53 protein-coding genes and 1 tRNA gene (1 of these 54 running past the window's edge) are annotated in these 56492 nt (G+C 60.2%); 36 read left to right on the top strand and 18 right to left on the bottom strand.

Translation table 11 applies throughout. The features are described from left to right. On the top strand, nt 1-544 hold the 3' end of the coding sequence (locus GOX63_RS11270; RefSeq protein ID WP_254435937.1) for a heme biosynthesis protein HemY. Its footprint begins 1001 nt before the window's first position; 544 of the gene's 1545 nt are visible here — the last part of the coding sequence; the start codon falls outside the window, past its left edge; its stop codon occupies nt 542-544. Here the strand turns inward: GOX63_RS11270 and GOX63_RS11265 are convergent. From GOX63_RS11265 to GOX63_RS11255, 3 genes are read right to left on the bottom strand one after another with little or no spacing between them, the layout of a single operon-like run. Continuing rightward, on the bottom strand, nt 541-1575 hold the full coding sequence (locus GOX63_RS11265; RefSeq protein ID WP_170326077.1) for an ABC transporter substrate-binding protein: 1035 nt from the start codon (nt 1573-1575) through the stop codon (nt 541-543). The genes GOX63_RS11270 and GOX63_RS11265 overlap by 4 nt on opposite strands. Then, nucleotides 1572-2963: a sensor histidine kinase gene (locus tag GOX63_RS11260; protein ID WP_170326076.1), complete on the bottom strand. Its 1392-nt coding sequence runs from the start codon at nt 2961-2963 to the stop codon at nt 1572-1574. Before GOX63_RS11260 ends, GOX63_RS11265 begins: the two co-directional genes overlap by 4 nt. After that, a complete protein-coding gene (locus tag GOX63_RS11255; RefSeq protein ID WP_170326075.1) occupies nt 2956-3627 on the bottom strand; it encodes a response regulator transcription factor in 672 nt (223 codons plus the stop codon). The genes GOX63_RS11260 and GOX63_RS11255 overlap by 8 nt, the downstream gene beginning before the upstream one ends. A 149-nt stretch (nt 3628-3776) precedes the next feature. Here GOX63_RS11255 and GOX63_RS11250 point away from each other — a divergent pair, with 149 nt between their 5' ends. The 4 genes from GOX63_RS11250 (at nt 3777) to GOX63_RS11235 (ending at nt 7362) form a co-directional block, all read left to right on the top strand. Then, nucleotides 3777-4745: a Bug family tripartite tricarboxylate transporter substrate binding protein gene (locus tag GOX63_RS11250; RefSeq protein WP_170326074.1), complete on the top strand. Its 969-nt coding sequence runs from the start codon at nt 3777-3779 to the stop codon at nt 4743-4745. A 70-nt stretch (nt 4746-4815) separates the two neighbouring features. Beyond that, on the top strand, nt 4816-5247 hold the full coding sequence (locus GOX63_RS11245) for a tripartite tricarboxylate transporter TctB family protein (protein ID WP_170326073.1): 432 nt from the start codon (nt 4816-4818) through the stop codon (nt 5245-5247). Nucleotides 5248-5257: 10 nt separating this feature from the next. Continuing rightward, nucleotides 5258-6796: a tripartite tricarboxylate transporter permease gene (locus tag GOX63_RS11240; RefSeq protein ID WP_170326072.1), complete on the top strand. Its 1539-nt coding sequence runs from the start codon at nt 5258-5260 to the stop codon at nt 6794-6796. A 113-nt stretch (nt 6797-6909) separates the two neighbouring features. Next, nucleotides 6910-7362, top strand: coding sequence for an SRPBCC family protein (locus tag GOX63_RS11235; RefSeq protein WP_170326071.1), 453 nt, complete (start codon nt 6910-6912; stop codon nt 7360-7362). A gap of 20 nt (nt 7363-7382) precedes the next feature. On the opposite strand, the gene GOX63_RS11230 is transcribed toward GOX63_RS11235, so the two are convergent. After that, nucleotides 7383-8252: an amidohydrolase family protein gene (locus GOX63_RS11230; RefSeq protein WP_170326070.1), complete on the bottom strand. Its 870-nt coding sequence runs from the start codon at nt 8250-8252 to the stop codon at nt 7383-7385. After that, a complete protein-coding gene (locus tag GOX63_RS11225; RefSeq protein WP_367647203.1) occupies nt 8249-9250 on the bottom strand; it encodes an ester cyclase in 1002 nt (333 codons plus the stop codon). The genes GOX63_RS11230 and GOX63_RS11225 overlap by 4 nt, the downstream gene beginning before the upstream one ends. A 160-nt stretch (nt 9251-9410) precedes the next feature. Between GOX63_RS11225 and GOX63_RS11220 the strand changes: the two genes are divergently transcribed. The 15 genes from GOX63_RS11220 (at nt 9411) to GOX63_RS11150 (ending at nt 24069) form a co-directional block, all read left to right on the top strand. Next, nucleotides 9411-10484: an ABC transporter ATP-binding protein gene (locus GOX63_RS11220; RefSeq protein ID WP_170326068.1), complete on the top strand. Its 1074-nt coding sequence runs from the start codon at nt 9411-9413 to the stop codon at nt 10482-10484. Between the two features lie 48 nt (nt 10485-10532). Continuing rightward, nucleotides 10533-11744 carry an ABC transporter substrate-binding protein gene (locus tag GOX63_RS11215; protein ID WP_170326067.1) on the top strand — a complete coding sequence of 404 codons (1212 nt, stop codon included), beginning with the start codon at nt 10533-10535 and terminating at the stop codon, nt 11742-11744. Nucleotides 11745-11816: 72 nt separating this feature from the next. Beyond that, a complete protein-coding gene (locus tag GOX63_RS11210) occupies nt 11817-12839 on the top strand; it encodes a carbohydrate ABC transporter permease (protein WP_170326066.1) in 1023 nt (340 codons plus the stop codon). Between the two features lies 1 nt (nt 12840). Beyond that, nucleotides 12841-13995 carry a carbohydrate ABC transporter permease gene (locus tag GOX63_RS11205; RefSeq protein WP_170326065.1) on the top strand — a complete coding sequence of 385 codons (1155 nt, stop codon included), beginning with the start codon at nt 12841-12843 and terminating at the stop codon, nt 13993-13995. A gap of 126 nt (nt 13996-14121) precedes the next feature. Continuing rightward, nucleotides 14122-14649 (top strand): ester cyclase, encoded by a 528-nt coding sequence (locus GOX63_RS11200; protein WP_170326064.1) that lies wholly within the window; start codon nt 14122-14124, stop codon nt 14647-14649. A 14-nt stretch (nt 14650-14663) separates the two neighbouring features. Continuing rightward, nucleotides 14664-15995 (top strand): histidinol dehydrogenase, encoded by a 1332-nt coding sequence (gene hisD / locus GOX63_RS11195; RefSeq protein WP_170326063.1) that lies wholly within the window; start codon nt 14664-14666, stop codon nt 15993-15995. Next, a complete protein-coding gene (locus GOX63_RS11190) occupies nt 15992-17044 on the top strand; it encodes an ester cyclase (RefSeq protein ID WP_170326062.1) in 1053 nt (350 codons plus the stop codon). The genes hisD and GOX63_RS11190 overlap by 4 nt, the downstream gene beginning before the upstream one ends. Beyond that, nucleotides 17044-17808, top strand: a complete 765-nt coding sequence (locus GOX63_RS11185) for an SDR family NAD(P)-dependent oxidoreductase (protein WP_170326061.1) — start codon at nt 17044-17046, stop codon at nt 17806-17808. The genes GOX63_RS11190 and GOX63_RS11185 overlap by 1 nt, the downstream gene beginning before the upstream one ends. Next, nucleotides 17808-18851, top strand: coding sequence for a LacI family DNA-binding transcriptional regulator (locus GOX63_RS11180; RefSeq protein WP_170545754.1), 1044 nt, complete (start codon nt 17808-17810; stop codon nt 18849-18851). The genes GOX63_RS11185 and GOX63_RS11180 overlap by 1 nt, the downstream gene beginning before the upstream one ends. After that, nucleotides 18848-19837, top strand: coding sequence for an ester cyclase (locus tag GOX63_RS11175; protein ID WP_170326059.1), 990 nt, complete (start codon nt 18848-18850; stop codon nt 19835-19837). The genes GOX63_RS11180 and GOX63_RS11175 overlap by 4 nt, the downstream gene beginning before the upstream one ends. Before the next feature lie 154 nt (nt 19838-19991). Then, on the top strand, nt 19992-20951 hold the full coding sequence (locus GOX63_RS11170) for a cupin (protein ID WP_170326058.1): 960 nt from the start codon (nt 19992-19994) through the stop codon (nt 20949-20951). Then, nucleotides 20948-21550 carry a class I SAM-dependent DNA methyltransferase gene (locus tag GOX63_RS11165; RefSeq protein ID WP_170326057.1) on the top strand — a complete coding sequence of 201 codons (603 nt, stop codon included), beginning with the start codon at nt 20948-20950 and terminating at the stop codon, nt 21548-21550. The genes GOX63_RS11170 and GOX63_RS11165 overlap by 4 nt, the downstream gene beginning before the upstream one ends. Nucleotides 21551-21560: 10 nt before the next feature. Then, nucleotides 21561-22685, top strand: coding sequence for a cobalamin-independent methionine synthase II family protein (locus tag GOX63_RS11160; RefSeq protein WP_170326056.1), 1125 nt, complete (start codon nt 21561-21563; stop codon nt 22683-22685). Further along, nucleotides 22682-23377, top strand: a complete 696-nt coding sequence (locus tag GOX63_RS11155; protein WP_170326055.1) for an alpha/beta fold hydrolase — start codon at nt 22682-22684, stop codon at nt 23375-23377. The genes GOX63_RS11160 and GOX63_RS11155 overlap by 4 nt, the downstream gene beginning before the upstream one ends. Beyond that, on the top strand, nt 23374-24069 hold the full coding sequence (locus tag GOX63_RS11150) for an RraA family protein (protein WP_170326054.1): 696 nt from the start codon (nt 23374-23376) through the stop codon (nt 24067-24069). Before GOX63_RS11155 ends, GOX63_RS11150 begins: the two co-directional genes overlap by 4 nt. Before the next feature lie 52 nt (nt 24070-24121). On the opposite strand, the gene GOX63_RS11145 is transcribed toward GOX63_RS11150, so the two are convergent. After that, nucleotides 24122-24310, bottom strand: coding sequence for a hypothetical protein (locus GOX63_RS11145; RefSeq protein ID WP_170326053.1), 189 nt, complete (start codon nt 24308-24310; stop codon nt 24122-24124). 448 nt (nt 24311-24758) lie between these two features. Continuing rightward, nucleotides 24759-24845, bottom strand: a tRNA-Leu gene (locus GOX63_RS11140). Between the two features lie 199 nt (nt 24846-25044). Here GOX63_RS11140 and GOX63_RS11135 point away from each other — a divergent pair. Further along, entirely contained in the window at nt 25045-26028 is a 984-nt protein-coding gene (locus GOX63_RS11135) for a complex I NDUFA9 subunit family protein (RefSeq protein WP_170326052.1), read from the top strand. Here GOX63_RS11135 and GOX63_RS11130 read toward each other — a convergent pair whose 3' ends face one another. Continuing rightward, nucleotides 26029-26832, bottom strand: a complete 804-nt coding sequence (locus GOX63_RS11130) for an undecaprenyl-diphosphate phosphatase (protein WP_170326051.1) — start codon at nt 26830-26832, stop codon at nt 26029-26031. 230 nt (nt 26833-27062) lie between these two features. Between GOX63_RS11130 and GOX63_RS11125 the strand changes: the two genes are divergently transcribed. The 8 genes from GOX63_RS11125 to GOX63_RS11090 all read left to right on the top strand — a co-directional run bounded on the left by GOX63_RS11125 (nt 27063) and on the right by GOX63_RS11090 (nt 39272). After that, on the top strand, nt 27063-28496 hold the full coding sequence (locus GOX63_RS11125) for an NAD(P)-dependent oxidoreductase (RefSeq protein ID WP_170326050.1): 1434 nt from the start codon (nt 27063-27065) through the stop codon (nt 28494-28496). 28 nt (nt 28497-28524) lie between these two features. Then, nucleotides 28525-28959, top strand: coding sequence for a GFA family protein (locus GOX63_RS11120; protein ID WP_170326049.1), 435 nt, complete (start codon nt 28525-28527; stop codon nt 28957-28959). Then, a complete protein-coding gene (gltB, locus tag GOX63_RS11115) occupies nt 28956-33488 on the top strand; it encodes a glutamate synthase large subunit (RefSeq protein WP_170326048.1) in 4533 nt (1510 codons plus the stop codon). Before GOX63_RS11120 ends, gltB begins: the two co-directional genes overlap by 4 nt. 185 nt (nt 33489-33673) lie before the next feature. Then, nucleotides 33674-34588, top strand: coding sequence for a Hint domain-containing protein (locus GOX63_RS11110; protein WP_170326047.1), 915 nt, complete (start codon nt 33674-33676; stop codon nt 34586-34588). A gap of 39 nt (nt 34589-34627) precedes the next feature. Next, nucleotides 34628-35362, top strand: coding sequence for a monofunctional biosynthetic peptidoglycan transglycosylase (mtgA, locus tag GOX63_RS11105; protein WP_170326046.1), 735 nt, complete (start codon nt 34628-34630; stop codon nt 35360-35362). Nucleotides 35363-35421: 59 nt separating this feature from the next. Further along, entirely contained in the window at nt 35422-36087 is a 666-nt protein-coding gene (fzlA, locus tag GOX63_RS11100; protein WP_170326045.1) for an FtsZ-binding protein FzlA, read from the top strand. Between the two features lie 71 nt (nt 36088-36158). Beyond that, complete coding sequence (gene queG / locus GOX63_RS11095; protein ID WP_170326044.1) at nt 36159-37196, top strand: tRNA epoxyqueuosine(34) reductase QueG; 1038 nt, start codon at nt 36159-36161, stop codon at nt 37194-37196. A gap of 72 nt (nt 37197-37268) precedes the next feature. Then, the gene (locus GOX63_RS11090; RefSeq protein ID WP_170545752.1) at nt 37269-39272 is read left to right on the top strand and encodes a hydantoinase/oxoprolinase family protein; all 2004 of its coding nucleotides are present in this window, start codon (nt 37269-37271) and stop codon (nt 39270-39272) included. Between the two features lie 20 nt (nt 39273-39292). Here the strand turns inward: GOX63_RS11090 and msrA are convergent, their stop codons facing one another. Then, entirely contained in the window at nt 39293-39802 is a 510-nt protein-coding gene (gene msrA, locus GOX63_RS11085) for a peptide-methionine (S)-S-oxide reductase MsrA (protein WP_170545749.1), read from the bottom strand. Beyond that, complete coding sequence (gene msrB, locus GOX63_RS11080) at nt 39799-40248, bottom strand: peptide-methionine (R)-S-oxide reductase MsrB (protein ID WP_170326041.1); 450 nt, start codon at nt 40246-40248, stop codon at nt 39799-39801. Before msrB ends, msrA begins: the two co-directional genes overlap by 4 nt. 142 nt (nt 40249-40390) lie before the next feature. On the opposite strand from msrB, the gene GOX63_RS11075 reads away from it, so the two are divergent. Continuing rightward, nucleotides 40391-40912 carry a glutathione peroxidase gene (locus GOX63_RS11075; RefSeq protein WP_170545747.1) on the top strand — a complete coding sequence of 174 codons (522 nt, stop codon included), beginning with the start codon at nt 40391-40393 and terminating at the stop codon, nt 40910-40912. Here GOX63_RS11075 and GOX63_RS11070 read toward each other — a convergent pair. Beyond that, the gene (locus GOX63_RS11070; protein ID WP_170545744.1) at nt 40888-41775 is read right to left on the bottom strand and encodes a DMT family transporter; all 888 of its coding nucleotides are present in this window, start codon (nt 41773-41775) and stop codon (nt 40888-40890) included. The genes GOX63_RS11075 and GOX63_RS11070 overlap by 25 nt on opposite strands. A 193-nt stretch (nt 41776-41968) precedes the next feature. On the opposite strand from GOX63_RS11070, the gene GOX63_RS11065 reads away from it, so the two are divergent. Then, nucleotides 41969-43165, top strand: coding sequence for a BCCT family transporter (locus GOX63_RS11065; RefSeq protein WP_170326421.1), 1197 nt, complete (start codon nt 41969-41971; stop codon nt 43163-43165). A gap of 12 nt (nt 43166-43177) precedes the next feature. Continuing rightward, nucleotides 43178-43714 (top strand): hypothetical protein, encoded by a 537-nt coding sequence (locus tag GOX63_RS11060; RefSeq protein WP_170326038.1) that lies wholly within the window; start codon nt 43178-43180, stop codon nt 43712-43714. Nucleotides 43715-43819: 105 nt separating this feature from the next. Here GOX63_RS11060 and GOX63_RS11055 read toward each other — a convergent pair whose 3' ends face one another. The 4 genes from GOX63_RS11055 to GOX63_RS11040 form a co-directional block, all read right to left on the bottom strand. Continuing rightward, nucleotides 43820-44107 carry an HU family DNA-binding protein gene (locus GOX63_RS11055; protein ID WP_039533371.1) on the bottom strand — a complete coding sequence of 96 codons (288 nt, stop codon included), beginning with the start codon at nt 44105-44107 and terminating at the stop codon, nt 43820-43822. Between the two features lie 130 nt (nt 44108-44237). Further along, nucleotides 44238-45701 (bottom strand): AMP nucleosidase, encoded by a 1464-nt coding sequence (locus GOX63_RS11050; protein ID WP_170326037.1) that lies wholly within the window; start codon nt 45699-45701, stop codon nt 44238-44240. Then, entirely contained in the window at nt 45698-47500 is a 1803-nt protein-coding gene (ade, locus tag GOX63_RS11045) for an adenine deaminase (RefSeq protein WP_170326036.1), read from the bottom strand. Before ade ends, GOX63_RS11050 begins: the two co-directional genes overlap by 4 nt. Before the next feature lie 143 nt (nt 47501-47643). Continuing rightward, nucleotides 47644-48519 carry a LysR family transcriptional regulator gene (locus GOX63_RS11040; protein WP_170326035.1) on the bottom strand — a complete coding sequence of 292 codons (876 nt, stop codon included), beginning with the start codon at nt 48517-48519 and terminating at the stop codon, nt 47644-47646. Nucleotides 48520-48637: 118 nt separating this feature from the next. On the opposite strand from GOX63_RS11040, the gene GOX63_RS11035 reads away from it, so the two are divergent. After that, nucleotides 48638-49393, top strand: coding sequence for a class II aldolase and adducin N-terminal domain-containing protein (locus tag GOX63_RS11035; RefSeq protein ID WP_170326034.1), 756 nt, complete (start codon nt 48638-48640; stop codon nt 49391-49393). A 29-nt stretch (nt 49394-49422) separates the two neighbouring features. Beyond that, nucleotides 49423-50412 carry a sterol desaturase family protein gene (locus GOX63_RS11030; RefSeq protein WP_170326033.1) on the top strand — a complete coding sequence of 330 codons (990 nt, stop codon included), beginning with the start codon at nt 49423-49425 and terminating at the stop codon, nt 50410-50412. A 3-nt stretch (nt 50413-50415) separates the two neighbouring features. Here the strand turns inward: GOX63_RS11030 and GOX63_RS11025 are convergent, their stop codons facing one another. Further along, entirely contained in the window at nt 50416-51048 is a 633-nt protein-coding gene (locus GOX63_RS11025) for a class I SAM-dependent DNA methyltransferase (protein WP_170326032.1), read from the bottom strand. Nucleotides 51049-51138: 90 nt separating this feature from the next. Here GOX63_RS11025 and GOX63_RS11020 point away from each other — a divergent pair, with 90 nt between their 5' ends. Next, on the top strand, nt 51139-51984 hold the full coding sequence (locus GOX63_RS11020; protein ID WP_170326031.1) for an SDR family oxidoreductase: 846 nt from the start codon (nt 51139-51141) through the stop codon (nt 51982-51984). A gap of 3 nt (nt 51985-51987) precedes the next feature. Here GOX63_RS11020 and GOX63_RS11015 read toward each other — a convergent pair whose 3' ends face one another. Both GOX63_RS11015 and GOX63_RS11010 read right to left on the bottom strand, forming a co-directional pair. After that, nucleotides 51988-53604: a GMC family oxidoreductase gene (locus tag GOX63_RS11015; protein WP_170326030.1), complete on the bottom strand. Its 1617-nt coding sequence runs from the start codon at nt 53602-53604 to the stop codon at nt 51988-51990. A 113-nt stretch (nt 53605-53717) separates the two neighbouring features. After that, nucleotides 53718-53897 (bottom strand): hypothetical protein, encoded by a 180-nt coding sequence (locus GOX63_RS11010; RefSeq protein WP_170545741.1) that lies wholly within the window; start codon nt 53895-53897, stop codon nt 53718-53720. A 73-nt stretch (nt 53898-53970) separates the two neighbouring features. Between GOX63_RS11010 and katG the strand changes: the two genes are divergently transcribed. Continuing rightward, nucleotides 53971-56172 carry a catalase/peroxidase HPI gene (gene katG / locus GOX63_RS11005; RefSeq protein ID WP_170326029.1) on the top strand — a complete coding sequence of 734 codons (2202 nt, stop codon included), beginning with the start codon at nt 53971-53973 and terminating at the stop codon, nt 56170-56172. Nucleotides 56173-56492: the final 320 nt, after the last annotated feature.

Raw genomic sequence — 56492 nt, 5'->3', positions numbered from 1 at the left:
CCACCCGGAAAACCCCGAAACCCGCTTGATCCTGGCCGAGCTGAACATCGTGGCCGAGGATTTCCCCGAAGCCCGCCGGGCGTTGGGCGATGTGGTGGAAAAACAGGCTGACGCGCGCGCCTATACGCTAATGGCGGCGATTGAACGGGGCGAGGGTGCCTCGGACGCGGTGGTGCAGGGTTGGCTGGCCAAGGCACTGAACGCGCCGCGCGGGCCGCAATGGGTCTGCGACAACTGCCACGACATTCAACCCGAATGGGCGCCGGTCTGTCAGAACTGCGGCAGCTTTGACACGCTCAGCTGGCAAACCCCGCAAACACCCGAGATCGCAACGGCCACCGGCGTTCACATGCTGCCGCTGATCGTCGGCGCGCTTGAGGACAAACCCGAGCCAGAACCCGAACCCGAGCCGGAACCCGAAATCGAAGAGGTCGAGGAAACGGTCGAGCCCGAGGTCATCGAGATGGAGGCGGAACCTGTCCGGCCCGATGTCGAACCGGCGGTCAATGCCGAGGGAGAACCGGTGGTCGAGAAACAGGCCTAGCGCGCGGTTTCCACATCAAAGGCATCGTTCCACAGTTTGAACAGCTCTGCCCGGCGGTTCTGGTCCCGTGCGACCAGCAACGCCGGGGACAGCGCGATAAAGCGGCGGGCACTGGGCGTCAGGCCGGTCTCGGCCGCGTCCATCTGGGCCACAAGCCCCGAAGCCGCCAGCAGGTTTTGCGCCTCGGGTGACAGCAGGAAATCCAGAAACCCGGTCGCGGCATCCTTGTTGGCCGCCTGAGCCGGAATCATAAGGGCGCGGGACAGGACCAGCGTGTAATCTTCGGGCAGGATTACGCCCACGCCCGGCGCGTCAGCATTGGCGACGTAAGATCCCAGAACGTTATAGGCGATCAGGAACCGCCCCTCGGCCACGTCGCGGATGATCTCGGAGGAACAGCAGGTTGCCACAGCGTCGATGCGGGCGAAGCCTTCGATCAGGGAACCAAAGGTCGTGGCTTCAAGACTGTCACCATAGGCGAAAAGATACCCCAGACCCGAGGCGGCGATATCGTAAGTGGCCACCCGGCCCCGCAGCAGATCGGGCTGCGTGCGCATCGCGTCCAGCAGGGCAAAGCGGTTGCGAGGCACGAGCTGATCGTCCAGCAACTCCTTGTTATAGGCGATGACCGCAGGTTCGGTGGTTATGCCCCACAACTCATCCCGCCAGCGCCGTGCGTCCGGCAGGGCCTCGGTTTGGGATGAACGATAGCGGTGGGCACAGGCGGAATTGACCAGCCACACCATCTGCTGAATGGCCGAGGAAAACACCACATCGGCAGGGTTCTGACCGCCCTTACAGACCGTGCGGCTGTGCTGAAACAGCGCGTTCGAGCCCCATTGTTCGTAGGTTATCACCAGATCGGGGTTCAGCTCGGCAAAGCGTTCCAGAACCGGGGCAATGATGGCGATATCGGTGGTCGAGCGGATCAACATCGGGTCATTGCCGCCTCCGAAGCTGGCCGTGGCTTCTTGCGCGCGCAGAGCGCTGGGCAGGGCAAACAGAAGACAGATCAAAAATATGCGGATCATTCCATCCCCCTAGTGGCCGGAAAGCTGAGTGCCGCGCGAAACCCGGTATCGTCGCGGTTCATTTCAACCTTGCCGTCAAAAGCCTCGGCAGTGGATTTCACGATCGACAGGCCCAGCCCGGTGCTGTCCTCGCCCGAGCCGGTGGTACGATTGAACCGGTCCCCGATGTTATCGGCGACGGGCGTGGCGGGGCCGAGACCGTGATCGCGCACCCACAGAATGGCACGGTTGCCTTCCTGCGTTGCGCCAATGCTGACCGGAGGGTCGCCGTGCCGCAGCGCATTGCCCAGCAGGTTCTTTGCGGCCTCACCAAGGGAAAAGGCATCGGCATTCACCAGCACCGGGGTTTCGCCGATCTCCAGCCGCACCTCGACACCGGGCGCGACCAGTTCGTGATCGCTCTGTTCCAGCACGTCCAGCGCCACCTCACGCAGATCAACGGGGCGGCGCGGGGCGCTGTCGATGCGGTGGATCACCATGGCGCGGGACAGTAGCTGATCCAGCAGGGTGCCCAGTGACCGCGTGCGCCTGAGCAACCTGTCCAAGGCGCGTGCGCGGGCCGGGGGATCGGGGTCGTCCTGAGCGATTTCGGCCTGTACCCGGATGGCGGCGACCGGGGTGCGCAGCTGATGGGCAGTGTCGGCGATCAGGTTGCGCATCGTGTCCACCTGCCGGTCGAGCCGCCCCATGAAGCGGTTCATCGCGGTCAGCATCACCTGCAGCTCACGCGGCAGGCCATCGCTGGTCATCGGTGTCAGGTCATACGGATCGCGGCGGGTGAGATCGTCGGACAGTGCTTCAAGCGGGCGCAGGGCGGAACGGGTGACAAACCACGACATGATCAGCAGCAAAATCCCTGCACCGGCCATCGGCAGCAGCGCATCACGCATCAGCCCGGCGGTCATCATCTTGCGTGCGCGCAGGGTCTGGCCGACCAGCACTTCAACCTCGCCTGAAAACTCCCGTTCGGCAAACAGGCGGGCCACGCGGACAAAGCGGGCGGGTTCCCCGTTCAGGTCGGCGGTGAAGTAGAAGGGCGCGGTGCCGGGTTGCTGTGGAACCTCGATCACCGTGTCGCGATCCAGCCCGGTGATGAACGGTCCGCCGGGTACCTGCACCGCATAGAAAATACGGTCATCCGGCGCCTGCGCCAGCAGTTGAAAGGCCGAGACAGGCAAGTCCACAAACGGCTCGCCATCCTGAATGCGCACGGATTCGGCGATATCGGTGGCCGCACCCAGCAGCAGCCGGTCATAGGCCTGTCGCGCCGCCAAGCGGCCATTGGCCCAGATCGACAACGCCACCAGGCAGCCGCCGAGGATCAGGATCAGCATCACTGCGCTCAGAACCCGCGCCGTCAGGCTGTGGGGCAGGTGCAGCCTAGCCATCCAGACCGATCCGATATCCCACCCCGCGTTGGGTGGTGATGCTGACCACGCTGCCGGTAAATTTCTTGCGCAGGCGGGCGATATACAGCTCAATCGCGTTCTCGCCTACATCCGCATCCTCGAACCCGTAAAGCGAGTCATAGAGACGCGTTTTTGACAGAAATTGTCCCTCATGCCGGATCAACGCGTCCAGTACGGCGGCCTCGCGGGCGGTCAGGTTCAGACGCTTGCCCTCCAGTGTGGCGCTGCGGTCCTTAGGGGCGTAGATCAGCGGCCCCAGCGTGATCTGTTCGCTTTTGCGGTCGGCATCGCGACGGACGAGGGCGCGCAGGCGGGCTTCAAGCTCGCGCTGATCGAAAGGCTTGCCCAGATAATCGTCGGCACCCTTGTCCAAGGCGGCCACGCGATCCTCGACCGAGGTCAGAGCGGTCAACATCAGCACCGGCGTGCGGTCGCCTGACGCGCGGATTTTGCCAAGGAAATTCAAACCGGACCCGTCCGGCAGATTGATGTCCAACAGCATGGCGTCATAGCTTTGTACCGCGCGGAAATCGCGGGCGGATTCCACGGTGGTCGCCAGATCACACACCACACCGGAACGGGCCAGATGGGCCACGACGCCCTCGGCCAGGTCCTCGGCATCTTCGATCATCAAAACGCGCATGACCCCTCCCAAAGTCGGACGCCGGAACCGTGACAGGTTCGTGACAGCATTATTCGGTAAACAGATACGACCTGCAAGGACACGCGCCTGCGGGGATCGGTTTCGGTTGCTGAAATGCGGCCCAAAAAAGACCCAAGGAGGAGACACGAATGAAACTGTTTGGAACCAGTGGCGCAATTGCGGCTGCTGTCTTTGCCCTGTCCGGCGTTGCGGCCAGCGCACAGGAATGTATTGCCCCGGCCAACCCCGGTGGCGGCTGGGATTTCACCTGCCGCCAGGTGGGTAAATCGCTGCAGGATCTGGGCCTGATCGACCAGACCATGCAGGTAGTGAACCTTGCCGGTGGCGGCGGTGGTGTGGCCTTTGCCGAAGTGGTGAACAAGCGTGGTGAGGATAACGAGCTGATCGTTGCCGCCAGTGCCGCCACCGCAACCCGTCTGGCGCAAGGCGCCTATCCGGGCAACACCATGGATCAGGTCCGCTGGCTGGCCGCCATCGGTGCGGATTATGGCGTGATCGCAGTGGCCGCCGACAGCGCGGTCAACACCCTGCCCGAACTGCTGGACCAGATCAAAGCCGATCCGGCGTCGGTGTCGGTTGCAGGCGGGTCCGCCGTGGGGGGCTGGGACCACCTGAAGGTGCTGATTGCGGCCAACGCCTATGGCATCGACGATGTTCGGGCCGTCAAATACATCGCCTTTGACGGTGGTGGTGAGGCCGTGACCCAGCTGCTGGCGGGTTCAGTTCAGGCCTTCACTGGCGACATTTCCGAGGCCAAGGGTTTCGTGGATTCCGGTGACATCAAGGTGATCGCGGTTCTGGCACCCGACCGCCTGCCGGGTGAGTTTGCCGATTTCCCGACCGCCAAGGAGCAGGGCGTTGACGCTATCGGCGCAAACTGGCGCGGCTTCTACGCTCCGGGCGGCATGACCGATGAGGCTTATGGCGATTGGGTCGGCAAGATCGGTGACCTCTACGCCTCGGACGAATGGAAAGAGGTGATGGCCGCCAATGGTCTGGCCCCGCTGGACCTGCAGGGCGCTGCCTTCCAGGACTTCGTCGCTGAATCCGTGGGTCAGATCCAGACGATCTCGAAAGAGATCGGGATCATCAAATAACCACTCACAGCGATCCGGGCACCATGCCGTGCCCGGATCCACCCATTTACCCGAACAATAGGAGACACCGATGAGTGACCGCATCTTCGGGGTCGTCGGACTGCTACTCGCCATCGGATTTGCCTTTTCCGCATTGGCGATCGAGGAGAGCTTTCTGTCCGATGCCGTCGGACCCAAAGCCTTCCCCCTGATCATCGCCGCCATTCTGGGCCTGTCGAGCATCGTCATCGCCCTGCGCCCGGATACCGAACCGGAATGGCCCACGCTGGGCCGACTGGTCGAGGTCGGCTCCGCCGTGGTCATGATGATCCTTTACGCCGAGCTGCTGCCGGAAATCGGCTTTGTCATCGCCACCGCCTTTGCCGCCACCTATCTGGCCTGGCGTCTGGGCTCTGGCCCGATCGAAAGCGTGCTTGTAGGCATCGGCACATCCGTCGGCATCTACGTCATCTTCCATCTGGTTCTGGGCCTGTCGCTGGCCCGTGGCCCGCTGGGGTTCTGAGGAATAGGACATGGAAACTCTTGCATCCCTCGGAGACGGTTTCGCCATCGCGTTGACATGGCAGAACCTGATGCTGGCCCTGCTGGGCTGTTTTCTGGGCACGATCATGGGCGCGTTGCCCGGTCTTGGCCCGTCAAATGGCGTGGCCATCCTGATCCCGCTGGCCTTTACGCTGGGGCTGGGGGCGACGCCATCGCTGATCCTGCTGACCAGTGTCTATTACGGGGCAATGTATGGGGGTCGGATATCTTCGATCCTGCTTAATATCCCCGGGGACGAGCCCGCTATGATGACCTGTCTGGACGGGCATCCCATGGCGAAAAAGGGGTTCGCAGGCGAGGCGCTGTCGCTGTCCGGTATCGCATCGTTCGTTGGTGCGTTTCTGGCGACATGGGGCCTGATCTTTCTTGCGCCGCAGCTGGTGAAGATCGCGCTGCTGTTCGGACCGGCCGAATATTTTGCCCTGTTCGCGCTGGCCTTCATGACGCTGGGCGGTGTGTCCTCGACTAACCAAGCCAAATCCGCCTTCGCCGCCGCGCTGGGCCTTGGCTTGGCGACCATCGGTGTGGATACCCAGACCGGCGTGCCACGTTTCACCTTTGGCGAGGTGCATTTGTATGACGGTCTCGATTTCCTTGTCGCGATCGTCGGCCTGTTTGCCCTGTCCGAAGTGTTCATTTTCCTAGAACACCGCCATGGCGGATCGGATGCCGAAGGCCGCAAGCTGAATATCGGTCGCCTCTATCCGCCGATGTCGATGGTCAAGAAATGCACGCCGACCATGCTGCGTACCTCGTTCCTTGGCTTTATCGCTGGGGTTCTGCCGGGCGCCGGGGCGTCTTTGGGCTCGTTCATCTCCTACTCGATGGAGAAACGGCTGGTCGACAAGGAAAACACCTTCGGCACCGGTGACCCACGGGGCGTGGCTGCGCCTGAGGCTGGTAACAACGCCGCTGCGGGCGGAGCCTTGGTACCGATGCTGGCGCTGGGCGTGCCGGGATCGGGAACCACGGCCGTGTTGCTTGCGGTCCTGCTGGCGCTGAACATCACACCCGGTCCGCTGTTGTTCACGCAGAACCCTGATGTGGTCTGGGGCCTGATCGCGGCGCTGTTCATCGCCAACTTCATGCTGCTGGCGATGAACATCCCGATGGTGGGGCTGTTCACCCGTGTCCTCATGATCCCCTCGCGTATCCTGATGCCGATCGTGGCGATGGTCAGCTTTGTGGGCATCTACGGCATCTCGGGGTCGAGCTTTGATTTGCTGGTGATGATCGGGTTCGGCGTGATGGGCTGGGTCCTGCGTAAGCTGGACGTGCCGCTGGTGCCGATCATCCTTGGCACGCTGCTGGGCAACTCGATGGAGAACAATCTGCGCCGTGCGGTAACCATCGACAACGGCAACTGGTGGACCCTGATCGACAGCCCGCTGTCCATCGCGCTGTGGTCCATCGCCATCATCGGCTTTGTCCTGCCCTTGATCGTGGGCGCACGGGTCAAGGCCAAGATGCACCAGCGCCGGGATGAGGAAGGCGCGATCAGCGACTGATAAACCAGGCGCCGCCGGTCGGGGATCGGCGGCGCCGAAACAGACTCTGGAAAGATGCGCCGGAACCTGTAACTTTGCTGAACTAGGCAAGTCACTGATCAAAGGAAGCGCGCATGGACCTGAGTGATGAAATCCGCATCTCGGCACCGCGGGATGTCGTGTATCAAGCCCTGAACAACCCTGAGATCCTGAAGGAGTGCATTCCAGGCTGCGAGGAGCTGACTCAGAATGCGCCCGATGAGCTTGCGGCCAAGGTTGTCCTCAAGATCGGCCCGGTCAAAGCCAAGTTCGCCGGAGAAGTCACACTGGACACCTCAAACGCCCCAGACGGGTTTTCCCTGTCCGGCGAAGGCAAGGGCGGGGCGGCGGGTTTTGCCAAAGGCGGGGCCGACGTGACGCTGACCGAAGACGGGGATGAGACGGTGCTGTCTTATACCGCCAAGGTCGATGTCGGCGGCAAGATCGCCCAGTTGGGCAGCCGTCTGATCTCGGGCACCGCCAAAAAGCTGTCGGGCAAGTTCTTCACCCGGTTTGGCGAGATCGTGTCTGAGCAATCGGTGTCCTGACCATCAGGACACCCAGCCCTTCACATGTGATAGAATTGCTGCGCGGTGCGCCCGAAGACCTGATCGTGGTCTGCTTCGGGCACCAGGGCTTTGTGTCTGGCAATCAGGTCCGCGTAATTGGATGACAGGCTGTCGACCGGAAAATTAGACCCAAACATGCACCGATCAGGTCCGAATTGGGTCAGGCAGGTCTCGACGATGGGTCTGACGCTGTCGGCGCTCCAATTGTGATCGAACATGCCGAGGCCCGAGAGTTTGCAGGTGACTTGCGGCAGTGTCGCAAGCGCTTGCAGCGCCTTGGCCCAGCCTTCCAGTCCCTGTTCGGATCGGTCATGCGGCGACCCGGCATGACACAGCGCCACTTGGGTTGCTGGTGCCTGATCCAGAACGGCGGCGGTTCGTTCCATCAGTTCGGGCAACAATTGCAGGTCAAAGGACAGACCACGATCGCCAAGTTGTTTCAGCCCGGCCAGAAACTTGGGGTTGTCCAGCAGGTCATTGGTGCCCGACAGCTGATCCTCACCCGGGGCGCGGCCGATGATCTGGCGCACGCCACGCAGCGAGGGCAGGGTTTGCAACCGCTCCAGTTGTTCGGTCAGGTCATCCGCGGCCAGGTCACAAAAGGCGACCTGCACCAGCGGCCAGTCGGGATATTGGTCGGCGACGGACTGCACCCATTGCGCCTCGGCCCATGGATCGGCGGCGCCGACCTGAATGTGGACTGAGGTAGTAAACCCGGCGGCCTCGGCATCTTTGCGGAATTCAGGCAGCAGATAGTCGCGCTGAATCGGAGAGGGGTCGCCAAAGAACCGCACCGCGCCCTTTTCCATCAGCCACGGATAGTTCACTGCGTTCAGGTCCCACAGGTGGTGATGTGCATCGATCCTCATGGTGCTTCAATCCCTGTTGTGCGGGGCAGAATATCGACACCCTGCTGTTTCCAGAAATGCAGAAGGTCGATGAAAATCCAGTTCTCGGCCAGCTTATCCCCCGCGCGTCGGTAGATGTCGATCACCCGGAACTCGCCGGGCTTGCCGGTGGCGGGCATGCCCATGAAGCCACCCGTCGGAACAGCAGTGAAATTGGGCCAGCCGAAGAAGCCGCCGTAATGCCCCTCGGCCAGGCGGCAGATATGTTTGGTCTTGGAGCGGTCAGCGAACCCGGCGCGGAACGGGCCGGAATGCTGCTTGGCATAGCGTTCGATCGTGTAGGTGGCACCGATCCCTTCGGGGCCCCACCAGATCATGTCGTCATGCCATGTGCGGGCCAATTCGTCTTCCAGCGACAGGCCACTGTTCCACTGACCAAGGTCCGAGATCATGGCGTTGATCGCTGCCAGTGTCTTGCGGCCTTCTTCCTCGGGCTGGTCCTCATACAGCAGACCATCATGGGTCAAGGGGCCGGGCTGGATCAGATGGGCTGCGGTTTGCGGCGGAAACGGGTTTTGCCCCGCCTGCACCATCAGATGCGGGATGTCGAAATACATCGCCGTCTCGGCAATCTTGCCGTCCGCGATCCGATGAAACTCGCAATAGCGCAGAAAGGCCATCTTGCCGGTGGGGCGAATCCCCAGCCATGGGGCATCGAACAAGCCCATCAGATGGCCCATAGACACCACCCAGACATCCGCGCCCGGTTCCAGAGAGTTGGTGCCCGCGAAAAACACATCCTGACGGCGTTGCATCCGTTTCAGGCTGGACTTCAGCGGCTGCCAGAATGTCCGCGCCACCGAGTCTGCACCGGTGATTTCATCGAACGGATGAAAGCCGCGCCACAGCAAATCGTCGGCACAGAACTGCCCAAAGACGTCAGGCAGATTCGTTTCGCTTGATGAGTCGAGGGCCTCGTAGAACGAGGAGACGAGTGTTTTTTCTTCCTGAAAGCTCACGTTTGCACCGTTTCGTTGATGGCTTGCTTTGGATTTAAGCGATTGAGGATCGCGGGTTAAGGGTTTTTTGCATACGTATGCAAAAAAGTCTTGCCAGAAATGATTACTGAAGAATACAGTTTTGCAAACGTATGCAAAGCGAATCCTTGCAGGGGGCACCATGGCGGAAATTCAACTGCGCAACGTCGGCAAACGCTGGGGCAACTTTGTCGGGGTTCACAATTTCGACCTGACCATCGCGGATCGCGAGTTTCTGGTGCTTCTGGGCCCGTCAGGCTGCGGCAAGACCACCACGATGCGGATGATCGCGGGTCTGGAAGACGTCACCGAGGGTGAAATTCTGGTCGATGGCAAGGTGGTCAATGACCTTGAGCCCAAGGACCGCGACGTTGCGATGGTGTTCCAGAGCTACGCGCTCTACCCGAACATGAACGTCTACGAGAACATCCGCTTTCCGTTGAAAGTGCGCGGCATCGATCCGGCAACTCATGATGAAAAGGTGCGCCGTGCCAGCGCGATGGTTGAGTTGGACGAGTTCCTGCACCGCAAGCCCGCCGAACTGTCCGGTGGTCAGCGGCAGCGTGTGGCACTGGCCCGGGCCATTGTCCGCGAACCCAACGTGTTCCTGATGGATGAACCGCTGTCCAACCTCGACGCCAAGCTGCGGGTCTCGACCCGAGCGCAGATCAAAAACCTCAGCCACGAGCTGGCGGTGACTACCATCTATGTGACCCACGACCAGATCGAAGCCATGACCCTGGCCGATCGCGTTGTGGTCATGAAGAAAGGTGTGGTTCAACAGGTCGGCAGCCCGACCGAGATTTATGACCGCCCCGCGAACACCTTCGTGGCCAGCTTCATCGGTTCACCGGCGATGAACCTGATGGACGGTCAGGTCTCAGCCGGCGTGTTCCGTTCCGAACATGTTGAGATTCCGGTCGATGCGCCGGATGGCCCGATGACGCTGGGCTTCCGCGCCGAGGATGCCAGCCTTGCCGAAGGGCAGGGTCAGATCACAGCACCGATCTACACGCTGGAGCTGCTGGGCGACGCGACCATGATCTCGGTCCGGGTCGGTGGTGCACTGGTGTCGGTCAAGGCCGACAAAGCCTTCCGCGCCGAAATTGGCGAGATGGTCTCGTTCTCGGTGCCAACGGAAATCTGTCACCTCTTTGAAGCTGAAAGCGGTGCGCGGATCGGGGAGCAATCCCACAAACAGCCCATTCGGGCATAACAGCGGTCCGGACGTCGACGACGGACCGATCCTGACAGGGAGAAACGCATGAAACTCAAATCACTCTTCATGGCAGGCGCCATGTCCCTCGCAGCAACCGGCGTATGGGCCGAATGTGCGTATGAAAACGAAGTGCCACTGAAATCGCTTTCGGCTGGTTTCGAGGCCTGGAAAGCCGTCACCGACGCGATGGCCGAGTGCGGCAACTTCAGCGCTTCGCTGGATCAGGAATTCCGCGAAAAGCAGCCCGAGGCCTTTGCAGCGAACCCCTCGCTGTATCAGATCGGTGGCGTTGCCAACGAAACCATGATCCCGCTGCTGAACGCAGGCTCGCTGCGTCCGCTGGATGATCTGGTCGAGAAATATGGTCAGGATCTGCTGCCGAACCAGCTGATCAAGGTGGACGGCAAGGTTATGGCGATTGCCATGATGGTGAACGCGCAGCACCTGATGTATCGCAACGACGTTCTGGCAGATCTGGGCATCGAAGAGCCCAAGACCTATGACGACGTTCTGGCCGCTGCTGCCAAGATCAAAGAAGCCGGCGTCATGGAGTACCCGATCGGCGGGACCTTCAAGACAGGTTGGAACCTGGCTCAGGAATTCGTCAACATGTACATGGGCGAAGGCGGTCAGTTCTTTGGCGAAGGCAACATGCCCTCGATCAACAACGAACAGGGCGTCAAGGCGCTTGAGACCATGAAAGCGATGACCGAATTCATGGACCCTGAATATCTGGTATCCGACTCGACCTATGTTCAACAGCAGTTCCAACAGGGCAAGATCGCGATGGCGAACCTGTGGGCCAGCCGTGCCGCGGCGATGAACGACGAAGCCGAAAGCCAGGTTGTCGGCAAGGTTACCATGGCATCGGCGCCGATGGGTGCGGCTGCGCCTTCGACCACCATCTGGTGGGATGGTGTCGTTCTGGCTGCAAACATGAGCGACGAAGAAGCGGATGCCGCGTTCCGTCTGGTCATGGAAGGCATCGACGGTGACATGGTCAGCGCCAACAACGACGTCGCTGTCTGGCTGAGCCCCGCTTATACGCCGGGTGAACTGGCAGCCGGTGCCGCAGCGTCGGCAGAAAACGGTGCCAAGGCGTATCCTGCGTCGGCCCCGATGGGCGTTCTGCACAGTGCGCTGGGTAATGGTCTGGCCGACTATCTGACCGGTGTAAAAGACGCATCGACCACTCTGGCCGATATCGAAGCCGCTTATCTGACTGCTGCGAAAGAAGCAGGTCTGGTCAACAACTGATCCTCCCGGGGGGAGGGCTCCGGCCCTCCCATCCCCTCCTGATCCCTCGAGAACCATGAGAAAGGCAGAGCCATGAATTTCCGGACATTTGCCGCCTTTGTTGGCCCCTCTGTCTTTATGATGCTTCTCTTCATCGCTTTCCCGCTGGTCAGCGTGTTCAAGCAGAGCTTTTACATCACCCAGCCGATCTATGAGACGGTCGAGGTGGAAACCTGCACCCCCGGTTTCCTGACCCAGACCTGTGTGACCGAGCTGAAATCGCAACCGAAGCTGGACGAACACGGCGAGGTCATCACCCAGACCCAATATGTGGGACTGCAAAGCTATCGCAACGTCCTGGAACCCGAACGGGCCTGGCGTGCGATCAGCGAAGGCAGCCTGAGTGTTCTGTCCACCATCAACTTCTGGAAGGCGCTGCGGTTTACCCTGACATTCACGCTGATCACGCTGCCTTTGGTGATCGTCTGCGGGTTGGGCATTGCGGTTCTGATCAACAACGCGGCGCGAGCGATCCGCGGGCCGGTGATCTTTATCTCGCTGCTGCCCTTCATCATCACGCCGGTGATCGGGGTGCTGTCGATCAACTGGCTGTTCCGCGGTGACGGTATCCTGACCGCGCTGCTGGAATGGTGGCTGAACCGCGATATCGCCCTGTTTGCACAGGCGTGGACGATCGAGATCCTGATGATGCTCTACCGCGTGTGGCACGTCGCACCCTTTGCTGCCATCGTGTTCTACGCCGGTCTGCAAACCGTCAATCAGGACAGTCTGGAAAGTGCGGTGATCGACGGTGCCACCCGCTGGCAGCGAATGAAATACATCGTCATCCCGCACCTGATGCCGCTGATCATCTTTGTATCGATGATCCACCTGATGGACGCCTATCGCGTGTTCGAAGAAATCGTCGGTTTCTCGAGCCAGGGCTATGTCATCTCGCTGCAGTGGCTGACGTATGACTTCCTGGTACCCGATCAGGCCGGAAACCGGTCGATCAGTCGGGCCTCGGCCAGTGCCATGCTGACCATGATCGGCATCGTCATCCTGCTTATCCTTCCGCTGCGCCGGACATGGCGCGATCACAAAGGGGGTCACTGATATGTCCTCACGCGCGCTTCGCCAACCGTTCAGCCTGCGACTGACATCCAACGTCTTCCTGGTCTTCTGGTGCCTGGTCGCCGCCTTCCCGATCTTCTGGATCGCGGTGATGAGCTTCAAATCCCCCGTGGATGCTTTTGACAGTAACGCGCTGAATGTGATCTTCGGGCCTGCGACTCTGGCCAAGGGCAACGGTCTGTCGCTGCTGGATATCATTCTGGGCATCGCGGTGATCTGGGGCACGATCATCGTGGCGACCAAGACCTTGCCCTCGATGGTCAAATCCTATTCCAAACCCGGTCAGGAATGGATCGGCTGGATCATCGGAATTCTGGCCGTCGCCGTGGGCTTTCTGGTGGTGTTCTTCGTGATCCTGCCTGCGATCCTTGGCGTGCTGAACCCGCTCTTTGGTCCCTTGGGCCGGGACGTTCTGGGCCTGACGACCGAACATTACAAAACCGTCTGGATTGATCGCGGTTTCTCGGACAACTTCCGCAACTCGCTGATCGTGACCACCGGGGTTGTGACCGTGTCGCTGACGGTTGGGACGCTGGCGGGCTATGGTCTGGCGCGCTCGGGGTCGACCTTCGCGTTCTGGATTCTGATCGTGGCGCTGGTGTTCCGCGCTCTGCCGCACTCTGTTCTGGTGGCGGGCTACCTGCCGGTCTTCATCAACTCGGCCGAATGGTTGAGCCCGATCCTGGGCGACAATGCCCCGACGCTGTACGGCAAGCCGTTTGCGGTGATTGCGGTTCTGGTTGCGATCAACCAGCCCTTTACCATCTGGATGCTGCGCTCGTTCTTCCAGAACATCCCGTCTGAGCTGGATGAGGCCGCCCGCGTTGATGGCTGCAGCCACTTCCAGGCCTTCCGCCGTGTCATCATGCCGGTGATGTGGCCGGGTGTGATTACCACGGGACTGTTCAGCTTCTTGCTGGCCTATAACGACTTTCTGGTGACCTCACTGCTGCTGGACGCGCAGAACCAGACCATGGTTCCGGCCATTGTCGGCATGTTCAACCGCGAAACCACCACGACCGATCAGGTTGTCGCCGTGGCTGCCGCCGTGTCGATCACTGCGCCGCTGATCTTCCTTGTTCTGATCTTCCAGCGCCAGATCGTCAGCGGTCTGACAGCCGGGGCGGTGAAAGGCTGATGAGCAGTCGGTCGCGCAACAGTGCAGTATCGCGCCATCCGGCGCTGAACAGGATGCCGAGGGACTTTTTGTGATGGCGGGTCAGTGACCCCCTCACACACTCTTGCGATCTGAAAGGATAGAAAAATGAAAGGTTCCCGTCCCGAACAAGCGGTCCTGACCCGCGACACGGACATGAGCAAAACCAAAGACACCCGCCGCGTGATCGAAACTATGGTTGATGGTCTGAACGACCACCGTATTGACGACATCGGCGAGTTCTTCTCGGAAGGGTTCCGTTGGCTGGGCAACCAGGGCTGTGGCACCAAGACAGGTCTGAAAGAGTTTCAGGACAACTGGCAGCGCCCGTTTCAGGCTGCGTTCTCGGACAAGACCTGCATTGATGAGGCCCGCCTGTACATGGGTGAATGGGCTGCGGCGTTCGGTCGTCAGGAAGCCACCCATTCCGGCGAGTTTCTGGGCATTGCGCCCACCGGCAAGCGGGTCGAGATCCGCTACATGGACTTCTGGAAAGTGGTTGATGGCAAGATCGTCGACAACTGGGTGAATGTCGATTTCGCCCATGTCGCTGCACAGCTGGGTGTCGATATCTTCAACGGTGAAGGCTGGGAAGCCTATGACCGTGGTGAGAAAACTGCTCCTCGTCCTGAATAAAAAGGGTTTAGACAATGGCAATTGAGTATCTCAAACGCGGTAAGTCTGACGCCGACCGGGCAGAGGATGACGCCAAGACCCGCGCCGTGGTGGAAGCCACTCTGAAAGACATCGAAACCCGTGGCGATGCCGCCGTGCGCGAGCTGAGCGAGAAGTTCGACAATTACTCGCCCGCCTCGTTCCGGCTGTCGCAGCAAGAGATCGACGACCTGATCGGTCAGCTGACCGAGCGCGAGCTGGCAGACATCAAGTTCGCGCAGGAACAAGTGCGCAACTTCGCGCAGGCGCAACGCGATTCCATGCTGGATATCGAGGTCGAAACCCTGCCGGGTGTGATCCTGGGTCACAAGAACATCCCCGTTCAGTCGGTTGGCTGCTATGTCCCCGGCGGCAAATTCCCGATGGTGGCCTCGGCGCATATGTCCGTGGCCACAGCCTCGGTCGCAGGTGTTCCGCGCATCATCGCCTGCACCCCTCCGTTCAACGGCAAGCCCAATGCGGCTGTGATTGCAGCAATGCATCTGGGCGGCGCGCATGAGATTTATGTCATGGGCGGCATTCAGGCCATCGGCGCCATGGCGATCGGAACCGAGACCATCAACCCGGTTCACATGCTGGTTGGCCCCGGTAATGCGTTCGTTGCTGAAGCCAAGCGCCAGCTGTTCGGTCGCGTGGGTATCGACCTGTTCGCCGGTCCGACCGAAACCATGGTCATCGCCGATGAAACCGCAGCCGATGCCGAGCTGTGCGCCACCGACCTGCTGGGTCAGGCCGAGCATGGCTATAACAGCCCCTGCGTTCTGCTGACCAACTCGCGCAAACTGGCCGAGGAAACTCTGGCCGAGGTTGACCGTATTCTGGGCATTCTGCCGACGGCTGGCACCGCGAAAGTGTCTTGGGATGAGTATGGCGAAGTGATTGTCTGCGACACCTATGACGAGATGTTGCAGGTCGCCGACGACATCGCGTCCGAGCATGTTCAGGTCATGACCGACCGCGACGACTGGTTCCTTGAGAACATGACTTGCTATGGCGCGCTGTTCCTTGGTCCGCGCACCAATGTTTCCAACGGGGACAAAGTGATCGGCACCAACCACACGCTGCCGACCAAGAAAGCAGGTCGCTATACCGGTGGTCTGTGGGTTGGTAAGTATCTGAAAACGCACAGCTATCAAAAGGTTCTGACCGATGAGGCGGCGACGCTGATCGGCGAATATGGCTCGCGCCTGTGTATGCTCGAAGGCTTTGTAGGCCATGCCGAGCAATGCAACATCCGCGTGCGCCGCTATGGCGGGATCAATGTACCTTACGGTGAGCCTGCGCCTTATCGGGACGCCGCTGAATGAGTGACAAGCACACACACCACAAATCGCTGATCGCGCCGCTTCGGGCGGCGATGTACGACTTCAGCGAGGACGGTGTGCGTCGGGCGCTGGCAGATGTCAGCGCCCCTGACGCTGTTTTCAGGCTGTGCCATCCCTTTGGCGACAGCACCGGCAGCGACGCGTATTACGATACCGCCTACAAAGACCTGCTGTCCGCCTGGCCCGATCTGGAACGGCGCGACTATATCGTCATGGCTGGTCCGGATGAACATGGGGCCGATTGGGTCGGATGTGGCGGCTATTACACCGGCACCTTCACCGGGCCATGGCTGGATATCCCGCCGACCGGCCATCAGGTGACCATGCGGTTCCACGAATTCTACCGTTTTGAAGACGGCAAAGTGGTCGAGATGCAGGCCCTGTGGGACATCCCCGAGGTAATGATGCAGGCGAATGCCTGGCCGATGGCGCCCAGCCTGGGTCGCGAATGGCATGTGCCCGGACCGGCGACGCAGGACGGTTTCGTGCCGGGCCCCTATGATGCGGCCAAGGGGCAGACGGCCTGTCAGCACATCATCGACATGCTTGAACATCTGAAGAAGCACCCCTCGCAAGGCGGGCCGGAGGTGATGGAGCCCGAGCGGTTCTGGCATCCGCGCATGAATTGGTACGGCCCGGCGGGCATCGGCACCGGGCGCGGGTTTTCCGGGTTCCGCAACTGGCACCAGATTCCGTTCCTCAACGGCATGCCGGATCGTGGGCAATATATCGACGACATCACCTATCACTTCTTCGGGGATGGTGACTATGCCGCCGTGACCGGCTGGCCCAACATGATTCAGACCGTGACCCATGATGGCTGGATGGGGATCGCGCCCTCGGGCAAGCGGATCACCATGCGAAGCCTCGATTTCTGGCGGGTCGAGAACGGCAAGATCCGCGAAAACTGGGTACTGGTCGATCTTCTGGACGCGTATCGTCAGCTTGGCGTTGACGTTTTCGCCCGACTGCGGGAATTCAATAAGGCCCGCAACATGGGGCGTATCAATATCCCGGATGGAATGAGCTGATGAGTGATCTGCCCCGCACCCCTTCGTTTTCTCTGGCGGGCAAGACCGCCCTTGTCACCGGCGCGTCCTCGGGCATCGGGCAGGGTTGTGCCGTAGCTCTGGCCGAAGCGGGAGCGCATGTGGTCTGTGCCGCACGTGGGGCGGATCGTTTGAACGAAACGGTTGCGGCGTTTCAGGCGCAGGGCTGGTCGGCCGAGGCCGCCGTGGTGGATCAGGGCGATCTTGAAGCGCTACGCGGATTGTTTGACGACCGCGTCTTTGATGTGGTGGTGAACTCGGCCGGAACCGCGCGTCATGGTCCGGCGGTTGAGACCACGCCCGAAGATTTCGACGCGGTTACGAACGTCAACCTGCGCTCGGCCTATTTCCTGTCGTCTTATGCGGCCAAGGCGTTGATGGCAGCGGGCAAGCCGGGGTCGATCATCCATATCTCAAGCCAGATGGGTCATGTCGGCGGTGTTGACCGGGCGCTTTATTGTGCGACCAAACACGGGCTGGAGGGTATGGTCAAAGCCATGGCTATCGAATGGGGTAAACAGCGTATTCGTATCAACACGGTGTGTCCGACCTTCATCCGCACGCCTTTGACCCAATCCACCTTCGAAAACCCCGAACGGGCCGCCTGGATCATGGAAAAGATCAAGCTGGACCGGGTGGGCGAGGTCGAGGACATCATGGGCGCGGTGACCTACCTGGCCTCGGACGCCTCGGCGCTGGTCACGGGTACTTCGATGTTGATTGACGGAGGATGGACGGCAGACTGATGGCTGAAAAAGTCACCTCTCTTCAAGTTGCTCAACTGGCCGGTGTCAGCCAATCGGCGGTCAGCCGGGTGTTTACGCCCGGCGCGTCGGTCAGCAAGAAGACCGAGGAAAAGGTTCGCAAGGCCGCGGCCGAACTGGGCTATCGCCCCAATGTTCTGGCCCGCGCGATGGTGTCGGGGAAAAGCCGGATCATCGGTTTGGTGGTCGGGTACCTCGACAATTACTTCTACCCTGAAGCGCTTGAGAAACTCTCGAACGCGTTGCAGGAAAAGGGATACCACGTCCTGATCTTCATGGCCTCACGGACTGCCGGAAACATCGAAGACGTAATGGCGGAAATCCTCGACTATCAGGTGGATGGCGTCATTCTGGCCTCGGTCGCGATGTCGTCGGAAATTGCGACACGATGCCAGCAGGCCGGTGTACCTGTCGTGCTGTTCAACCGCAGTCAGGATATCGAAGGCATCACCTCGGTCACGTCCGACAACTTTGTCGGCGGGCGCAAGGTGGCCGAGTTTCTTTTAGCCGGTGGGCACGAGCGCATCGGCTATATCGCCGGCTGGCAGGGTGCCTCGACCCAGCGCGACCGCGAGGCGGGGTTCCGCGCCGGACTAAGCGAAGGTGGTCAGAGCCTGTTTGCGCATGAAATTGGCGACTTTCACACGGAAACGGCGCGTGCGGCGGCGCGGCGTATGTTTGACGTCGCGCCCGACATGCGTCCGGATGCGGTGTTGGTAGCCAACGACCACATGGCGCTGGCGGTGATGGATGTGATCCGCTTTGAATTGGGCCTGCGCGTGCCCGAGGACGTGTCGGTCGTGGGCTATGACGATGTGCCGCCCGCCGCGTGGCCTGCCTATAACCTGACGACGATCCGACAACGCGCCAATCTCATGGTGGCGGAAACCGTCACCGCCTTGCTTGAACATATCGACACCCCGGCAACGGCAAAATCGCGCAAAGTGGCCATTGACGGGCCGCTGGTCGTGCGGACCTCGGCCCGGTTGCCCAAAGGGTGGAACCCACAAAGGACAGAGACATGAAAGGCTTCGATCCGAAGTTTCGGGATTTTCCGGACTACATCATCGGGATTACCAAAGAGATCTGGGAAGACAGGGGGATTTCCACCCTGCACGACTATTATGGTGAGGATATTGTTGTCCGCTCGCCCGGGTCTGTTGTGCTGGGCAACCAGAATGTCATTGGCGCAACAATGGCCACACTGGCTGAATTTCCCGACCGTCAGCTATTGGGCGAGGACGTGATCTGGTCCGGTACACCGGAAGAGGGAATGCTCAGCTCGCACCGGATCATCTCGACCGCGACGCATCTGGCCGAAGGGGTTTACGGCAAGCCCACCGGAACCAAGCTGCGGTACAGGATTCTGGCGGATTGTCATGCGATCAACAACAAGATCGACGATGAATGGCTGATCCGGGATCAGGGTGCGATTGTCAGGCAGATGGGCTGGGATCCAAAGGAATACGCCGCCGACCTGATTGCGCGCGAAGGCGGGCCGGAAAACTGTGTCAGACCGCTGACTCCGGCAATTGACGTCGAAGGCCCTTACAAGGGCCGCGGAAACGACAATGAATGGGGGCAGCGTCATGCCGATCTGCTGACCCGGTTGATGAACGCGGATATGGGCGCGGTCGAACGTGACTATGACCGGGCCGTGCAGTCCGAATACCCGGGTGGCGTCACCGGACACGGGTGGGACTCGGTGGATCGGTTCTGGATGTCGTTGCGTGCGGCACTGCCCAATGCGACCTTCACCATCCATCACCAGATCGGGCGCGATGATCCGAATATGCCGCCCCGTTCGGCAATCCGCTGGAGCCTGCACGGAAAGCATGACGGCTGGGGCGCATTTGGTAAGCCAACCGGCGCCGATGTTTATGTGCTGGGCATCAGCCACGCTGAATGGGGTGAGTTGATCGGCGGTGACATCAAGCTGCGCCGTGAATGGACCCTGTTCGACGAAACTTCGGTCTGGAAGCAGATTATCCTGGCGACCGGGGACGTGTAATGCCCTTGGTGCCTGCCCCTCTGGATACCAGCGAAGGGAGCCGGCGGTATCACTGCCACCGGGCTTCTTTGCGGGCAAAGCGGCTGAACAACCGCCCTCCCGGGGCAACGGGCTAACCCGCCTGTTGCAACATCAAACCCGTTAGGAGACCAAAATGAGCACCATCCAAGAACGCATCGTCCGCTATGGCGAACTGCAACCCTGCAAAACAGCCTTTATCGACGCCCACACCCCGGGCAGCGATCAGAAAGAGAACTTTACCATCGTCGGCGGTGGCGTGTCGGAATCCCCCGATCAGCACGTCCACATCACCGACAAGATCGGCTTCAACATCGGCGCGGCGGGGCAACCTCCGAAATGCCGCAACTCTCTGCACAGCCACACCACGGCTGAAGTGTTCTTTGTCGCCAAGGGCCGCTGGCGGTTCTTCTGGGGCCGTTATGGTACGGCGGGTGAGTTCATTGCCGAAGAAGGCGATATCTTCAACATCCCCACAGGTATCTTCCGTGGGTTCGAGAACGTGGGCGACGACTACGGTATGATCATGTCGATCCTCGGCGGCGACGATGCTGGCGGCGGTGTGACATGGGCACCGCAGGTGATCGAAGACGCGCAGGCGCATGGCCTGATGCTGGGCGACAATGGTGTGCTGTATGACAGCAAAAAAGGTCAGGAGCTGCCGCACAACGTGCGCCCGATGCCTCTGCTGACCGAGGAAGAGCTGAAAGCCTACCCCGAGGTGCCGGTAGATGCCGTGATCGGCAAATACGTGGCGCGCTATTGGGACCTGATGGCGCTGGCGGCGGACAAACCCGCGCTGGTGATCGGTGAGACCGGTCTCATCAAGGATAAACCGGGTTTCGAGGTTGATTTCCTGACCCGTGGCTCTGCCCAGAATGATGCGGTCAAAGCCGAGAAACCTGTGGTTCTGATGCCGGCAAGCGGCCATTGGCGCATCACTGTTGATGGCTATTCGACCACCTTGTCCAATGGCGATACTGCGGTTGTCATGCCGGGTGAAACCTATACCGTCGCACCGTCCATGACCGGTCAGGCAGGTCTTTATCGTATCACGGCCACCGACGATCCTGCCGGTGCGACCTGGGTCGGATGACCGTCGATCCGGACGATACCCACGCCGTTTACGAACGGCAGGCCAGGGCCTATGACGAGCAACGCTCAAAGGCCCTGTTCGAAGCGCGCTGGCTGGCGCGCTTCACCGCCAGCCTGAAACCCGGCGATCACGTGCTGGATCTGGGCTGCGGCACGGGGGAACCCATTGCCCGCTGGTTCAAGGCCGAAGGCTTCGCCGTCACCGGCGTCGATTTCTCGGAAGCCATGCTTGAGATCGCCCGCAGCCGTTGGCCCGATGGCGACTGGTTGCAGGCAGACATGCGGGATTTCGAGCTGGATCAGAGGTTTGATGGCATCATCGCCTGGAACAGCTTTTTCCACCTGACAGCTGACGAGCAGAAGGCCTGTATCGCCCGCATGACGCGCCACCTGCGTCCAGGCGGGATGCTGATGCTGACCGTCGGCCCCAGCGCCGGAGAGGAGCAGGGAACCGTGGGCGGAGAGCTGGTCTATCACGCCTCTCTCTCGCCCGCAGCCTATGCCACCTGCCTTGAGGAAAACGGGATGATCCTGACCGGATTTCTGGCCAAGGACCCGGAAACCCAAAGCCACACCGTGCTGATGGCACGCAAGACATAACGGAGGTTCCATGACCGTAAAGACAACACATGTCGGGTCGCTGCCGCGCTCGCAAGAGGTGGTGGATTTCATCTTTGCCCGCGAACGCGAAGAACCTTTCGATCAGGCCGCTTTCGATGCGAGCATGGCCGCAGCCGTCTCCGAGACCGTGCGCAAACAGGTTGAGGCCGGGGTGGATATCGTCAGCGACGGTGAGACCTCGAAAATCTCCTACGCCACTTACGTCAAGGATCGTTACACCGGGTTCTCGGGTGACAGCCCGCGTAATGCGCCCGCCGATCTGAAGATGTTCCCCGGCTTCCTGCAACGTCTGGCTGACGACGGCGGCACGCCGCAATATGCCCGCCCGCAATGTACTGGCGAGGTCCGCTCCAAAGGGCAGGGTGAATTGGAGAAGGACATCGCCAACCTCAAGGCCGCGATGACGCAGCACGGGGCCGAGCGCGGGTTCATGAACGCCGCGTCCCCGGGTGTGATTTCGTTGTTCCTGCAGAACGATTTCTATCCCACGCGCGAGGCGTATCTGGCCGCGCTGGCGGACGCGATGAAGGACGAATACGAAACCATTGTGGCCGCCGGGCTGGAACTGCAACTGGATTGCCCCGACCTTGCGCTGTCGCGGCACATGCTGTTCACCGATCTGTCCGACGCGGAATTCGTCAAGATCGCCGATATGCATGTCGAGGCACTGAACCACGCGCTGCAGAACGTGCCGCAGGACCGCGTGCGCGTGCATATCTGCTGGGGCAATTACGAAGGTCCGCACTGCTGTGATATCGCCATGGACAAGGTGTTCACGACCCTGATGAACACAAAATCCCGCTATGTGCTGTTCGAAACCTCGAATCCGCGCCACGCGCATGAATGGACCGTATTCCGCGACCGCAAAGGTGAAATTCCGGACGACAAGGTTCTGGTGCCCGGCGTTGTCGACACCACGACGAATTTTGTCGAACACCCCGAGCTGGTTGCGCAGCGCGTCACGCGTTTCACCGATATCGTCGGCGTGGACCGTGTGATCGCGGGCAGTGATTGCGGTTTCGGCACCTTCGCGGGCTTTGGCGCGGTCGATCCCGACATTGCTTTTGCCAAGCTGTCCGCGCTGTCCGAGGGCGCGAAACTGGCCAACGCATGACGCCGCTGGTTCTTTTGCCCGGCATGATGTGCGACGCGCGGCTGTATCAGCCGCAGATTGCTGCGTTGTCCGGGTCCAGACCGTTGCTGACCTTTCCGCTGTCGACGCAGGACAGCGTGCTGGCAATGGCCGCCGATGTCCTGACGAACGCGCCGCCGGTCTTTGCTCTGGCAGGGCTGTCGATGGGCGGCATCGTCGCGATGGAGGTTGTGCGGCAAGCCCCCAACCGGGTCGAAAGGCTGGCCCTGCTGGACACTAACCCGCTGGCCGAAAAGCCCGAGGTCAAGGACCGGCGCGGCCCGCAGATGGAGGCCGTCCGCAAAGGGAAACTGCGGCAGGTGATGCGGGACGAGATGAAGCCCAACTACCTGGCCGACGGACCCAACCAGGGCGCCATTCTGGACCTGTGTATGGCGATGGCCGAGGATCTGGGCTCTGACGTGTTCCTACGCCAGTCCCGCGCTTTGATGGATCGCCCTGACCAGTCTGAAACCCTGAAAGCCTATGCCGGTTCATCGCTGGTTCTGTGCGGCCGCGAGGATGGCCTGTGCCCGGTCGAACGACACCAGCTCATGCACGATCTGCTGCCCAACAGCAGGTTTGAAGTCATCGAACAGGCCGGGCATCTGCCCACTCTGGAACAACCCAACGACACCACAGCGGCCCTGATCCGCTGGCTGGAGGCCACATGACACCGTCCCTTCTGACCCTATTGCGCAAGGTCGACACCCCCACCGTCTGCAACGCGATCGAGGTGGCGCAGGGCAGGCGCGGGTTCGACGCGTTCACCCGCGGCACCATGCTGTGCTCGGCCCCGTCCGAGCCTGCGATAGTGGGCTATGCCCGCACCGCCAAGATTGCCGCGGTACAACCGCCGTCTGAGTCGCCAGAGGTCATCCGGGAACGCCGCATGGCCTACTACAAGTATATGGCGGAAGGTCCCGCGCCCTCGGTCGCGGTGATCGAGGATGTCGATTTTCCCAACTGCATCGGTGCCTATTGGGGCGAGATCAACACCACCGTGCACAAAGGCTTTGGGATGTCGGGCGCCCTGACCAACGGCGTCATGCGCGACCTCGGCGATCTGCCTGAAGGCTTTCCTGTGGTTGCTGGGTCTGTCGGGCCCAGCCATGGCTTTGTCCACGTGCGCGAGATCGATACACCGGTGTCTGTCTTTGGTCTGACGGTCAACCCCGGTGATCTGATCCACGCTGACCGCCATGGCGCGCTGGTGGTGCCAGAGGATGTGGTCGATCAGCTCGAGGCCGCAATCCAGAAACTACTGACGACCGAGCGCATCGTCCTGGATGCCGCCACCCAGCCGGGCTTTGATTTTCAGGCTTTTCAATCGGCCTGGGAAAAGTTCGAAAAATCGCGGGTCTGAAACAGTCCCCGGTCATGGAATGATGCCGGAGCGCCGGGAGACCCGTCGTGGGTCACTTGCGCCCGGTCGGAAGGTCGCCGCTTTTTTCTTCCAGAACGGTTTGGAACAATGCGGTCAGTTCGGATTTGTTGACCGGGGAAACCGTGTGGCCCTTTGCCAAAACGGTTTTGTCGTCTTTCGAAGCGGTGCCCCGCACCGATCTGGCCGCTTTGAAGCGATTGAGAAATGTTTTGATCCGCACTGTCACTTTCCTCCAAAATCCCGGTCTTAAAAACTTGCCGCTGCGGACCTGATCCGAACCCACTGGTTCCGGGTTCGAGGATCGATAATCCGTGAGTGGTGATCCGCAGCGACAGGGGGCATTTACGCACCGTGTTTTTTCGAACAAGGGGGAAGAAATCGTTCTTTTGCGTCATTTTTTAACCGATCAGTCAAAAAATTATTTCAAACCTTACCTTTAGGTAAAGATGTTGAAGAAGCGGTTTACGTTCCGCGACGTCACGTCACTTGTGGAACCACCGCTGCCACTGCCCGCGCGGGTCTTTCCGGCCAGAAAAGTTTGCCGGATTCGAAAACCGGACCCATGGCCCGCCTTCGGGGCAACATGATCTACAAAACCGAAGGACAAACCCCGCAGACAGCGATGATTTCCGCATATGCGGGTTGGTCTTTTTACAATGTTGGGGATTTGGTGCCCAGGAGAGGACTCGAACCTCCACGTCCATACGGACACTAGCACCTGAAGCTAGCGCGTCTACCAATTCCGCCACCTGGGCAGGTGTCGTGGAGGGGCGTTTAAGCCTACTGGCGGGGGGCGTCAACAGGATTCGGAAAGTTTTTTGAAAGTTTTTTGACCCGCGCCTCAAACAGTCCGAAATCTGTCGGTTTTTTCCCGGACGCGCGGCGTTATTGCGCCTTGTTTGCCGGGGCTTTGGGCGGTAGATCGGATCAAGACCCATCAGCAGGAGCCCTCGCATGTCCAAACTGGTCACGATTTATGGCGGATCGGGATTTGTCGGTCGTTACATCGCACGTCGTCTGGCAAACGAAGGATGGCGCGTGCGGGTCGCGGTGCGCCGCCCGAACGAGGCAATGTTCGTCAAACCCTACGGTGTGGTCGGTCAGGTCGAGCCCATCTTGTGCAACATCCGCGATGATGCCTCGGTGGCTGCTGTCATGCACGGTGCCGATGCGGTGGTGAACTGCGTCGGAGTGCTGAACGAGCTGGGCAAGAACGAGTTTGACGCAGTGCAGGCCGAAGGGGCCGAGCGGATCGCGCGGATCGCTGCTGAACAGGGCGTTGCGCGGATGGTCCATATCTCGGCCATCGGCGCGGATGCCGAGTCCAACAGCGAGTATTCCCGCACCAAAGCGCAGGGTGAGGCTGGCGTGCTGGCGCATATGCCGAACGCGGTGATCCTGCGCCCGTCGGTGATTTTCGGTACCGAGGATCAGTTTTTTAACCGTTTTGCCGGCATGACCCGCATGGGGCCGTTCCTGCCTCTGGTCGGCGCGGAAACCAAGTTCCAGCCGGTTTATGTGGATGACGTGGCCAAAGCTGCCGTACAGGGCGTTCTGGGCCAGGCTGAGGCCGGTATCTATGAGCTGGGCGGGCCCGAGGTGAAATCCTTCCGCGCGCTGATGCAGCAGATGCTGGGGGTTATTCACCGTCGCCGCGTCATCATCGGCGTGCCGTTCTTTGCGGCCCGAATTATGGCTGGAGTGCTGGATATCGCGAAATTCGTCAGCTTTCAGCTGTTCCCGAACCACATCCTGACCCGCGACCAACTGAAGAATTTGCGTCGCGACAATGTGGTGTCCGAGGGCGCCAAAGGCTTTGACGATCTGGGAATTGAGCCGGCCACTCTGGAATCGGTTCTGCCGGATTACCTGTGGAAGTTCCGCCCGGCCGGTCAGTATGACGACATCCAGAACTCGGCCGGCAACCTGCGGATCTGATCAGCTGTAGGCAATCACCAGCAGGATCGCGCCCAGAATCACGCGATAGATGACATATGGCGTGAAGCTGACGCTGCGCAGCAGGCGCATCATCAGGCTCAGCGCCAGTAGGGCTGATATAAAGGCGAAAAAGGCGGCAATCGCGCCGTCTTTTGCCAGCTGCGCGTCGGCCTCCCGGATCACATCCGCCGACAGTAACACGCCCGAAGCCAGGATCGTCGGGATCGACATCAGCATCGCAATCCGTGCGCCGTCTTCGCGGCTGTAGCCCAGTTGCCGTGCGCCGGTTATGGTGATGCCCGACCGCGAGGTGCCGGGGATCAGCGCCAGAACCTGCCACAACCCCATGATCATGGCATCGCGCAAGCCCCAGTCGTTGGCTTGCTTGGTCTGCGGGCCTTTCTGATCCATCCAATACAGCAACAGCCCAAAACCCAGCATGGTCCAGCCGATCACCGCCATCGAACGCAAGGATTGGCTGAGACCGGTTTTGAACAGGATGGCGCCGACGATGACGGTGGGAATCGTGGCGATGATCAGGCCCATCGCCAGCCGGGCCTGCGGAGTATCGACCCGCCCCGTCAGGGCGCGCGGCAAACCGGCCATGGCTTGTTTTACGTCCGACCAGAAATACAGGATCACGGCGCCCAACGTGCCCACATGTACGGCGACGTCAATCGCCAGCCCCTGATCGCCCAAGCCGGTCAGGTTGGGCAACAGGATCAGATGGCCCGAAGAAGAGATTGGCAAAAATTCGGTGATACCCTGAATAATTGCCGCGAGAATCAGTTGGAAAAAACTCATTTAACCTGCCGTGCCGCCGTCACGTGTTCTTTGCGCGCAATGGGTATAAGTGTGGTGCCGAAAAGGAAAGCGCGTAAATAGGTCCGTTTCGGAGCTAAAAAACTGAATATTTTTCGCAGATTTCGCGTTCCGGGCAAAATTTTTCTAATTTAGGTCAGTATAATTGACTTTTCATCCCGAACTCTATCTCTTAAAGAGGCTCGACCAAGCCAATTCATGGAGTCTGACCCGTGGCCAAGCAACCGATGCTGAAATTTGTGCAGATCGACCGCGTCATGCCGGAAAAGCGTGCCGCCGATGTGCGCAAAGAAGACTTTGACGAAATTTACGCTGAGTTCGCGTCGGCCAAGGCAGAAGAACAAGCCAGCCGCTGCAGTCAGTGCGGTGTGCCTTATTGTCAGTCACACTGCCCACTGCACAATAACATCCCCGACTGGCTGCGCCTGACCGCAACCGGCCGTCTGGAAGAGGCTTATGCGACCAGCCAGGCCACCAACACCTTCCCCGAGATTTGCGGCCGCATCTGCCCGCAGGACCGTCTGTGCGAAGGTAATTGCGTGATCGAACAGTCCGGCCACGGCACCGTTACCATTGGCACCATCGAGAAATACATCACCGATACCGCCTGGGACAAAGGCTGGGTGAAACCGGTCGCTCCGGGTGCCGAGCGCAGCGAAAGCGTCGGTATCATCGGCGGTGGCCCCGGTGGTCTGGCTGCGGCGGATATGCTGCGCCGCGCCGGTATTCAGGTCACAGTTTATGACCGCTATGACCGCGCGGGCGGTCTGCTGATGTACGGTATCCCGGGCTTCAAACTGGAAAAGGACATCGTTCAGCGCCGCAATGACCTGCTGGCCGATGGCGGGGTTGAATTCGTTCTGAACTGCGACGTGGACGCCGAAAAGTTTGCAGAAATCCGCGCCAAGCATGACGCCATGATCATCGCAACCGGTGTTTACAAGTCGCGTGACCTGTCGATGCCGGGCAGCGGTCTGAATGGCATTGAAAAGGCGATCGACTTCCTGACCGCCTCGAACCGCAAAAGCTTTGGTGATGCCGTTGAAGATTTCGACAATGGCCGCCTGAATGCCGACGGCAAGAAGGTTGTCGTGATCGGCGGCGGTGACACCGCGATGGACTGCGTGCGCACCTCGATCCGTCAGGGTGCGACCTCGGTGAAATGCCTGTATCGCCGCGACCGCGCCAACATGCCGGGTTCGCAGCGTGAGACTCAAAACGCCGAGGAAGAAGGCGTGATTTTTGAATGGCTCAGCGCGCCCAAAGGCTTTACCGGCGACGACAAGGTCTCGGGCGTGATGGTGCAGAAGATGCGTCTGGGTCAGCCCGATGCGTCTGGCCGCCAAGCACCCGAAGTGATCGAAGGTGCGGATTACGTTGAAGAGGCCGATCTGGTGATCAAGGCGCTGGGATTCGAGCCCGAAGACCTGCCCACCCTGTTCGGCCAGCCCGACCTGCCCGTGACCCGTTGGGGTACCGTCAAGGCGGCGTTCCAGACCGGTGAGACCGAGATGGACGGCGTCTATGCCATCGGTGACATCGTACGCGGTGCCTCGCTGGTGGTCTGGGCGATCCGTGACGGCCGTGATTGCGCCGATGCGATCATCGACCGGTTCAATGCCAAGGCTGCCATCGCAGCCGAGTAACCCAACGCCCAGCGACAGGAGGGTTCGAATGCCCGAATTGCAAGGCCAATGCATGTGTGGCGCGGTCACCGTGACCGCCACCCCGTCGAAGGACTCGCTGGGCGCATGCCATTGCGACCAATGCCGTCGCTGGACCAGCTCGATGCTGGTGACGTTTCAGGCCGAGCCCGGCTATGCCGCTTTGGGCCCGGTCAAGACTTTTACCTCGTCCGAATGGGCTGAGCGTGCCTTCTGCGCCGAATGCGGCTCGGCCCTTTGGTACCGGGTCACCGCACCGGGCGAGATGCACGGACACACTGAAATGGCAGCGGGCCTGTTCGAAGACACAGGAAACCCGCTGCAACTGGAACTTTTTATCGACAAAAAGCCCGACGGGTACGCGTTCGCAGGCGAACGCAAGCAGATGACCAAATCCGAGGTCGAAGCCATGTTTGCCCAGCCGGAAGAAGGAGACAGCCAATGACCAAATATGATGCCGATTGGGTGCGGGCCGAGGAAGCCAAGCGCAAATGGATGGCGGAAAACGGTCTCTATTCCGAGGAAGAAGAGCATTCTTCCTGCGGCGTGGGCCTTGTTGTATCCGTTGACGGTAAGCCGTCGCGCAAGGTTGTGGATGCCGGGATCGATGCGCTCAAAGCGATCTGGCACCGAGGCGCTGTGGACGCTGACGGTAAAACCGGTGACGGCGCGGGTATCCACGTGCAGATCCCGGTCCCCTTCTTCTATGACCAGATCCGTCGTACCGGGCACGAGCCCAACATGGATGAGCTGATCGCGGTTGGTCAGGTCTTCCTGCCCCGCACCGATTTCGGCGCGCAGGAAAGCTGCCGGACCATCGTGGAAACCGAAGTTCTGCGCATGGGCTATTACATCTATGGCTGGCGCCATGTGCCGGTCGATGTGACCTGCCTGGGCGAAAAGGCAAACGCGACCCGTCCCGAGATCGAGCAGATTCTGATCTCGAATTCCAAGGGCGTGGATGAAGAAACGTTCGAGCGCGAGCTGTACGTCATCCGCCGTCGCATCGAAAAGGCCGCTAATGCTGCGGGCATTTCGGGCCTGTATCTGGCGTCGTTGTCCTGCCGCTCGATCATCTACAAGGGCATGATGCTGGCCGAGCAGGTCGCCGTCTTCTACCCGGACCTGATGGACGAACGCTTTGAATCGGCGTTTGCGATCTATCACCAGCGCTATTCGACCAACACCTTCCCGCAATGGTGGCTGGCGCAGCCGTTCCGCATGTTGGCCCATAACGGTGAGATCAACACGCTGAAGGGCAACATCAACTGGATGAAGAGCCATGAGATCCGCATGGCGTCCTCGACCTTCGGCGACTATGCCGATGACATCAAGCCGATCATCGCCGGTGGTTCGTCGGACTCGGCTGCATTGGACTCGGTATTCGAGGTTCTGGTGCGTGCGGGTCGCTCGGCTCCCATGGCGAAAACCATGCTGGTGCCGGAAAGCTGGTCCAAGCAGGCGGTTGAACTGCCGCAGGCGTGGCGTGACATGTATTCCTACTGTAACTCGGTAATGGAGCCGTGGGACGGCCCCGCCGCGCTGGCCATGACCGATGGCCGTTGGGTTTGCGCCGGTCTGGACCGGAACGGCCTGCGTCCGATGCGCTATGTGGTGACTGGCGATGGTCTGGTCATCGCAGGGTCCGAGGCCGGCATGGTGCCGATTGATGAGGCATCGGTGACGGAAAAAGGCGCGCTGGGTCCGGGTCAGATGCTGGCCGTGGACATGAAGCGTGGCAAGCTCTACCGCGACACCCAGATCAAGGACAAGCTGGCACGCGCGCTGCCGTTCGGCGAGTGGGTCGGCAAGATCAACGATCTGGACGACACGCTGGGCGAATTGGTCGAGGCGCCGATCTTCTCGGGCGAAGAGCTGCGGAAGCGTCAGATCGCAGCAGGCTATTCGATTGAGGAACTGGAACAGATCCTCGCCCCGATGGCCGAGGACGGCAAGGAATCGATTGCTTCGATGGGCGACGATACCCCGTCGGCGGTTCTGTCCAAGCAATACCGCCCGCTGAGCCATTTCTTCCGCCAGAACTTTAGCCAGGTGACCAACCCGCCGATCGACTCGTTGCGTGAATATCGCGTGATGTCGCTGAAAACGCGCTTCGGCAACCTCAAGAACGTGCTGGACGAAGACAGCAGCCAGACCGAGATCATCGTGCTGGAAAGCCCCTTTGTCGGCAACACGCAGTGGGACAAGCTGGTCGAGAACTTCAACTCTCCGCTGGCTGAGATCGATTGTAGCTTTGAGCCGGGTCGAGGTGCGCTGAGCGCCGCTTTGGCCCGTGTTAGAGCCGAAGCAGAAGAGGCCGTGCGCTCGGGCGCGGGGCATCTGGTGCTGTCTGATATGAACTCAGGCGAGGGTCGCGTGGCGATGCCGATGATCCTGGCGACCAGTGCGGTTCACTCGCATCTGACGCGTCAGGGCCTGCGGACCTTCTGCTCGCTGAACGTGCGCTCGGCCGAATGTATCGACCCGCATTACTTTGCCGTGCTGATCGGCTGTGGTGCGACCGTTGTAAACGCTTATCTGGCCGAGGATTCGCTGGCCGATCGCATTGATCGCGGTCTTCTGGATGGCACGCTGACCGAAAACGTGGCCCGCTTCCGCGAAGCTATCGACCAAGGTCTGTTGAAGATCATGGCCAAGATGGGCATCTCGGTGATCTCGTCTTATCGCGGCGGTCTGAATTTTGAGGCCGTAGGCCTCAGCCGCGCCATGGTGGCGGAATACTTCCCGGGCATGACCAGCCGGATTTCCGGTATCGGTGTGACCGGTATTCAGACCAAGGCCGAGGAAATCCACGCCAAAGCCTGGACCAACGGCCTGGACGTGCTGCCCATCGGTGGCTTCTACAAAGCGCGGAAATCGGGTGAGACCCACGCATGGGAAGCGACCTCGATGCACATGATGCAGATGGCCTGTAACCGCGCCTCCTATGAGCTGTGGAAGCAGTATTCGGCCAAGATGCAGTCGAACCCGCCGATTCACCTGCGCGACCTGATGGATTTCAAACCGCTGGGCAAGCCGGTGCCAATTGAAGAGGTCGAGTCGATCACTTCGATCCGTAAGCGTTTTGTCACACCGGGCATGTCGCTGGGCGCACTGAGCCCCGAGGCGCACAAGACGCTGAACGTGGCCATGAACCGGATCGGTGCGAAATCCGACAGTGGCGAAGGTGGTGAAGACCCCGCACACTTTGTGCCGGAGCCCAATGGCGACAATCCGTCGGCCAAGATCAAGCAGGTGGCCTCGGGCCGGTTCGGTGTGACCGCCGAATACCTGAACCAGTGTGAAGAGCTGGAGATCAAAGTCGCCCAAGGTGCGAAACCCGGTGAGGGTGGTCAGCTGCCGGGCATGAAGGTCACCGATCTGATCGCGCGTCTGCGGCACTCGACCAAGGGTGTGACCCTGATCTCGCCGCCGCCGCACCACGACATCTACTCGATCGAGGATCTGGCGCAGCTGATCTATGACCTGAAACAGATCAACCCGCGCTGCAAAGTGACGGTGAAACTGGTGGCGTCCTCGGGCGTTGGCACGATTGCCGCCGGTGTGGCCAAGGCGAAAGCGGATATTATCCTTATTTCGGGTCACAATGGCGGTACGGGTGCGTCGCCTGCAACCTCGATCAAATATGCCGGTCTGCCGTGGGAGATGGGCCTGACCGAGGCGCATCAGGTTCTGGCGATGAACAACCTGCGCGACCGTGTGACCCTGCGGACCGATGGTGGCCTGCGCACCGGTCGTGACATTGTCATGGCCGCGATGATGGGGGCCGAGGAATACGGCATCGGTACTGCCGCGCTGATCGCGATGGGCTGCATCATGGTGCGCCAGTGCCAGTCGAACACCTGCCCGGTTGGTGTCTGTACGCAGGACGAAGACCTGCGCGCCAAGTTCAGCGGAAGCGCGGACAAGGTCGTCAACCTGATCACCTTCTACGCGCAGGAAGTACGCGAGCTGCTGGCCAGCCTGGGTGCGCGTTCGATCGATGAAATCATCGGACGGGCCGATCTGCTGGCACAGGTCAGCCGTGGGTCCGCTCATCTGGACGATCTTGACCTGAACCCGCTGCTGATCACCGTCGATGGCGCTCAGGACATCGTCTATAACCGTGACAAGGATCGCAATGTGGTGCCGGATACTCTGGACGCCGAAATTGTTCGCGACGCGGCGCGGTTCCTGAAGGATGGTGAAAAGATGCAGCTGTCCTACGCGGTGCAGAACACGCACCGGACCGTGGGCACCCGTGTTTCCAGCCATATCGTGCAGAACTTCGGGATGCGGAACACGTTCCAGTCCGACCACCTGCATGTGAAGCTGCAGGGCTCGGCCGGCCAGTCTCTGGGGGCCTTTGCCGCGCCGGGTCTGAAACTGGAAGTCTCGGGTGATGCCAACGACTATGTCGGCAAGGGCCTGTCGGGCGGCATGATCGTCGTGCGCCCGCCGCAGGTCAGCCCACTTAAGGCAGATGACAACACCATCATCGGCAATACCGTCCTGTACGGTGCCACCGATGGGTACCTGTTCGCCGCCGGCCGCGCCGGTGAGCGGTTCGCGGTGCGGAACTCGGGCGCCACGGTGGTGATCGAGGGCTGTGGCTCGAACGGGTGCGAATACATGACCGGCGGTGTGGCTGTGATCCTGGGCGATATCGGTGCCAACTTTGGTGCAGGTATGACGGGCGGTATGGCCTATCTGTACGACCCTGAAGGCAAGGCCGAAAAGCTGATGAACATGGAAACGCTGGTGACCTGCCCGGTGACCGTCGACCATTGGGAAGAGCAGCTGAAAACGCTGATCGAAACCCATCAGGCCGAAACCTTCAGCCGCAAGGCCGCCGACATCCTTCAGCACTGGGATGTTGAAAAAGCCAACTTCCTACAGGTCTGCCCGAAAGAGATGCTGAACAAGCTCAGCTATCCTCTGACCAACGAGGCCGAGGCGGTTCCGGCTGAATAAACGGTCAACAAAGCCTTGAACATAGAAACCCGCGTGTCACCTGAAACACGCGGGTTTTTCGATTTCGGACAATTTAACCAAGATTATTGCGTTTTTGCGCCGTTCGCGCCTAGCTATGGACATAGTTTCTTCGGGATTTGCAGGGACACTGCAGTCCAACGTGACGAGTAGGCAGGAGCAGACCTATGCCAGCGACCTATACTGACCAGTTCTTTGACATGGATCCGGCAAACCCGCCTGCGGCGGGAACGACGCTGACGGTGCAGGTTTATGATCTGGTAGATCAGAACGACGACGGTGATATCGATCGGTTCAACAACGACACCGTCAACGGTGTGGATGTCACCCGGTCGTGGCCTGGGGACACGGTAACGATCAACGTGCCCGGTCAGGGGAATGTCACCTATGTCGGCACGACCTTTTACCTTGCGGATGGAACGCGGGTATTTACTCCGACTGATGGCAAGGTGTTGCAAAGTGGCACCTTTGTATCGTCGACCTTCGTTACAACGCAGGGGCCATTGGACGTTGGCACCTTGGGCCCGCCTTGTTTCACACCCGGTACCATGATCGAAACGCCTGACGGGCAGCGTCGGGTCGAAGATCTGCAGCCGGGGGATATGATCACCACTGTTGATCACGGTGCGCAGCCTTTGCTGTGGGTGGGCAGAACTCGTGTCGAGGCGCGGGGCAAACTGGCCCCGATCCGGTTTGAGGCCGGGGTTTTGGGTCTGGAGCGTCCACTGATGGTATCGCCGCAGCACCGGATGCTGGTCGCGGATTGGCGTGCACCTTACCATTTTGGCCATTCTGAGGTTCTGATCGCCGCGCATTGTCTGGTCAATGATGACACGGTGACTCGTGTCGAAAGCGATGAGATCGAATATATCCACCTGCTGTTCTCGCGGCATGAGATCGTCATCGCAAATGGGGCGAAAAGCGAAAGCTATTATCCGGGACACGCGGTGACACAGTCGGATCGTGACACACAGGCCGAAGTACTGCGCCTGTTCCCGGAACTGCGGGACCGAAACCCGGTGCTGCCGGAAACCGCACGCCCGGTCATCCGCCCGCGCGAGGCGCGAGCGCTGGCGATTTAAACCGTTTCAAACCCAAGCGCCGCATCGTATAGCAAAGGCATGGCAAGAAAAGCAGCGCGCAAGTCGAGCAGTAAGAAAAGCAAGGCGTCAAAGGCAAAGAAACCAACCACACTGCGGATTCGCCGTTGGGTGACTCGGGCTGTGGTGGGGGTGATTGTCTTTGTGGTCGGGCTGGTGGTGCTTTATTCGGTGGTGAACCCGCCGGTGACCCATACGATCTGGTCCGAATGGCGCCGGCTGGGCAAGATCGAGCGTGATTGGGTACCGATCGAAGAGATCTCTCCGGTCATGGCGCGTTCGGTTGTGGCGGCCGAGGATGCCAATTTCTGCCTGCATTGGGGATTTGACGTCGAAGCGATCCGCGATGCGCTGGAAAACGGCGGTACGCGCGGAGCGTCGACCATCACGCAGCAGGTGGTGAAGAACGTGTTCCTGTGGCAGGGTCGAAGCTGGGTACGCAAGGCGCTGGAAACCTCGATCACTCCGGTTGTCGAGATTTTCTGGAGCAAGCAGCGCATTCTCGAGGTCTATCTGAACGTCGCCGAAACCGGGCAGGGCGTTTTCGGGGTTGAGGCCGCTGCTCAGCGCAATTTCAGCGTACCGGCGTCCCGGTTGAGCCCGGTGCAGGCCGCGCGGATCGCGGCGATCCTGCCCTCGCCCCGCAATCGGTCGGTCACTGACCCCTCGGTGCGCACGCGCCGGCGGGCTGCGTCGATCCTGGACGGAGCGGCCACCATCCGCGCAGATGGTCGCGCGGATTGTTTCGAGGATTGAAACTCATCGCCCCTCAAGGCTAAAGCTGATGGGGTATTCACTGGTTCGATTGGAAGCCCATGGCGCGTCTGTTTCACGTTCCCCTGTCCCCGTATTGCCGCAAGGTCCGCCTGTCCCTGGCGGAAAAGAAGATCGAGGTTGAGCTGGTCGAGGAACGATACTGGGAGAAAGACCCGGATTTCCTGCGCCGCAACCCCGCCGGTAAAGTGCCGGTTCTGCGTCTGGACGGGCGTGTGATGTCGGAAAGCGCCGCCATTTGCGAATATATCGAAGAGACGCGCCCTGAACCCCCGCTGATGCCGAAAACGCCCGAGGCCCGGTACGAAGTGCGGCGTCTGGTGGGGTGGTTCGATGACAAGTTTCATCACGAGGTGACCTCGAAACTGTTGTATGAGCGGGTGAACAAGAAGGTCACCGGTGAGGGCTATCCGGACAGCAAGAACGTCAAGGAAGGGGCCCGCGCAATCAAATACCATCTGGATTACATGGCCTGGCTGCTGGATCATCGGCGCTGGCTGGCGGGCGATCAGATGACCTTGGCGGATTTTGCCGCCGCGGCGCATCTGTCGGCGCTGGATTATATTTCAGACGTGGATTGGAACCGATCCGCTGCGGTCAAGGACTGGTACGCCAAGATCAAGTCGCGGCCAGCGTTTCGGTCAATCCTTGCGGATCAGGTGCCGGGTTTCCGGCCGCCGCTGCATTACGCGGATCTTGATTTCTGATAGGGTAGCGGGGGCTGTCTGCCCCCCAATCGCGCTGGTGCGCGATTCCCCCTGAGGATATTTGTAGCCAGATGAAAAGCGGATCGGGTTTAAAAGACAAGCTGGTGGCGCAGGCGCTGAGCGAAGGGTTTGTGTCCTGTCGTGTGTGTCGGCCATGGGATGTGCCAGAAGTTCCGGCACGGTTGGAGGCGTTTCTGCAGGCCGGATATCACGGTCAGATGGGCTGGATGGCCGAGCGGACCCATTGGCGCGGTGATCCGGCAGCACTCTGGCCCGAAGCACGGTCGGTGGTCATGCTGGCCGAGAGCTATGCGCCGGACCATGACCCGACCGAGGTGCTGGATCACCCGGACAAGGCGGCGATCTCAGTCTATGCGCAGAACAAGGATTACCATGATCTGGTCAAGAAACGGCTGAAGCGGCTGGCACGCTGGCTGATCGCCGAGGCGGGCGGCGAGGTGAAGGTCTTTGTCGATACGGCTCCTGTGCCGGAAAAGGCCTTGGGCTACGCTGCCGGGCTGGGTTGGCAGGGAAAACACACCAATCTGGTCAGTCGGGATTGGGGGAATTGGGCCTTTATAGGGTCTGTTTTTACCACTTTGGACCTGCCATCGGACATGGCTGAGATGGACCATTGCGGCTCGTGCCGAGCCTGTCTGGATGCCTGTCCGACCGATGCCTTTCCGGCCCCTTACCAGTTGGATGCAACGCGCTGCATTTCCTATCTAACCATCGAGCACAAAGGCCCGGTGGACGAAGAGTTGCGGGGCAAGCTCGGCAACCGGATTTACGGCTGCGACGATTGCCTGGCGGCTTGTCCGTGGAACAAGTTTGCTGTTGCGGCCAGTGATATACGCTATGCTGCCCGGGATGATTTGAAAGCACCTGCTCTGGCGGAATTGGCCGAGCTGGATGATGCGGCGTTTCGTGCGAAGTTTTCAGGATCGCCTGTCAAACGCATCGGGCGGGATCGGTTTGTGCGCAATGTGCTCTATGCCATCGGAAACTCGGGAAGGGCCGAGCTTCGGCCCGTCGCGCAGGGTTTGACGGATGACCCGGACCCCACTGTTGCTGACGCCGCGCGCTGGGCGGTGCAACGATTGGCATAAGTGCCGCAAACAGGCTGGACGTGTCGGTCCAAACCGCTAAACCCATCCACAGCGAACAGGAAGGAGAACCCGATGGCGTTGGCTTTGGGGGTGGATACGGGCGGAACCTACACGGATGCGGTGCTGATCCGGGATGAGCGTGAGGTTATCGCCTCAGCCAAGTCCCTGACCACGAGGGCAGATCTGGCGATTGGCGTAGGCAAGGCGATTCAGGCAGTTCTGGATGCGGCGCAGGTGGCGCCGGAGCAGATTTCGATGGCGTCGCTGTCGACCACCTTGGCGACAAATGCGCTGGTCGAAGGGCAGGGCGGGCGCGTCGCGCTGATCTATATCGGGTTCAAGGACTGCGATCTGGACAAGCACGGGCTGCGGGATGCGTTGAAAGGTGATCCGGCGCTGGTTGTCGGGGGTGGTCACACCCATGCCGGCGGCGAAGCTGCACCGCTGGATGTGGCGGCGCTTGAGGCGTTTTTAGACTCTCACAAAGGCATTTCGGGTTTTGCCATTGCGGCGCAGTTCGCCACACGGAACCCTGCGCATGAGCTGGAGGCGGCGCGGATCATTTCGGAAAAGACGGGCGCTCCGGTCACCTGTTCGCATCACTTGTCAGCCAAGCTGAACGGCCCCAAGAGGGCAGTGACCGCGGTGCTGAATGCCCGGCTGATCGGGATGATCGACCGGCTGATCGGGCGCGCGCAGGACCGGTTGCTGGAATTGGGTATCACTGCGCCGATGATGGTCGTGCGTGGGGATGGTGCCCTGATGAGCGCCGAGCAGGCGCGTGAACGGCCGATTGAAACCATCCTCAGCGGCCCGGCGGCCTCGATTGTGGGCGCAAGCTGGCTGACAGGCACTGAGAACGCCCTTGTGTCGGATATCGGAGGCACGACCACCGATGTGGCGCTGATCCGCGACGGCAAGCCTGCGATTGATCCCGCTGGCGCGCAGGTCGGTGGCTTCCGCACCATGGTCGAGGCGGTCGCGATGCGCACCCACGGTCTGGGCGGCGACAGTCAGGTGCATGTGATGACTGAAGGGCTGGGCGGCGGCGTGTTTCTGGGGCCGCGGCGGGTGCTGCCCGTTTCGCTGATCGCATCTGAGGCGCCCGAGGCTGTTCATGCCGTGTTGGATACGCAACTGCGGGCGACAACGGTAGGCGAGCATGACACCCGCTTTGCACGCCGCGTTCCCGGCATTCACGCCGAGGGGTTGGGCGCGCGGGAAGAGGACCTGCTGGAAAGGCTGGGTGACAAGGTCCTGCCACTCAGCGACCTGCTGCGGACCCGGATGGAGAACGGGGCCCTGGCGCGGTTGGTGGATCGCGGAATCGTTCAGGTCTCGGGCGTGACGCCATCGGATGCCAGCCATGTTCTGGGTCGGTTGGACGCCTGGGATACGGATGCGGCCCACAAGGCGCTGGAACTGATCGCGCGCAAGCGGGTAGGCACCGGAGACAGGTTGGCCAAGACGCCGGAGGAACTGGCACAGATCATCGTCGATCAACTGACCGAACAAACCACATTGACCTTGTTAGAGACTGCTTTTGCCGAAGAAGCCGAGGCGTTTGGTGTGCCGTCCGCCGAATTGGCGCGGCATGTTCTGACGCAAAAGGGCTTGTCCGGCCATCGCGGCCTGTTGGCACTGGATACGATGTTGAACGTCGATGTGGTTGGTCTCGGGGCATCGGCGCCCAGTTACTACCCTGCGGTGGGTGAGCGTCTGCGCTGTCGCATGATTCTGCCGGAACATGCTGGCGTGGCCAATGCTATCGGTGCTGTGGTAGGACGCCTGACCCTGCGCAGAACCGGCACGGTCACATCCCCGTCCGAGGGCCGGTTCCGGGTTCACCTTGAAGACGGACCGCAGGATTTCAACGAATCCAGCGCGGCGTTGGAATTGTTAGAATCCGTATTGCGCTCCGAGGCCGAGGGTGCTGTGCGTCAGGCCGGGGCCGAGGACATCCGGGTCGTGGTTGACCGGGATATCCGAACCGCAAGGATTGAGGCGCAGGACGTGTTTGTCGAGGCCACGGTCACCGTCGAGGCCAGCGGCCGCCCGCGGGTGGCGACAGGGTAGCCCCCGCAGGGGCCACGCCTTTATTCAGCCGCGTCGCGTTTGGGCAGAACCCAATCGGGGCGCGGGAAGTGGCAGGTATAGCCGTTCGGGATACGCTCGAGGTAATCCTGATGCTCGGGCTCGGCCTCCCAGAAGTCACCGACGGGTTCCAGTTCGGTCACCACTTTGCCAGGCCAGATGCCGCTGGCGTTCACATCGGCAATCGTATCCTCAGCTACCTGTTTCTGGGCGTCATCCACATAGTAGATGGCCGAGCGGTAGCTCATGCCGCGATCATTGCCCTGACGGTTCAACGTGGTCGGGTCGTGAATCTGAAAGAAGAACTCCAGCAGATCGCGATAGGTGATCGTGGTGGGATCAAACCAGATTTCGATCCCTTCGGCATGGGTGCCGTGGTTGCGATAGGTGGCGTTGGGCACATCCCCGCCGGTATAGCCGACACGGGTACCCGACACGCCCGGCAGTTTGCGGATCAGGTCCTGCATCCCCCAGAAGCAGCCCCCGGCCAGTACGGCGCGTTCTTCGGTCATTGAATATCCTCCACATGGATCAGGTATTCGCCATAGCCTTCGGCCTCCATCTCGTCGCGATGGATGAACCGCAGCGCGGCAGAGTTGATGCAATAGCGCAGCCCGCCATGTTCGCGCGGACCATCCGGGAAGACATGCCCCAAATGACTGTCGCCGTGTTTCGAGCGGACCTCGGTGCGGATCATACCATGGGTGGAGTCGTGAAACTCCTCCACATGTTCATGGATGATCGGTTTGGTGAAGCTGGGCCAGCCGCAGCCGGATTCGTACTTGTGGGTCGAAGCGAACAGCGGCTCGCCCGAGACGATGTCCACATAAATCCCCGGTTCCTTGTTGCCCAAATATTTGCCGGTGCCCGGACGCTCGGTCCCGCTGCGCTGCGTGACGTGGAACTCTTCGGGGGACAGGGCGGCGATGGCCTCGGGGTCTTTGGTATAACGGGTCATGGCTCCTCCGGTCGTTTTACTTGTGGCATAATCTGGGGGCAGGGGCGGGGAAATCAAAGCCCTATTTCAGCGGCCTCGCGCGTTCGTGCGGGTGATCTGCAACCGGGTTTGATACGTAATGTAAGCAAAGGGAGGCCAAATCATGTTCAGAATGTTTGTTTTGACGGTCCTGATCCTATTCGGCCGCACGGTGCAAGCCGCTCCGTTGTCGGGGGAGTTCGCGTCGATCGACGGCGGCACCTTGTCGATCGAAGATTGGAGGGGGCAGCCGGTTCTGGTGGTGAACACCGCCTCGCACTGCGGCTTCACCGGGCAATATGCGTCTCTGCAAAAGGTGTATGAGGCGTATTCGGATCGCGGTCTTGTGGTTCTGGCCGTGCCATCGGATTCGTTCAACCAGGAACTGGGCTCGGCCGATGAGGTCAAGGAATTCTGCGAGATGAACTATGGCCTGACCCTGCCGATGACAGATATCACGCCAGTGAAAGGTGCGAATGCGCATCCCTTCTACAAGGCGGTTGCAGCGCAGACCGGGTTTGAGCCCCGGTGGAATTTCAACAAGATCCTGCTGGACCCCAATGGCGAGGTTGCTGCCACCTATGGCGCGAATACAAAGCCGGATGCGCCCAAGCTGTTGCGTCAGGTCGAGGCCTTGCTGCCCTGAGCAGGCTGCCGCGCCAGCTGAACCGCCAGAATTCCGAGTGTCGTGATCCCGACCCCAACCGCATCCAGCGGGCCCAGTTTCTCGCCCAACAGGATGGCAGCGATGGTGACGCCGAAGACGGGGTTGAGGAAATGGAACGTCGCCGCGCGGGTGGCGCCGATTCGATCCAAAAGCAGGACCCAGATCAATGTTGCCAGCAGACCGGGGAACAGGGTCGTGTAGGTGAAGGCCAGCACCAGCGGCACGGTCGGATGGATGTAGATTTTTTCGAACAGCGGTGCCGCGACAAACAGAACGGCAGAACCTACCAGCATCTGCAACCCGACCACCATCATGAAATTGCCGCCCGACGTTGCTCCGCGAATGGACAGCGTGGCAAAGGTCAGTGCCAGGGCCCCGATGCAACACAGAGTCACGCCGAACATGTCAACGCCGCCGCCGATCCGTGTGCTCATGATCAGGGCCACACCGGCAAAGCCCGCAAACAAGCCCAGCACCGCTGGCGGACGCAGCTTTTCGCCCAGAAACAGCCAGCCCGCCAAAGCCACCAGCAACGGCATGGTCGAGGCGATGATGGCGGCAAGCGACGCCTCAACCGTTTGCATCGCATAGAAATTCAGACCCAAATAAAGGGCATTTTGGCAAATTCCGAACAGGATCGTCGCCCGCCACTGCGGTCGTGTCAGGTTCCAGCTTTGACCCATGGCACGTGCAATGGCCACGCCAATCAGCCCAGAAATCAAAAACCGAACAGCCAGCGAAAACAACGGGGACGCATCCGCGACGATGATCCGGGCCGAGGTAAAGGCCGAGGACCAGATGAACGCAAATGTCAGCCCCATGGCAATGGCGCGAAGGTCCATTCCGCTCCCCTCTCAGCACTTTCGCGCACTGTTTATCAATTTCGCATTCACCGCAAGGTGGGTCGTTTTTTGCGTCAAAAAAGGCACATCCGGCCCACAGCATTAACGAATTGGTCGTTTTTATTGATTGACTCGCCAATAAAAGATAACAGCAGCCGCATCCGAAATATAATGGGAGGTGTGTTAAGTGTTGTTGGAGTACATCCTGTCGTTCGGCGTCCTGCTGGCTTTGGGCCTGGTCGCTTTCTTCGTGGTGAAGTGGTGGAACCTGCGCTGTGTTGGCGTAACCCCCGTCCATCTGTTCACTTTCATTGCGATCCTGTTCACATCCGGTCTGGATGTCGGCCTGATCATGTTCCCGTTGACCGAGTTCGGCGGCTATGCCGAAGACCCGGCTTATGCTTTCGCCAATCCTCTGGCCATCGAGTTCGGCTTCTGGGGTTTCCTGATTTGGGCGTTCTACTTCCTGACAGCGTTCTATTTCTGCGTGATCGAGCCGCGGGTGAAGTTCTTTGAAATCCCGCTGGTCAAGCTGGTCAACAACGTCGTCATCATCGGCACCTGCGCCTTTACCGCCAGCCTGTTCCTGATCTACCTGCCGGGTTACCTGCCAGAAGTTGGCGACGGTGAGTCCGTGGTCGGTACTTTCTATATCATCGTGTTCGTCGTGATTCTGGCTGCGGCCTATTCTTCGACCGACCTGAAATACGTGCGTATCCTGTCGGTGGGCTCGACCTTCCTGTTCCTGGCCCTGATCCTTGGCATGTGGGCAGCGGCCGGCATGGGAGTTACCGGGTTCCTGGAAACCGGCAGCAACATCGGCGCCTATTTCACGAACATCCACAAGTTCGTCCTGCCGCTGACCGATTACCACGCCTTCTACCTGTTCTGGTGGTTCGCATGGTCGATCATGATCGGCCAGTTCACCTCGCGCTTTGTAGGTGGTCTGACTACATGGCAGCTGCTGGCGGCGCTGCTGATCTTCCCGTCGATCCCGCTGGGTATCTGGTTCACCGTTCTCTACTACTACCACCTGAACGGCATCGACACCGCAGGTATCACCAACATTGCAATGGTGATCGTGGGCGTGACTTTCGTGATCAACTCGCTGGACTCGCTGATCCGTCTGTACACCGACAACCTGAACATGACGGTCGAGCGTCTGGGCAAACTGGTCTATGTAGGCGGCAACGTAGCGCTGCTGTTCGTCCTGACCCTGCTGTTCCAGAGCCAGTGGCTGCAGATCCAGTGGATCGGTGCAGTTGTGGTTGGTCTGTACCTGGCATGTGTGGTCTACATCCTGATCAGCAAGCGCAAAGAGGTGCTGAGCATCGACTCGATGCCCGAAGACCGCGATTTGGACTTCCACAAGGTTGAGACGGTTCACTGATCAACCATGGTAATGAAACAAAAACGGGCGTCTCGGCGCCCGTTTTTCTTTGGCGCAGCTTCTACTCAGCCAATGTTCGCAATGCCGAACAAAGCTGTTATTCCCATCGACATTCTTTTGTTGGCTTCTGCATTCATTTACAGTCGAAGAATGGACAACGAAGTGCTTCGCTACACCAGCCCCGACGGTCAGCAATCCCTGATTTTGGATGACGATGGCAAAACGGGTTATGCCTACCTGCTTGATGAAGGCGGGAAAGTTACGGCGGACTGCTGGCTATACAACCGCAAAGCAGCACCCGTTGAGAACGAATGGAAGTTCTCCAAAAACATGCCATTTGCAAACTCTGCAGAGTATGTGAAACCTGAATTTACCGGAGGCTTCAATCCGCCAAAAAATGATGGCGAATTGAGTGTGGGCTGGACCGATCAAGGCGCGGAACTATTCATTCGAGACCGTTTGTTCGCACGTCTTGTGGTCGGGTCCAAACCGGGTTGGTCACGGTTAGCAGCCAAAGACGGACCTCTGGCACTTATGCTATCCGATTGAACAATTTGGGCTCAAAGCGCGCAAAAAAGAGATCGAACAAAATGGTCCAAAAGAAAAAGGGCCCCCAACCGGCGGCCCTTGATCATATCGCAGTGAAAGCTGAAATCAGCCGTTCACGCTGTCTTTCAGTGCCTTGGCGATGGTCATCTTGACCACTTTGTCGGCTTCTTTCTTGAACTGCTCGCCGGTGGCGGGGTTGCGCACCATGCGCTCGGGGCGCTCGCGGCAGTAGATTTTGCCAACGCCGGGCAGGGTGACTGCGCCGCCGGCCGAAACTTCGCGGGTGATCAGGCCGGTCATGGCCTCCAGCGCAGCATTCGCGGCTTTCTTGTCTGTCCCCATTTCCTCAGCGAGAGCAGCAACCAGCTGAGTCTTTGTCATAGGCTTTGCCATTTCTTGGTCTCCTTAACGTGCCCGATAAATAGGGCCTCACCGCGTAACTGTAACGGGATATTGTGGACGAACACAACGAATAGTAGCGCGGAAAACCCTAAAAATATGGGGAAATCGTTGCTTTTTTGCTTCAGAGAAAGGCTGTTTCGTCAAACGAACGCAATTTCCGGCTGTGCAAACGCTCCAACGGCATCCCGCGCAAGTGTTCCATCGCGTGTATTCCGATCGCCAGATGACGGCTGACCTGAGTGGTATAGAACGCCGAGGCCATGCCTGGAAGCTTTAATTCCCCGTGCAAAGGCTTGTCGGACACGCACAGCAAGGTGCCGTAAGGAACACGGAACCGATAGCCGTTCGCGGCGATGGTGGCGCTTTCCATATCCAGCGCGATTGCGCGCGATTGGCTCAGGCGCTGAACCGGGCCGGACTGGTCGCGCAGTTCCCAGTTGCGGTTATCGACCGAGGCAACGGTGCCGGTGCGCATGATCCGCTTCAGCTCATACCCTTCCAGTTCGGTGACCTCGGCCACGGCCTGTTCCAAAGCCACCTGAATCTCGGCCAGCGGCGGGATCGGAACCCAGACGGGCAGGTCGTCGTCCAGCACCTTGTCCTCGCGCAGATAGGCGTGGGCCAGCACGAAATCCCCCAGCGCCTGTGTGTTGCGCAGGCCCGCGCAATGGCCGACCATCAGCCAGGCATGCGGGCGCAAAACCGCAATATGGTCGGTGGCAGTTTTCGCATTCGATGGACCCACCCCGATATTGACCAGTGTGATCCCCGCCCCATCCGCGCGTTTCAGGTGATAGGTCGGCATCTGAGGCAGTTTCAGCGGCTGCTCCAGCACAGCGTCGGGCGTGGTGATCTCGACATTCCCGGTCGAGACGAAACTGGTATAGCCGCTGTCCGGATCGGCCAGTTGCTCGCGCGCGTAGTTTTCGAACTCGGACACGTAGAACTGGTAGTTTGTGAACAGGACGTGGTTCTGGAAATGGCTCGGGTCGGTCGCCGTGTAATGTGACAGCCGGGCCAGCGAATAATCCACCCTTTGCGCTGTGAACAGCGACAGCGGGCCAATCTCGTCATTCGCGTCATGCACCCCGTTGACGATGTCGTCATTGGTGGTGGTCAGGTCCGGAACGTCGAATACATCGCGAAGGGTGAACCCGGCGGCGCCCTGATGCGGCACCACCAGATCGGGGTTGTTGGCCACGGCGAAATGCACCGGGATAGGCGTGTCGGATGCCTGAATCGTCACCGGCTGATCATGGTTCCTGATCAGCAGGGCGATCTGTTGCGTCAGGTAGGATCGGAACAGGTCGGGCCGTGTCACCGTTGTTGCGTGGGTTCCAGGCTCGGACACGTGGCCAAAGCTCAGCCGGCTGTCGACCTGCGCATAGGAGGACGTCTTGATGCGAATTTCCGGGTAAAAGGCCCTGTACCGCTCGGCCGGAGTGCCCTGTTCCATCGCTTTGGCAAAGCTGTCGCACAGGAACTGCGTCGCCTTTTCGTACAGCTCTTCCAGACGGGCCACGGCGGCGGCGGGGTCGGTAAATTTTTCAGGCGTCGGGACGTCAGGTGTTTTTATTATTGTCATGCAAGAGGTTCCAGAAGGTCTATCTTTTCGAAAGTGCGCACATCCACCAGCCCAAGGTCGGAAATCCGTAATTCCGGGATCACGACCAAAGCCAGCAACGAGTGCTGCATATACGCGTTGTTCAACTGACAGCCGCAGGCCTGCATCGCCTCGACCATCTTTTCCGCCTTGGCGGCAACGTCGGCGGCGGGGCTGTCGGACATCAGCCCGGCAATCGGCAACTCCACCAGCGCCAGTTCTTCTCCATCGCGGAAAATGGTGATGCCGCCGCCAACCTCGGCCAAACGGTTCGCCGCCAGCGCCATCTGATCCCGGTCGGTGCCGACCACAATCATATGGTGGCTGTCATGGGCGACGGTCGAGGCCATTGCCATTTTGCCTTGGTATCCAAAGCCCGAAACAAAGGCGTTGGTCACCCCTCCGGTCGCGCGGTGACGTTCGACCAGCGCGATCTGGCAGACTTTGCCTTCGCCTTCGACCAGCCCGCCGATGATCGGCAACTCGGCCTTCAATGCTTTGGTGGGAGCCTGGTTTTCGACCACGCCGATCACGTTGGCCCGTACACGGTTGGCTCCGGCGGGCGCTTTGATCTCGAAGTCCTCCGCGGTCAGGGCGTGGCCCAGATGCACGGTATTGCGGGCAGTGTCCGGCCAGTTCAGGTGCGGACAGTCCACTGTGATCGCGCCATCCCGGGCGATGACCTGACCGCGGGCGATCACCATTTCGATGGGCAACTCTGTCAGGTCCGAGCTGAGAATGACATCCGCGCGCCGTCCCGGCGTGATCGAGCCGATCTCACGTTCCAGCCCGAAATGGGTCGCGGTGTTGATCGTCGCCATCTGCAATGCAATCAGCGGCTCACATCCGCAGGCAATCGCGTGGCGCACTACCCGGTTCATATGCCCTTCTTTGACCAGCGTGCCAGAGTGGCAGTCGTCCGTGCACAGGATAAAGTTGCGCGGGTCCAGCCCCTTTTCAGTGACAGCTGTGATTTGACTTTCAACGTCATACCAGGCCGACCCCAGCCGCATCATCGACCGCATCCCCTGCCGCACCCGGGCAATGGCGTCGGCCTCGCAGGTGCCCTCATGGTCATCTGCCGGCCCTCCAGCCACGTAGGCTGCGAAATCAGGCCCCAGATCCGGCGAAGCGTAATGCCCACCCACTGTCTTGCCCGCCCGTTGAGTCGCGGCAATCTCGGCCAGCATCTTCGGGTCGCCATGAATCACACCGGGGAAATTCATCATCTCACCCAGCCCGATAATGCCAGGCCAGTTCATCGCCTCGGCGACGTCTTCGGGGGTGATCTCATATCCCGTGGTCTCAAGCCCGGGTGCCGAGGGCGCGCAGGACGGCATCTGGGTGAAGATGTTCACCGGCTGCATCAGCGCCTCGTCATGCATCATCCGCACGCCGTCCAGACCCAGCACGTTGGCAATTTCATGCGGGTCGGTGAACATCGAAGTGGTGCCATGCGGAATCACCGCGCGGGCAAACTCGGCCGGGGTCAACATGCCCGATTCGATGTGCATATGGGCATCGCACAGGCCTGGCAGCATGTAACGGCCGTTCGCTTCGATGATCTGTGTGTCGGGTCCAATGCAATGCGATGCGTCCGGCCCGACAAAGGCCACGCGCCCCGCCGCAATGGCGATGTCATGATCCGGCAGCGTCTCGCGGCTGTGGACATTCACCCAGATCCCGCCGCGAATGACCGTGTCGGCGGCCTCGCGTCCTGCGGCGACTGCAATCAATTTGGGGGCGACATCGGGCCAGCTTGGGAAAGGCGTGTATTCCATGGTTCAACTTTCCCGAATGCACAAAAAGGTGCAACCCCCAGCGCACAGCTATCATCAAACCGTCACGCAGCGCGTCAGCGCTGCCCGGCCCAACCAGAGGAGAGGTCGCGCAGCGGCATTGACGATGGGCGGGAGTGCCCCGGTCACGCCAATCGGTCCACCTCCATCTCGCGCCGCAGCCAATCGGCAAAGGCCAGTGCCCCCGGAGTTTCCTCGGCCTGTGGGGACAACAGCAGGTAATAGGCCTCGGGCATCACCGCGCGATGGGCGAAAGGGGCTACCAATCGCCCCTGCCGGATCAGGTCGCGGGCGATGGTGTCGTGGGTCAGGCACAGGCCCCCTCCGGCCATCGCGACGGACAGGCTAACCAGATAGGTGGTCGAATAGGTAATCGGCGGATTATCCCAATTTAGAGCCTGTTCTTCTGCCCAACTCGCCCAGTTGGACATCAGGTTGGAACAGTCAAACAGCGGCTGCTGCTGCAACGTCTCCAGCGTCACTGCGAAACCGGGGGCGCAGACCGGGTAATAGTGATCGGTCCGCAGCAACTCTGTTCGCACAGTGTCCGATGGCCGCAGGGAATAGCGGATTTCCACAGCTGCGCCCTCAGCCATCTCGCGCGGCTCCCACAGCTCGGTAAAGATGTTCAGCTGCACCTCTGGGTGTTCGGATCGAAACTGCGGCAGACGCGGGGCCAACCAGTTGACGGCAAAACTGATGTTGCTTTGCACCTGCACCGCGTTCTGCTGCGCCCCGGTGACGGCCTTCGTACCGCGCACCAGTGTCCGGAACGCCTCGCGCACCACTGGCAGATAAGTGATGCCGGCCTCGGTCAGTTCCAGCGCGCGCGGGCGGCGCACAAACAGGGGCTGCCCCAAATAACCTTCCAGCGATTTGATCTGCTGGCTGACGGCGCTTTGGGTCATGTTCAGATCCCGGGCCGCACCGGTGAACGACAGATGACGCGCAGAGGCCTCGAACGTGCGCAGCCAGCCCAGCGGAGGAAGTGAATTCTGCATGTGCATAACCCTGCCATAAGCTCAACTAATGAGATAGGTCTGTTTTTTTCGTTGGTCAAACATTCGCGCCGCAGGCACGCTTTTCCAAAGTCCGAGTTATTTCCAACAGGAGCCCGAAATGACAGTCACCAACCTGCGTCCCAATATCGACCACTGGGCGGAACGCGTGGACCTTGCCGCGGCCTTCCGCTGGACCGAGCGGCTGAACATGCATGAAGGCGTGGCCAATCATTTCAGTCTTGCGGTGAATGAGGACGGCACCCAGTTCCTGATGAACCCCAACCAGATGCACTTCGCGCGGATCACGGCGTCGAATCTGCTGTTTCTGGATGCCAACGACCCCGACGTGATGTCCCAGCCCGGCGCGCCTGATCCCACCGCTTGGGGGTTGCACGGATCGATCCACCGGCACTGCCCGCACGCGCGCTGCGTGATGCATGTGCACTCGATCTTTGCTACCGTTCTGGCCTCACTGGCGGACAGTTCGATGCCTCCGATCGATCAGAACACGGCCACCTTTTACAACCGCTACGTGGTCGATCAGGAGTTCGGTGGTCTGGCTTTTGAAAGCGAAGGCGAGCGTTGCGCCGGGATGCTGTCGGACCCAAAGAAAAAGGTCATGATCATGGGCAACCATGGGGTTCTGGTGATCGGAAGTGACCCGGCGGATACCTTCAATCGCCTTTATTACTTCGAACGGGCGGCGGAAACCTATATTCGCGCGCTGCAAACCGGTCAGCCCCTGCGCGTTCTGTCGGATGAGATTGCCGAGAAGACTGCACGGGAACTGGACGACTATCCCGATCAGGCCGAGGCACATCTGCGCGAGATCAAGGCTCTGCTGGATGCCGAAGGCTCCGACTACGCCACATAACCCGACTACGCCAAATAAAGGGTATTGCCATGACTGACACCGCTCAGGACCCCGAAGCCGCCCGCTGGCACTATCACCCCGAAGGTCCGGTGGGGCTAAATCCGTTGTTCAACTGGCCTCCGCGCCCCGCTGCCGTGTTGAAATGGTATAGCGGCGCGTGGCTGCAGATCACGGCACTGACGCTGTGCATGGCGCTGGCTGTCACGGCCTACGTGTTCTTCTTCCCGGCGTTGGAGACGATGCAAAACTTTGCGCCGGGCTGGATGTTCCGCATCTGGCTGCTGAACATGGTGCCTCAGATCCTGATCGCTGGCAGCCTGCATTGGTGGCTTTACATGCGCAAAGGTCAGGGCATGTACAAGAAATTCGACCGACGCGACCTGACCCGCGACAATGGCAACTTCACCTTCCGCAATCAGGTCTGGGACAATATCTGGTGGACGTTGGGCAGCGCCATGACGGTGGCGACCGTTTATCAGTGGATCATCTACTGGGCGATGGCCAACGGTTATGTCCCCACCGTGACATGGGCCAGCGCACCGGTCTGGTGTGTGGTCTGGATGTTGTTCATTCCGATGTGGTCGGGGCTGCATTTCTATTGGGCGCACCGGCTGGAGCATCACCCCAAGCTCTATAAACACGTCCACGCCGTGCATCACCGGAACGTCAATATCGGGCCGTGGTCAGGGATTTCGAACCATTGGTATGAAAACCTGCTCTACTTCACCACCTACTTCATCCACCTGATCGTGCCGTCGCACCCGCTGCATGTGCTGTTCCACACCTATTTCCAGCAGATCAGCCCGGTCCTGTCGCATTCAGGCTTTGAGAAGCTGAAGGCCGGGGATACCGATGCCGCCCGTGCCGGGGATTTCTTCCACCAGCTGCATCACCGGTATTTCGAGTGCAACTATGGCACCTCTGAGATTCCCTTCGACAAGTGGTTCGGCACCTATCATGACGGGTCAGCCGAGGCGACGACGCGGACCCGGGCGTTCAAGAAGCAGATGTATACGTAAGGGTCACGTCCGCTCGAATAGGGCAATCAGCGCGGTGTCGCCCTTGTTGGGACCCACCGCCAGATCGCCGTAAATCTGCACCTCGGGCAGGGTCAGGTTGTGTATCTGGCCCTGTGCCAATTTGTGCAGCGCCTCGGCAAAGCCCAGCTTTTCATAGTGCTGCGCGTTGATCGACAGGGCGAATTGCGCGCCGGGGCGGGCGATGCGCAGCAGGGCGGGCAGGGCCTCGGGGCCCAGATGGCCATGGGTGAACGTGCCCGAGGACACGATGCCGGAGTAGCTGTCACGCGGAACCGGAATACCCTGGTTCAGATCGGCCTCGATCGCGTCGCGGTAGATATCCTTGCGCATCGCCTGATCCAGCATTTCGGCGCTGATATCGGTGGCGTCGATCGGCCCAACGCCCAGTCCGGCCAGCACCGCGCCGCATAACCCCGTGCCCGCGCCCACATCCAGAACCGGGCCTTGTCCACCGGCGGCCACAAAGGCACGGGCCGTGTGAATATGAAGCTGGTAGTCCTCGCGCGCGGCGAAGGTCTCGTCATAATCCCCGGCCCATTCGGCATAGAGTTCTTTATGCTCCTCGGGCGATTCCAAAGAATAAGCGGTGTGCAGGTTTGGTGTTTTTTCAGCCATGCTTAAAAGAAAGGCGCATTGAGGGATTCGAATCAAGTATTCAGACGCAGGCGCTTGCATCCGCCGGAATTGCGGATCATCAAAGGCGACATGACAGGAACTCTTTTTTCGTTCGGCCACGGATATTCGGCGCAAGCCTTGTCCCAGCTACTGAAACCCCAAGGGTGGCGCATCGTCGGCACCACTCGCGATCCCGCCCAATCCCCCACCATTCGCGCATCGGGTGCTGAACCGCTGATCTGGCCCGGGCAGACTCCGGATCTGGACGGCGTGACGCATCTGCTGATTTCGACGTCCCCCAACAAGGACGGTGATCCGGTTCTGGCTGCGTTGCAGGACGAGATCGCCGCACGGGCCGCGCAATTCAAATGGGTCGGATACCTGTCGACGACCGCCGTCTATGGTGATCATCAGGGGGAGTGGGTGGATGAAACCACTCCGCCCACCCCCACGGCCGAACGCGGCCGGTGGCGGGTGAAGGCCGAGGAGCAATGGCGGAACATCCCGGGACTGCCGGTCCATATCTTTCGGCTGGCCGGTATCTATGGTCCGGGTCGTGGACCGTTTTCAAAGCTCAAGCGGGCGGGGATGCGACGTATTATCAAGCCCGGGCAGGTGTTTTCGCGCATCCATGTTGCGGATATTGCGCAGGTTCTGGCCGCGTCGATGGCCGCACCCAATCCCGGCGCCATATACAATGTCTGCGATGATGAGCCGGTGCCGCCGCAGGATGTCATCTCCTACGCGGCCGAATTGCAGGGCTTGCCTTTGCCGCCCGCCATTCCCTTTGACGAGGCTGATATGACCCCGATGGCGCGCAGCTTCTATAACGAGAACAAGCGCGTCCGAAATGACCGGATCAAGGACGAGTTGGGCGTGCGCCTGCTGTATCCGGATTATCGCACCGGGCTGGAGGCCCTGATGAAAGACGTCTGAGGTTCAGCCGGCGGCCTTGATCAGGTCGGCGGCTTTCTCGGCAATCATGATGGTCGGTGCGTTGGTGTTGCCCGAGATCAGCGTCGGCATGACCGAGGCATCAACCACGCGCAGTCCCTCGACGCCCCGCACGCGCAATTCCGGGTCGACCACGGCCATCTCATCCACGCCCATTTTGCAGGTTCCGACCGGGTGATAGATCGTGTCGGCACGGTCGCGGATGTGCTGTTCCCAATCGGCGTCGGTGCGGGCAGTGTCGGTTCCGAACATCTCTTTGTGGCGGTATCTGGCAAGGGCAGGGGCCTCAAGAATTTCCCGCATCATCCGCGCGCCCTTGATTAGCGTGTCCAGATCGCGGTCGTCGGACAGGAACGCCGGATCGATGGCGGGTGTGTCAAAGGGATCAGGGCTGTTCAGGCCAACCGTTCCACGGCTTTCAGGGCGCAGTTTGCAAACATGGCAGGCGAACCCATGGCCGTAATGCAGCTTGCGGGCGTGATCATCGACCAGAGCGATGGTGAAATGCAGCTGAATATCGGGCCGGTCCAGATCGGACGAGGTTTTCAGAAACCCCGCCCCTTCGGCAAAAGGTGTCGCCGCCATCGATACACCGGTCTTGCGCCAGCGCAGAAGATGTCGGGTCAGGTTTACCGATGCAGTTGGGCTGATGCCGAAATTATCGGTGTCCTTGGTCTTGTAGGACAGGATGAAATCCAGATGGTCCTGCAGGTTCTTGCCCACACCGGGCAGGTTGTGTCGCACGGTAATGCCATGTTGGGACAGTTCCTCAGCGGCGCCGATCCCGGACAGTTGCAGCAGATGCGGGGATTTCAGGGCGCCGGCGCAGACCAGCACCTCGCGCTTGGCTCTGACCGTGATGTCTGGCCCTTTGGCTTTCTTCTTATAGATCACCCCGGTCGCGCGCTTGCCGTCAAAGGTCAGCTCTTTGGCATGGGCCTGAGTAATGACCGTCAGGTTGGGGCGGTCCATGACCGGAAAGACATAGGCCGCAGCGGCCGAGCACCGCTCGCCGTTCTTGGCCGGGTCGTGGAACTGTGTGACCTGATACAGGCCGACCCCTTCATTGTCGCCGCGATTGAAGTCATCGGTGCGGCGGTGCTGCATCTGCTCGGCCGCTTCGATGAATGCATGAGTGATCGGGCGCGGCTCTTTCTGGTGTGACACCTGAAGCGGGCCGCTGTCGCCATGCAGGTCATCGCCGCCGTCCTCATTGTTCTCGGACCGTTTGAAATAGGGCAGGACACTGTCCCAGCCCCAGCCAGTGCAGCCCAGTTCGGCCCAGCCGTCATAGTCCTGACGGTGACCCCTTACATAAAGCATCGCATTGATCGCACTGGACCCGCCCAGTGCCTTGCCGCGGGGTTGATATCCACGCCGCCCGTTCAGCCCTGGTTGAGGTACCGTTTCGAAGGCCCAGTTGTTGATCTTGGGACGTCCGGGCAGGGCGGCAACAACGGCCGAGGGCATCCGGACCAGAATGCTTTTGCCTCGACCTCCGGCCTCGAGCAGGCAAACACTTATGCGTGGGTCTTCGCTGAGACGGCTGGCAAGCACCGAACCTGCGGACCCGCCACCGATAATGACATAGTCGAATTCCATTCCGATTCCCCCTCCTGCCCGACCGGGCAGAAGGATGCCCGGCTCAACCTTGTCCAAGACTGTGGCCGAGCGGCGGTAAAAAACAATTGCCCTATCCGGGGTGTGACCCAAGGTTATTGTTGTCTGGTAGGACCAATTCTAAAAATATCATAACCATTTCCTATTAAACTCATCACTAAACAAAACTTTTTTGCATGGCTTTGGTTTGCTACTTCTTGAAGGGACAAGACAACAGAGTCGCCGATACCTTGCACAGGAAGCACCACGCATCCTTGGCGGGGTAAAAGTGTCATCTACATGTGCTCTTGATCGACCGAGTTTTGACCGCGCGAACCTGCCGGAAATTAGCCAGGATTGGAGATCGATATGGACGGAAGTGATAACCCCAAAACGGGCGGTTGCCCGGTAATGCATGGCGCGGGTACCCGGTCGAACCGGGATTGGTGGCCGAACCAGCTGAACCTGTCGATCCTGCACCAGAACACGCCGGCATCGAACCCGTTGGGAGCGGATTTTGACTACGCCGAAGAATTCAAGAAGCTGGACATGAAAGCGCTGAAAGAAGACCTCTATGCGCTGATGACGGATTCGCAGGACTGGTGGCCAGCCGACTATGGTCACTACGGTGGTCTGTTTATCCGTATGGCCTGGCACAGCGCCGGTACGTACCGGACGGCGGATGGCCGTGGCGGTGCCTCGACCGGCAACCAGCGCTTTGCGCCGCTGAACAGCTGGCCGGACAACGGCAACCTCGATAAAGCGCGCCGTCTGCTGTGGCCGATCAAGCAGAAATACGGAAACCAGATTTCCTGGGCCGACCTGATGATCCTGGCCGGGAACTGCGCCATCGAGTCGATGGGCGGCAAAACCTTTGGTTTCGCCGGTGGCCGCGAAGATATCTGGGCGCCCGAGGAAGACATCTATTGGGGTTCGGAAACCGAATGGCTGGCGCCGACCGACAACCCGCATAGCCGCTACTCAGGCGAGCGTGATCTGGAAAACCCGCTGGCCGCCGTGCAGATGGGCCTGATCTACGTGAACCCCGAAGGCCCGGATGGTGAGCCGAACGTTCTGGCCTCGGGCCGTGACATCCGCGACACCTTTGGCCGGATGGCGATGAATGATGAGGAAACCGTCGCGCTGGTGGCGGGTGGTCACACCTTTGGCAAAGCGCATGGTGCGGGCGATCCTGATTTGGTCGGCCCGGATCCCGAAGCGGCGCCGATTGAAGAAATGGGCTTCGGCTGGATCAACAAGTTCGGCTCGGGCAAGGGTGACGACACCACCACCTCGGGTATCGAAGGCGCATGGACCGCGAACCCGATCAAATGGGACAACGGCTATTTCGACCTGCTGTTCGGCTATGACTGGAACCTGACCAAGAGCCCCTCGGGCGCATATATCTGGGAACCGATCGGCGTTAAGGAAGAGGACATGGCCCCGGCGGCGCATGATCCGTCGAAAAAGGTCAAGACCATGATGACCACCGCCGACATGGCGATGCGCATGGACCCAATCTATGGCCCGATCTCGAAGCGCTTCCACGAGAACCCGGAGGAATTCGCTGATGCCTTCGCCCGCGCATGGTTCAAGCTGACCCACCGCGACATGGGTCCGCGCTCGAACTACATCGGCCCGGAAGCTCCGGCCGAAGAACTGCTGTGGCAGGACAATGTTCCCGCCGTGGATCACGATCTGGTTGACGACGCGGATGTGGCGGACCTGAAAGCCAAGATCGCAGCAACCGGTCTGTCGGTATCCGAACTGGTCTCAACCGCATGGGCCTCGGCCTCGACCTTCCGTGGATCGGATAAGCGCGGCGGTGCCAATGGCGCTCGTGTCCGTCTTGCTCCGCAGAAAGACTGGGATGTGAACGAGCCGATGAAACTGTCCAAGGCGCTGGGCGCACTGGAAGGTGTTCAGACCGCGTTCAACGATGCTCAGTCGGGTGGCAAGAAGGTGTCTCTGGCGGATGTGATCGTTCTGGCCGGTGCTGTCGGTATCGAGCAGGCCGCCAAAGCTGGCGGGCAGGATGTTGAGGTTCCGTTCACTCCGGGTCGTACCGATGCGACGCAAGAGCAGACGGATGTGGACAGCTTCTCGGTGATGGAGCCGATTGCTGACGGGTTCCGCAACTATCAGAAGGCTGACTACACTGTCTCGCCCGAAGAGCTGCTTGTTGACCGGGCGCAATTGCTGACCCTGTCCGCGCCCGAGATGACGGTGCTGGTTGGTGGTCTGCGTGTGCTGGGCGCCAATTTCGGAGACAGCAAACACGGTGTGTTCACGGACCGTGTCGGAACACTTAGTAACGACTTCTTCACCAACATTCTGGACATGGGCACGGAATGGAAGCCCGCAGGCAAGGGTGTTTATGAAGGTCATGACCGCGCCAGCGGCAAGGTCAAGTGGACCGGCACCCGAGTTGATCTCGTCTTTGGTTCGAACTCGCAACTGCGGGCGCTGGCCGAGGTCTATGGTCAGGCAGCTGCCGAGGGCAAATTCGTCTGTGACTTTGTCTCGGCCTGGAACAAGGTGATGAACGCGGATCGCTTTGATCTGAAATAACCCCGCGACCATCGCAGTGATTTGCGCCGCCCGAGGAGACTCGGGCGGCGTATTTCATGCCCCGACTCTGAGGTGCCTACCAAGCATTGGGTACGATTCCGAAGAAAGGCCGTGGATTCCCTTGCTCCAGACCGGGCATTGGCGGATCAGCGACGGAAAATCTAAAGATAACATATTGATTTCATTAAGCTGAGCAAGTTTCTGCGGAGAAATGTGAAGTTTTTTCAAAATGGGGGTTGCAGGTCCCGGGCCCAATCCGTAAATACCCCTTCACCGGCGCTGCTGAGGCGCTCGGGACACACCGGCGAGACGGTGGGACG

The organism is Ruegeria arenilitoris (genome assembly GCF_013031355.1).
GTDB lineage: Bacteria > Pseudomonadota > Alphaproteobacteria > Rhodobacterales > Rhodobacteraceae > Ruegeria > Ruegeria arenilitoris_C.
This window is presented reverse-complemented; position numbering and strand designations above follow the sequence as displayed.

Excerpts from the sequence above, each read along its gene's own strand:
- GOX63_RS11185 (WP_170326061.1), top strand. The coding sequence starts at position 17,044 with ATGAGTGATCTGCCCCGCACCCCTTCGTTTTCTCTGGCGGGCAAGACC.
- GOX63_RS11135 (WP_170326052.1), top strand. The coding sequence starts at position 25,045 with ATGTCCAAACTGGTCACGATTTATGGCGGATCGGGATTTGTCGGTCGT.
- GOX63_RS11035 (WP_170326034.1), top strand. The coding sequence starts at position 48,638 with ATGACAGTCACCAACCTGCGTCCCAATATCGACCACTGGGCGGAACGC.
- GOX63_RS11235 (WP_170326071.1), top strand. The coding sequence starts at position 6,910 with ATGGACCTGAGTGATGAAATCCGCATCTCGGCACCGCGGGATGTCGTG.
- GOX63_RS11190 (WP_170326062.1), top strand. The coding sequence starts at position 15,992 with ATGAGTGACAAGCACACACACCACAAATCGCTGATCGCGCCGCTTCGG.
- GOX63_RS11015 (WP_170326030.1), bottom strand. The coding sequence starts at position 53,604 with ATGGAATTCGACTATGTCATTATCGGTGGCGGGTCCGCAGGTTCGGTG.
- GOX63_RS11025 (WP_170326032.1), bottom strand. The coding sequence starts at position 51,048 with ATGGCTGAAAAAACACCAAACCTGCACACCGCTTATTCTTTGGAATCG.
- GOX63_RS11260 (WP_170326076.1), bottom strand. The coding sequence starts at position 2,963 with ATGGCTAGGCTGCACCTGCCCCACAGCCTGACGGCGCGGGTTCTGAGC.
- GOX63_RS11030 (WP_170326033.1), top strand. The coding sequence starts at position 49,423 with ATGACTGACACCGCTCAGGACCCCGAAGCCGCCCGCTGGCACTATCAC.
- katG (WP_170326029.1), top strand. The coding sequence starts at position 53,971 with ATGGACGGAAGTGATAACCCCAAAACGGGCGGTTGCCCGGTAATGCAT.
- msrA (WP_170545749.1), bottom strand. The coding sequence starts at position 39,802 with ATGACCGAAGAACGCGCCGTACTGGCCGGGGGCTGCTTCTGGGGGATG.
- GOX63_RS11040 (WP_170326035.1), bottom strand. The coding sequence starts at position 48,519 with ATGCAGAATTCACTTCCTCCGCTGGGCTGGCTGCGCACGTTCGAGGCC.
- GOX63_RS11215 (WP_170326067.1), top strand. The coding sequence starts at position 10,533 with ATGAAACTCAAATCACTCTTCATGGCAGGCGCCATGTCCCTCGCAGCA.
- gltB (WP_170326048.1), top strand. The coding sequence starts at position 28,956 with ATGACCAAATATGATGCCGATTGGGTGCGGGCCGAGGAAGCCAAGCGC.
- GOX63_RS11255 (WP_170326075.1), bottom strand. The coding sequence starts at position 3,627 with ATGCGCGTTTTGATGATCGAAGATGCCGAGGACCTGGCCGAGGGCGTC.
- GOX63_RS11265 (WP_170326077.1), bottom strand. The coding sequence starts at position 1,575 with ATGATCCGCATATTTTTGATCTGTCTTCTGTTTGCCCTGCCCAGCGCT.
- GOX63_RS11230 (WP_170326070.1), bottom strand. The coding sequence starts at position 8,252 with ATGAGGATCGATGCACATCACCACCTGTGGGACCTGAACGCAGTGAAC.
- mtgA (WP_170326046.1), top strand. The coding sequence starts at position 34,628 with ATGGCAAGAAAAGCAGCGCGCAAGTCGAGCAGTAAGAAAAGCAAGGCG.
- GOX63_RS11160 (WP_170326056.1), top strand. The coding sequence starts at position 21,561 with ATGACCGTAAAGACAACACATGTCGGGTCGCTGCCGCGCTCGCAAGAG.
- GOX63_RS11130 (WP_170326051.1), bottom strand. The coding sequence starts at position 26,832 with ATGAGTTTTTTCCAACTGATTCTCGCGGCAATTATTCAGGGTATCACC.
- GOX63_RS11010 (WP_170545741.1), bottom strand. The coding sequence starts at position 53,897 with ATGACACTTTTACCCCGCCAAGGATGCGTGGTGCTTCCTGTGCAAGGT.
- GOX63_RS11050 (WP_170326037.1), bottom strand. The coding sequence starts at position 45,701 with ATGACAATAATAAAAACACCTGACGTCCCGACGCCTGAAAAATTTACC.
- GOX63_RS11210 (WP_170326066.1), top strand. The coding sequence starts at position 11,817 with ATGAATTTCCGGACATTTGCCGCCTTTGTTGGCCCCTCTGTCTTTATG.
- GOX63_RS11020 (WP_170326031.1), top strand. The coding sequence starts at position 51,139 with ATGACAGGAACTCTTTTTTCGTTCGGCCACGGATATTCGGCGCAAGCC.
- GOX63_RS11170 (WP_170326058.1), top strand. The coding sequence starts at position 19,992 with ATGAGCACCATCCAAGAACGCATCGTCCGCTATGGCGAACTGCAACCC.
- fzlA (WP_170326045.1), top strand. The coding sequence starts at position 35,422 with ATGGCGCGTCTGTTTCACGTTCCCCTGTCCCCGTATTGCCGCAAGGTC.
- GOX63_RS11175 (WP_170326059.1), top strand. The coding sequence starts at position 18,848 with ATGAAAGGCTTCGATCCGAAGTTTCGGGATTTTCCGGACTACATCATC.
- GOX63_RS11110 (WP_170326047.1), top strand. The coding sequence starts at position 33,674 with ATGCCAGCGACCTATACTGACCAGTTCTTTGACATGGATCCGGCAAAC.
- queG (WP_170326044.1), top strand. The coding sequence starts at position 36,159 with ATGAAAAGCGGATCGGGTTTAAAAGACAAGCTGGTGGCGCAGGCGCTG.
- GOX63_RS11165 (WP_170326057.1), top strand. The coding sequence starts at position 20,948 with ATGACCGTCGATCCGGACGATACCCACGCCGTTTACGAACGGCAGGCC.
- GOX63_RS11120 (WP_170326049.1), top strand. The coding sequence starts at position 28,525 with ATGCCCGAATTGCAAGGCCAATGCATGTGTGGCGCGGTCACCGTGACC.
- GOX63_RS11060 (WP_170326038.1), top strand. The coding sequence starts at position 43,178 with ATGAAACAAAAACGGGCGTCTCGGCGCCCGTTTTTCTTTGGCGCAGCT.
- GOX63_RS11075 (WP_170545747.1), top strand. The coding sequence starts at position 40,391 with ATGTTCAGAATGTTTGTTTTGACGGTCCTGATCCTATTCGGCCGCACG.
- GOX63_RS11055 (WP_039533371.1), bottom strand. The coding sequence starts at position 44,107 with ATGGCAAAGCCTATGACAAAGACTCAGCTGGTTGCTGCTCTCGCTGAG.
- GOX63_RS11150 (WP_170326054.1), top strand. The coding sequence starts at position 23,374 with ATGACACCGTCCCTTCTGACCCTATTGCGCAAGGTCGACACCCCCACC.
- ade (WP_170326036.1), bottom strand. The coding sequence starts at position 47,500 with ATGGAATACACGCCTTTCCCAAGCTGGCCCGATGTCGCCCCCAAATTG.
- hisD (WP_170326063.1), top strand. The coding sequence starts at position 14,664 with ATGGCAATTGAGTATCTCAAACGCGGTAAGTCTGACGCCGACCGGGCA.
- GOX63_RS11245 (WP_170326073.1), top strand. The coding sequence starts at position 4,816 with ATGAGTGACCGCATCTTCGGGGTCGTCGGACTGCTACTCGCCATCGGA.
- GOX63_RS11155 (WP_170326055.1), top strand. The coding sequence starts at position 22,682 with ATGACGCCGCTGGTTCTTTTGCCCGGCATGATGTGCGACGCGCGGCTG.
- GOX63_RS11200 (WP_170326064.1), top strand. The coding sequence starts at position 14,122 with ATGAAAGGTTCCCGTCCCGAACAAGCGGTCCTGACCCGCGACACGGAC.
- GOX63_RS11090 (WP_170545752.1), top strand. The coding sequence starts at position 37,269 with ATGGCGTTGGCTTTGGGGGTGGATACGGGCGGAACCTACACGGATGCG.
- GOX63_RS11205 (WP_170326065.1), top strand. The coding sequence starts at position 12,841 with ATGTCCTCACGCGCGCTTCGCCAACCGTTCAGCCTGCGACTGACATCC.
- GOX63_RS11180 (WP_170545754.1), top strand. The coding sequence starts at position 17,808 with ATGGCTGAAAAAGTCACCTCTCTTCAAGTTGCTCAACTGGCCGGTGTC.
- msrB (WP_170326041.1), bottom strand. The coding sequence starts at position 40,248 with ATGACCCGTTATACCAAAGACCCCGAGGCCATCGCCGCCCTGTCCCCC.
- GOX63_RS11250 (WP_170326074.1), top strand. The coding sequence starts at position 3,777 with ATGAAACTGTTTGGAACCAGTGGCGCAATTGCGGCTGCTGTCTTTGCC.
- GOX63_RS11070 (WP_170545744.1), bottom strand. The coding sequence starts at position 41,775 with ATGGACCTTCGCGCCATTGCCATGGGGCTGACATTTGCGTTCATCTGG.
- GOX63_RS11240 (WP_170326072.1), top strand. The coding sequence starts at position 5,258 with ATGGAAACTCTTGCATCCCTCGGAGACGGTTTCGCCATCGCGTTGACA.
- GOX63_RS11220 (WP_170326068.1), top strand. The coding sequence starts at position 9,411 with ATGGCGGAAATTCAACTGCGCAACGTCGGCAAACGCTGGGGCAACTTT.